General features: G+C 72.3%; 46 protein-coding genes, 1 tRNA gene, 1 pseudogene and 1 riboswitch. Of the genes and pseudogenes, 27 read left to right on the top strand and 21 right to left on the bottom strand.

Features of this window, described 5'->3' with window-relative positions:
• Positions 1-150: 150 nt before the first annotated feature.
• The 4 genes from ACFVVX_RS16085 (at position 151) to pntB (ending at position 5609) form a co-directional block, all read left to right on the top strand.
• Positions 151-1380, top strand: a complete 1230-nt coding sequence (locus tag ACFVVX_RS16085) for a sensor histidine kinase (RefSeq protein ID WP_387945780.1) — start codon at positions 151-153, stop codon at positions 1378-1380.
• Positions 1377-2258 carry a response regulator gene (locus ACFVVX_RS16080; RefSeq protein ID WP_387945778.1) on the top strand — a complete coding sequence of 294 codons (882 nt, stop codon included), beginning with the start codon at positions 1377-1379 and terminating at the stop codon, positions 2256-2258. Before ACFVVX_RS16085 ends, ACFVVX_RS16080 begins: the two co-directional genes overlap by 4 nt.
• Positions 2259-2564: 306 nt before the next feature.
• The gene (locus ACFVVX_RS16075; RefSeq protein ID WP_387945776.1) at positions 2565-4133 is read left to right on the top strand and encodes a Re/Si-specific NAD(P)(+) transhydrogenase subunit alpha; all 1569 of its coding nucleotides are present in this window, start codon (positions 2565-2567) and stop codon (positions 4131-4133) included.
• A gap of 6 nt (positions 4134-4139) precedes the next feature.
• Positions 4140-5609, top strand: coding sequence for a Re/Si-specific NAD(P)(+) transhydrogenase subunit beta (pntB, locus tag ACFVVX_RS16070; RefSeq protein WP_387945774.1), 1470 nt, complete (start codon positions 4140-4142; stop codon positions 5607-5609).
• 214 nt (positions 5610-5823) lie between these two features.
• Here the strand turns inward: pntB and ACFVVX_RS16065 are convergent, their stop codons facing one another.
• From ACFVVX_RS16065 to ACFVVX_RS16055, 3 genes are read right to left on the bottom strand one after another with little or no spacing between them, the layout of a single operon-like run.
• On the bottom strand, positions 5824-6711 hold the full coding sequence (locus tag ACFVVX_RS16065) for a glycosyltransferase (RefSeq protein WP_387945772.1): 888 nt from the start codon (positions 6709-6711) through the stop codon (positions 5824-5826).
• Positions 6708-7442: an HAD family hydrolase gene (locus ACFVVX_RS16060; protein WP_387945770.1), complete on the bottom strand. Its 735-nt coding sequence runs from the start codon at positions 7440-7442 to the stop codon at positions 6708-6710. Before ACFVVX_RS16060 ends, ACFVVX_RS16065 begins: the two co-directional genes overlap by 4 nt.
• Entirely contained in the window at positions 7439-8329 is an 891-nt protein-coding gene (locus ACFVVX_RS16055) for a PfkB family carbohydrate kinase (RefSeq protein ID WP_387945769.1), read from the bottom strand. Before ACFVVX_RS16055 ends, ACFVVX_RS16060 begins: the two co-directional genes overlap by 4 nt.
• Before the next feature lie 212 nt (positions 8330-8541).
• On the opposite strand from ACFVVX_RS16055, the gene ACFVVX_RS16050 reads away from it, so the two are divergent.
• The 3 genes from ACFVVX_RS16050 to ACFVVX_RS16040 are packed head-to-tail and all read left to right on the top strand — an operon-like array spanning position 8542 to position 12751.
• Positions 8542-10506 (top strand): aminotransferase class III-fold pyridoxal phosphate-dependent enzyme, encoded by a 1965-nt coding sequence (locus ACFVVX_RS16050; RefSeq protein ID WP_387945768.1) that lies wholly within the window; start codon positions 8542-8544, stop codon positions 10504-10506.
• Positions 10503-11411, top strand: coding sequence for an inositol monophosphatase family protein (locus tag ACFVVX_RS16045; protein WP_387945766.1), 909 nt, complete (start codon positions 10503-10505; stop codon positions 11409-11411). Before ACFVVX_RS16050 ends, ACFVVX_RS16045 begins: the two co-directional genes overlap by 4 nt.
• Before the next feature lie 32 nt (positions 11412-11443).
• Positions 11444-12751: a hypothetical protein gene (locus ACFVVX_RS16040; protein WP_387945764.1), complete on the top strand. Its 1308-nt coding sequence runs from the start codon at positions 11444-11446 to the stop codon at positions 12749-12751.
• A gap of 70 nt (positions 12752-12821) precedes the next feature.
• On the opposite strand, the gene ACFVVX_RS16035 is transcribed toward ACFVVX_RS16040, so the two are convergent.
• Positions 12822-13742, bottom strand: coding sequence for an SDR family oxidoreductase (locus ACFVVX_RS16035; protein WP_387945762.1), 921 nt, complete (start codon positions 13740-13742; stop codon positions 12822-12824).
• Between the two features lie 48 nt (positions 13743-13790).
• On the opposite strand from ACFVVX_RS16035, the gene ACFVVX_RS16030 reads away from it, so the two are divergent.
• The 6 genes from ACFVVX_RS16030 (at position 13791) to ACFVVX_RS16005 (ending at position 22103) form a co-directional block, all read left to right on the top strand.
• The gene (locus ACFVVX_RS16030; RefSeq protein ID WP_387945760.1) at positions 13791-14837 is read left to right on the top strand and encodes a zinc-binding dehydrogenase; all 1047 of its coding nucleotides are present in this window, start codon (positions 13791-13793) and stop codon (positions 14835-14837) included.
• Complete coding sequence (locus tag ACFVVX_RS16025) at positions 14834-17131, top strand: beta-galactosidase (RefSeq protein WP_387945758.1); 2298 nt, start codon at positions 14834-14836, stop codon at positions 17129-17131. The genes ACFVVX_RS16030 and ACFVVX_RS16025 overlap by 4 nt, the downstream gene beginning before the upstream one ends.
• The gene (locus tag ACFVVX_RS16020; protein WP_387945756.1) at positions 17128-18132 is read left to right on the top strand and encodes an ROK family protein; all 1005 of its coding nucleotides are present in this window, start codon (positions 17128-17130) and stop codon (positions 18130-18132) included. The genes ACFVVX_RS16025 and ACFVVX_RS16020 overlap by 4 nt, the downstream gene beginning before the upstream one ends.
• Positions 18133-18222: 90 nt before the next feature.
• On the top strand, positions 18223-19344 hold the full coding sequence (locus ACFVVX_RS16015) for a helix-turn-helix domain-containing protein (RefSeq protein WP_387945754.1): 1122 nt from the start codon (positions 18223-18225) through the stop codon (positions 19342-19344).
• Between the two features lie 302 nt (positions 19345-19646).
• Positions 19647-20897 carry an alpha/beta hydrolase fold domain-containing protein gene (locus tag ACFVVX_RS16010; RefSeq protein WP_387945752.1) on the top strand — a complete coding sequence of 417 codons (1251 nt, stop codon included), beginning with the start codon at positions 19647-19649 and terminating at the stop codon, positions 20895-20897.
• Between the two features lie 42 nt (positions 20898-20939).
• Positions 20940-22103, top strand: coding sequence for an alpha-hydroxy-acid oxidizing protein (locus ACFVVX_RS16005; RefSeq protein WP_387945750.1), 1164 nt, complete (start codon positions 20940-20942; stop codon positions 22101-22103).
• Positions 22104-22158: 55 nt separating this feature from the next.
• On the opposite strand, the gene ACFVVX_RS16000 is transcribed toward ACFVVX_RS16005, so the two are convergent.
• Positions 22159-22968: an alpha/beta fold hydrolase gene (locus tag ACFVVX_RS16000; RefSeq protein WP_387945748.1), complete on the bottom strand. Its 810-nt coding sequence runs from the start codon at positions 22966-22968 to the stop codon at positions 22159-22161.
• A gap of 408 nt (positions 22969-23376) precedes the next feature.
• Here ACFVVX_RS16000 and ACFVVX_RS15995 point away from each other — a divergent pair, with 408 nt between their 5' ends.
• The 4 genes from ACFVVX_RS15995 to ACFVVX_RS15980 all read left to right on the top strand — a co-directional run bounded on the left by ACFVVX_RS15995 (position 23377) and on the right by ACFVVX_RS15980 (position 27025).
• Positions 23377-24180, top strand: coding sequence for a glycerophosphodiester phosphodiesterase (locus ACFVVX_RS15995; protein ID WP_387945746.1), 804 nt, complete (start codon positions 23377-23379; stop codon positions 24178-24180).
• Entirely contained in the window at positions 24177-25556 is a 1380-nt protein-coding gene (locus ACFVVX_RS15990) for an MFS transporter (protein WP_387945744.1), read from the top strand. The genes ACFVVX_RS15995 and ACFVVX_RS15990 overlap by 4 nt, the downstream gene beginning before the upstream one ends.
• Before the next feature lie 93 nt (positions 25557-25649).
• Positions 25650-26009, top strand: a complete 360-nt coding sequence (locus ACFVVX_RS15985; RefSeq protein ID WP_387945742.1) for a PadR family transcriptional regulator — start codon at positions 25650-25652, stop codon at positions 26007-26009.
• On the top strand, positions 26006-27025 hold the full coding sequence (locus ACFVVX_RS15980; RefSeq protein WP_387945740.1) for a hypothetical protein: 1020 nt from the start codon (positions 26006-26008) through the stop codon (positions 27023-27025). The genes ACFVVX_RS15985 and ACFVVX_RS15980 overlap by 4 nt, the downstream gene beginning before the upstream one ends.
• A gap of 63 nt (positions 27026-27088) precedes the next feature.
• Here the strand turns inward: ACFVVX_RS15980 and ACFVVX_RS15975 are convergent, their stop codons facing one another.
• Complete coding sequence (locus ACFVVX_RS15975; protein WP_387945738.1) at positions 27089-29845, bottom strand: ATP-binding protein; 2757 nt, start codon at positions 29843-29845, stop codon at positions 27089-27091.
• 267 nt (positions 29846-30112) lie between these two features.
• A riboswitch (SAM riboswitch) is annotated at positions 30113-30254 on the top strand.
• Positions 30255-30804: 550 nt separating this feature from the next.
• Here ACFVVX_RS15975 and ACFVVX_RS15970 point away from each other — a divergent pair.
• The gene (locus tag ACFVVX_RS15970) at positions 30805-31518 is read left to right on the top strand and encodes an IclR family transcriptional regulator (protein WP_387945736.1); all 714 of its coding nucleotides are present in this window, start codon (positions 30805-30807) and stop codon (positions 31516-31518) included.
• 107 nt (positions 31519-31625) lie between these two features.
• On the top strand, positions 31626-32879 hold the full coding sequence (locus ACFVVX_RS15965; protein WP_387945734.1) for a threonine/serine exporter family protein: 1254 nt from the start codon (positions 31626-31628) through the stop codon (positions 32877-32879).
• A gap of 58 nt (positions 32880-32937) precedes the next feature.
• Here ACFVVX_RS15965 and ACFVVX_RS15960 read toward each other — a convergent pair whose 3' ends face one another.
• Together ACFVVX_RS15960 and ACFVVX_RS15955 are read right to left on the bottom strand one after the other, a co-directional pair.
• Positions 32938-33669 carry a heparin lyase I family protein gene (locus ACFVVX_RS15960; protein WP_387945732.1) on the bottom strand — a complete coding sequence of 244 codons (732 nt, stop codon included), beginning with the start codon at positions 33667-33669 and terminating at the stop codon, positions 32938-32940.
• A 238-nt stretch (positions 33670-33907) separates the two neighbouring features.
• Positions 33908-35191: pseudogene (locus tag ACFVVX_RS15955) on the bottom strand (uracil-xanthine permease family protein); the annotation flags it as partial.
• A 38-nt stretch (positions 35192-35229) separates the two neighbouring features.
• On the opposite strand from ACFVVX_RS15955, the gene ACFVVX_RS15950 reads away from it, so the two are divergent.
• The gene (locus ACFVVX_RS15950) at positions 35230-36897 is read left to right on the top strand and encodes a recombinase family protein (RefSeq protein WP_387945730.1); all 1668 of its coding nucleotides are present in this window, start codon (positions 35230-35232) and stop codon (positions 36895-36897) included.
• 1470 nt (positions 36898-38367) lie between these two features.
• Complete coding sequence (locus ACFVVX_RS15945; protein ID WP_387945728.1) at positions 38368-39714, top strand: hypothetical protein; 1347 nt, start codon at positions 38368-38370, stop codon at positions 39712-39714.
• Between the two features lie 142 nt (positions 39715-39856).
• On the opposite strand, the gene ACFVVX_RS15940 is transcribed toward ACFVVX_RS15945, so the two are convergent.
• Positions 39857-40318 carry a hypothetical protein gene (locus ACFVVX_RS15940; protein WP_387945726.1) on the bottom strand — a complete coding sequence of 154 codons (462 nt, stop codon included), beginning with the start codon at positions 40316-40318 and terminating at the stop codon, positions 39857-39859.
• A gap of 529 nt (positions 40319-40847) precedes the next feature.
• Between ACFVVX_RS15940 and ACFVVX_RS15935 the strand changes: the two genes are divergently transcribed.
• Complete coding sequence (locus ACFVVX_RS15935; RefSeq protein ID WP_387945724.1) at positions 40848-41084, top strand: DUF397 domain-containing protein; 237 nt, start codon at positions 40848-40850, stop codon at positions 41082-41084.
• Between the two features lie 88 nt (positions 41085-41172).
• Positions 41173-42135, top strand: a complete 963-nt coding sequence (locus ACFVVX_RS15930; protein ID WP_387945722.1) for a helix-turn-helix domain-containing protein — start codon at positions 41173-41175, stop codon at positions 42133-42135.
• Positions 42136-42160: 25 nt separating this feature from the next.
• On the opposite strand, the gene ACFVVX_RS15925 is transcribed toward ACFVVX_RS15930, so the two are convergent.
• The 3 genes from ACFVVX_RS15925 to ACFVVX_RS15915 all read right to left on the bottom strand — a co-directional run bounded on the left by ACFVVX_RS15925 (position 42161) and on the right by ACFVVX_RS15915 (position 43939).
• Positions 42161-42973 carry an SAM-dependent methyltransferase gene (locus ACFVVX_RS15925; RefSeq protein ID WP_387945834.1) on the bottom strand — a complete coding sequence of 271 codons (813 nt, stop codon included), beginning with the start codon at positions 42971-42973 and terminating at the stop codon, positions 42161-42163.
• A 175-nt stretch (positions 42974-43148) separates the two neighbouring features.
• Positions 43149-43622 carry a hypothetical protein gene (locus ACFVVX_RS15920; RefSeq protein WP_387945720.1) on the bottom strand — a complete coding sequence of 158 codons (474 nt, stop codon included), beginning with the start codon at positions 43620-43622 and terminating at the stop codon, positions 43149-43151.
• Between the two features lie 140 nt (positions 43623-43762).
• On the bottom strand, positions 43763-43939 hold the full coding sequence (locus tag ACFVVX_RS15915; RefSeq protein WP_387945718.1) for a hypothetical protein: 177 nt from the start codon (positions 43937-43939) through the stop codon (positions 43763-43765).
• A gap of 593 nt (positions 43940-44532) precedes the next feature.
• On the opposite strand from ACFVVX_RS15915, the gene ACFVVX_RS15910 reads away from it, so the two are divergent.
• Entirely contained in the window at positions 44533-44775 is a 243-nt protein-coding gene (locus ACFVVX_RS15910; protein ID WP_387945716.1) for a hypothetical protein, read from the top strand.
• Between the two features lie 1335 nt (positions 44776-46110).
• On the opposite strand, the gene ACFVVX_RS15905 is transcribed toward ACFVVX_RS15910, so the two are convergent.
• Positions 46111-46251, bottom strand: a complete 141-nt coding sequence (locus tag ACFVVX_RS15905) for a hypothetical protein (RefSeq protein WP_387945714.1) — start codon at positions 46249-46251, stop codon at positions 46111-46113.
• Positions 46252-46451: 200 nt separating this feature from the next.
• Here ACFVVX_RS15905 and ACFVVX_RS15900 point away from each other — a divergent pair, with 200 nt between their 5' ends.
• Both ACFVVX_RS15900 and ACFVVX_RS15895 read left to right on the top strand, forming a co-directional pair.
• Positions 46452-47123, top strand: a complete 672-nt coding sequence (locus ACFVVX_RS15900) for an HNH endonuclease family protein (protein ID WP_387945712.1) — start codon at positions 46452-46454, stop codon at positions 47121-47123.
• Between the two features lie 379 nt (positions 47124-47502).
• Positions 47503-48288, top strand: coding sequence for a hypothetical protein (locus tag ACFVVX_RS15895; protein WP_387945710.1), 786 nt, complete (start codon positions 47503-47505; stop codon positions 48286-48288).
• A gap of 456 nt (positions 48289-48744) precedes the next feature.
• On the opposite strand, the gene ACFVVX_RS15890 is transcribed toward ACFVVX_RS15895, so the two are convergent.
• The 3 genes from ACFVVX_RS15890 to ACFVVX_RS15880 form a co-directional block, all read right to left on the bottom strand.
• Positions 48745-49887 (bottom strand): hypothetical protein, encoded by a 1143-nt coding sequence (locus ACFVVX_RS15890; protein WP_387945708.1) that lies wholly within the window; start codon positions 49885-49887, stop codon positions 48745-48747.
• Between the two features lie 99 nt (positions 49888-49986).
• Positions 49987-50352, bottom strand: a complete 366-nt coding sequence (locus ACFVVX_RS15885) for a hypothetical protein (protein ID WP_387945706.1) — start codon at positions 50350-50352, stop codon at positions 49987-49989.
• Between the two features lie 105 nt (positions 50353-50457).
• Entirely contained in the window at positions 50458-51300 is an 843-nt protein-coding gene (locus tag ACFVVX_RS15880) for a hypothetical protein (protein ID WP_387945704.1), read from the bottom strand.
• Positions 51301-51401: 101 nt separating this feature from the next.
• Between ACFVVX_RS15880 and ACFVVX_RS15875 the strand changes: the two genes are divergently transcribed.
• Positions 51402-51475 (top strand) — tRNA-Met (locus ACFVVX_RS15875).
• Between the two features lie 54 nt (positions 51476-51529).
• Here the strand turns inward: ACFVVX_RS15875 and ACFVVX_RS15870 are convergent.
• The 5 genes from ACFVVX_RS15870 to mobC all read right to left on the bottom strand — a co-directional run bounded on the left by ACFVVX_RS15870 (position 51530) and on the right by mobC (position 57425).
• Positions 51530-52792 carry an ATP-grasp domain-containing protein gene (locus tag ACFVVX_RS15870; RefSeq protein ID WP_387945702.1) on the bottom strand — a complete coding sequence of 421 codons (1263 nt, stop codon included), beginning with the start codon at positions 52790-52792 and terminating at the stop codon, positions 51530-51532.
• A complete protein-coding gene (locus tag ACFVVX_RS15865; protein WP_387945700.1) occupies positions 52789-53712 on the bottom strand; it encodes a GNAT family N-acetyltransferase in 924 nt (307 codons plus the stop codon). Before ACFVVX_RS15865 ends, ACFVVX_RS15870 begins: the two co-directional genes overlap by 4 nt.
• Before the next feature lie 252 nt (positions 53713-53964).
• On the bottom strand, positions 53965-55245 hold the full coding sequence (locus ACFVVX_RS15860) for an MFS transporter (RefSeq protein ID WP_387945698.1): 1281 nt from the start codon (positions 55243-55245) through the stop codon (positions 53965-53967).
• Positions 55246-55273: 28 nt separating this feature from the next.
• Positions 55274-56998 (bottom strand): relaxase/mobilization nuclease domain-containing protein, encoded by a 1725-nt coding sequence (locus ACFVVX_RS15855; protein WP_387945696.1) that lies wholly within the window; start codon positions 56996-56998, stop codon positions 55274-55276.
• Between the two features lie 4 nt (positions 56999-57002).
• Positions 57003-57425, bottom strand: a complete 423-nt coding sequence (mobC, locus tag ACFVVX_RS15850) for a plasmid mobilization relaxosome protein MobC (RefSeq protein ID WP_387945694.1) — start codon at positions 57423-57425, stop codon at positions 57003-57005.
• Positions 57426-57671: the final 246 nt, after the last annotated feature.

Genomic DNA, 57671 nt, shown 5'->3' with positions numbered 1-57671 from the left:
ACAGCCGGATGCCGCCGCACGATCACGGCGGCCGACCGGCCGAGGGAGCCGAAGGGGGACGGGTTGATGGACGGTCGGCAGGGCTTCGTCAGGGGCGCGCTCCTCCAGGGCCGCGACCGTCCCGGCAGGACCGGGCCGAGAGGAGGACGGATGGCCTCGCCACCGACCGCCGTGCCGTGGGTACCGCCCGTGCTGTACACGGCGGTCCTGGCCGGCGGCGGCTACCACGCCGCCGTGTCGGACCGCCCGGTGCACTGGGCGCAGACGGCCGGATTCGCGGCGGGGCTGGTGCTGCTCCTCCTGCTCGAACCGGTCGAGCGCCGCCGCTTCACCCGGGGCACCCCGGCGGGCCCGGCCGCGGCCCTGCTCGCCGTCCGGGTGGTGCTGTTCTCGGTGGTCGCCGTGCTGGACGGCTCGGGCGTCTCGCGGGCCCTGTTCGTCCTGGTGCCGTTCACCGCCCACCTGGCCTTCGGCCGGCGGGCCGGGCTGCTCACCGGAGCGGGCTGCGTCGCGCTGCTGGTCACCGGCTACACGGTGTGGGTGCCCCGGTGGTGGGTGCAGGCCGCGTACGTGTCCGACCTGCTGATGTTCGCGCTGGCCCTGGCACTGGCGCTGTCGATGGCCGCCGTCGCCGTGCGGGAGCAGCAGGGCCGGGCCCGACTCGAGGGCATCCTCGCCGAGTTGGAGCAGTCCCACGAGCAACTGTCCGACTACGCCCTGCGGGTGGCCGAGCTGTCCACGGCGGGCGAGCGCAACCGGGTCGCCCGGGAGATCCACGACAGCCTCGGCCACCACCTCACCGCCATCGCCATCCAGTTGGAGAAGGCCGAGGCGTTCCGCGAGCGCGACCCGCTGGCCTCCGCCAAGGCGGTGTCCGACGCGCGCTGGTCCGCCGGGCGCGCGCTCACCGAGGTCCGCGAGTCGGTGAGCGCCCTGCGCGACGCCCGTCCGTTCTCGCTCACCCGCGCGCTCGCCGACCTGGCCCGCCACCTGGAGGACGACCGGCTGACCGTGACCCTCGACATCTCCGGGGACGAGACCGGCTACGACGCCGCGTCGCTCACCGCCCTGTACCGCGCCGCCCAGGAGGCGCTCACCAATGCCCACCGCCACGGGCGGGCCACCCGCATCGAGGTCGCGGCGGCCTACGGCCCGTCCGCGGCCCGACTGGTCGTCACCGACAACGGGCAGGGGTTCGGCGCCGCCCCGGCCGCCCGGCCGAGCGGCACCGGCTTCGGGATCCGCGGCATGCGGGAGCGGGTCGAACTCCTCGGCGGGCGCGTCGACATCGAGGACCGCCCGGCCTCCCGCCCGGCGACCGGAGCCGTCGTCACCGTGACGGTCCCGCGCAGCCCCCTGCTCGCGGGGAGCTCCGGATGAACGCCCCGACGGATCCCGCGCCGGACACGGCACCGACCACCACACAGAACTCCCCGCCGGACACCGCACCGGTGGCCTCCACCAGCGGCACCGGCGCGGCGGCGCCCGTGCGCGTCCTGGTCGTCGACGACCAGGAGCTGGTCCGGGAGGGGATCGCCTCACTGCTGGGCATCCAGCCGGGCGTCACCGTCGTGGGTACCGCCGCCGACGGGCACCAGGCGGTCGAGGCCGCCGTCACCCACCGGCCGGACGTGGCCCTGGTCGACGTCCGGATGCCCGGCATGGACGGCATCGAGACCACGGCGGCGCTCGCCACCCGGGTGCCGTCCTGCCGGGTCGTCATGCTGACCACCTTCGACGACCAGGACTACGTCGCCCGGGCGCTCCGGGCCGGTGCCGTCGGCTATCTGCTCAAGAACCTGCCCTCGGCCGAACTCGCCCGCTCGGTACGCCTCGTACACGCCGGGGTCGCCCAGCTCGACGCCTCGGTGATGACCCGCCTCGCCGCCGCGCTGGCGAGCCCCGACCACACAGGCCCGACCGACCCGACCGGCCCACCCGGCCCAACCGGCCCAACCGACCCGAGGAGCAGCCCCAGCACCGCCCCCGGCCCCACCTCCGCCGTCCTCACCTCCCCCGGCCCGACCGCGCCGGGCGAGCCCGACCACCGCCCGCCCGGGCCGGCCGACGCCCTGACCGGACGCGAGGTGGACGTGCTGCGCCTGATCGCGGGCGGCTCGACCAACCGGGAGATCGCCTCCCGGCTCCATCTCAGCGAGGGCACCGTCAAGAACCACATCTCCCGCATCCTCGGCCGCCTCCACCTGCGCGACCGCGTGCAGGCCGCGCTCTACGCCCGCGACCACGGACTGCTCTGAGCCGGGCTGCCGGCCCGGCGCCTCAGGGCTCCACCGTCGGCCCTCGACACCGTCGGCCCTCGACACCGCCGACCTCGAACAGCTGACCTGGGCAGACGCTCTGCGGCCGAGGCGACCCGACCACCCGGCGGACGCCCGGTCCCCGAGGTCCCCGACGGTGTCATGCACTCAGTGAGGCTAATCACGGGCTCGCGGTGTCGGCCCGGAGGCCGGGGGAGGTGTACGTTCCTGCGACCAGCGGGTGGAGCACTCCCCGCTGCCGCAGATGCCCGGTCAGCAGCGCCTCCGACGAGAGAGACACCAGCCATGTCTGCACAGGTCCCCACCCACCACCCGCCCCAGCGCATCGGCGTGGTCGCCGAGTCGACCCCCGGGGAGAGCCGTGTCGCGGCGACTCCCGCGACGGTGCGCCAGTTGCTCGCCCTCGGCTACCAGGTCGTCGTCGAGCCGGAGGCCGGAGCGGCCTCCGGATTCACCGACGGGGCCTACTCCGAGGCCGGCGCGATCATCGGCGACGCCTGGGCGGCCGAGGTGGTCCTCAAGGTCAACGCACCGTCGGTCGACGAGATCGCCCGGCTTCGGGCGGACGCCACCCTGGTGGGCCTGCTCGCGCCGGCGCAGCACCCCGAGCTGGTGCAGGAGCTGTCCGCGCGGGGCGTCACGGCGCTCGCGCTGGACGGCGTCCCGCGGATCTCGCGGGCGCAGTCGATGGACGTGCTCAGCTCGATGGCGAACATCGCGGGGTACCGGGCGGTGATCGAGGCAGCCCACGTGTTCGGGCGCTTCTTCACCGGCCAGGTCACCGCCGCGGGCAAGGTACCGCCGGCGAAGGTCCTCGTGGCGGGTGTCGGCGTGGCCGGGCTCGCCGCCATCGGCGCGGCGTCCAGTCTGGGCGCGATCGTCCGCGCCACCGATCCGCGGCCCGAGGTCGCGGACCAGGTCCGTTCGCTGGGCGGCGAGTACCTGGCCGTGGACGTCGTCCAGGAGGCGGGCACCGACGGCTACGCCAAGGCGACCTCCGCCGACTACGACCGCGCCGCCGCCGCGCTCTACCGCCGGCAGGCCGAGGACGTGGACATCATCGTCACCACGGCCCTGATCCCCGGTCGGCCGGCTCCGCGGCTGGTCACGGCCGAGGACGTGGCGGCGATGAAGCCGGGCAGCGTCATCGTCGACATGGCCGCCGCCCAGGGCGGCAACGTCGAGGGCACCGTGCCCGGCCGGGCGGTGGTCACCGACAACGGTGTCACCATCATCGGCTACACCGATCTGGCCGGCCGGCTGGCCACCCAGGCCTCCCAGCTGTTCGGCACCAACCTGGTGAACCTGGTGAAGCTGCTGACTCCCGCCGGGGACGGCCGGCTGGTCATCGATTTCGACGACGTGGTCCAGCGGGCCGTGACGGTGGTCCGGGCCGGCGAGGTCACCTGGCCGCCACCGCCGGTGGCCGTGTCGGCGGCCCCCGCCACGCCGCCCTCGGCCCCTGCCGCGCCGGTGGGAGCGAGGCGGCCCCGGCTCACCCCCGCGGCGCGGTTCGGCCTGATCGGCGTGGGGATGCTGGCCCTCTTCCTGCTGATCGCCTTCGCGCCGGCCCAACTCGCGGAGAACTTCACGGTGTTCGCACTCGCGGTGATCATCGGCTACTACGTCATCGGCAAGGTCCACCACGCGTTGCACACCCCGCTGATGTCGGTGACCAACGCGGTCTCCGGGATCGTGGTGATCGGCGCCCTGGTGCAGATCGGGCACGAGAGCCGGGTCGTGACCGCACTGTCGTTCGTGGCGGTCCTGCTGACGAGCGTGAACATCTTCGGAGGCTTCGCCGTCACCCGCCGCATGCTGAGCATGTTCTCGACCGCCCCCGAAAGGCGCTGAGCCCCGATGACTTCCACGACGGCATCCCACGCCGCGGACCTGGTCGCCGCCCTCCTGTTCATCCTCAGCCTGGCCGGGCTGTCCCAGCACCGGACGTCGCGCGCCGGCGTCGTCTACGGCATCGCCGGCATGGCCCTCGCCCTGGTCGCCACCGTCGTGCTGGCAGCGCAGAGCATCACCGCCGGCGCGGTCGCCCTGATCGCCCTCGCGATGGTGCTCGGCGGTGCGGCGGGCCTGTGGCAGGCGCGTCGGGTCGAGATGACGCAGATGCCCGAACTCATCGCCGTCCTGCACAGTTTCGTCGGTCTCGCCGCCGTGCTGGTCGGCTGGAACAGCTACCTGGAGGTCGAGGCCCACGGCCCGGCCCAGACGCTGGTCCCCGGCGAACTGCTGGGCATCCACCACGCCGAGGTCTTCATCGGCATCTTCATCGGCGGAGTCACCCTGACCGGCTCCGTCGTGGCCTACCTCAAGTTGTCCGGCCGGATCGCCTCGCGCCCGCTAACGCTGCCCGGCAAGAACGGCCTCAACCTGGGCGCGCTGGCGGCGTTCGCGGGGCTGACCGCCTGGTTCACCGTCAGCCCCCGGCTGGGGCTGATGATCGCGGTGACCGTCCTGGCACTGGCCCTCGGCTGGCACCTGGTCGCCTCGATCGGCGGAGGCGACATGCCCGTCGTCGTCTCCATGCTGAACAGCTACTCGGGCTGGGCGGCAGCCGCCGCCGGGTTCCTCCTCGACAACAACCTGCTCATCGTCACCGGGGCCCTGGTCGGCTCGTCCGGCGCCTACCTGTCGTACATCATGTGCCGGGCGATGAACCGCTCCTTCGTCTCGGTCATCGCCGGCGGCTTCGGCATCGAGGCCCCGTCGGGCGGCGACGAGGAGCAGGGGGAGCACCGCGAGATCCGCGCGGAGGAGACGGCGGGGCTGCTCGCGCAGGCCCGGTCCGTGGTCATCACCCCCGGCTACGGGATGGCGGTCGCCCAGGCCCAGCACCCGGTGGCGGAGCTCACCCGCCGGCTGCGCGAGAGCGGCGTCGAGGTCCGCTTCGGCGTGCACCCGGTGGCCGGACGCCTGCCCGGACACATGAACGTGCTGCTGGCCGAGGCGAACGTGCCGTACGACATCGTCCTGGAGATGGACGAGATCAACGACGACTTCGCCAAGACCTCCGTCGTCCTGGTCATCGGCGCCAACGACACCGTCAACCCGGCCGCCACCGACGACCCGTCGAGCCCCATCGCCGGGATGCCGGTCCTGCGGGTGTGGGAGGCGGAACAGGTGATCGTCTTCAAGCGCTCGATGGCGTCCGGCTACGCGGGAGTGCAGAACCCGCTGTTCTTCCGCGAGAACAGCAGCATGCTCTTCGGGGACGCCAAGCAGAGCGTGGACGCGATCCTCCGATCCCTCCCCGACCTCACCCAGGACGCCGCCCCGGCCCATGGCGTGCGCCAGCCGACGACGACGGCTGGTTAGCCCCGGTACGGCGGGCGGCGCGGCCACCCCGCGCCGTCCGCCGGCGGCTCCGGCAGGCGGCTGCCCGGCCGCCGACTCCCCTGGCCGACTTCCCTGGCCGACTCCCCTGGCCGACTCCCCTGGCCGACGTCCGTGGCCGACTCCCCTGGCCGACTCCCCTGGCCGACTTCCCTGGCCCGCTGCGCCGTCCGCCGGCGACCCGGCCCCGGACGGCCTACAGGTAGCACCGCCGGTTCCCGATGCTGCCCGCCATCCGACCGGCCCGCAGGGCGAGTTGGGCCAGCCAGGCGGCGCGGGCGTCCGCGGGGCCGAGCAGGTCGGGCACGTGCACCAGCGTGCTCCACCAGGCCCGGGCGACGTCCCCCGGTCGTGAGGCAGGCATGCCGTGGCCTGCGAAGTCCCGGTAGAGCTTGGGGTGCGAGCGCCCGTAGCGGTAGAGCTGGCGTGCGATGGCCGGGGCGTCGGCACGGAGCCGGTAGTGCACGACGGCGTCGGGCGAGAAGGCCAGCCGGTGCCCCGCCAGCTGGGCCCGCCAGAAGAACTCGACGTCGTCGCCGCCGTAGCGGTAGCTCTCGTCGAAGCCGCCCAGGAGGCTCCAGAGTTCCTTGTGGAAGCCGCAGTTGGCACCCGCCGGGTAGGGCAGGAAGCCGAAGGTGTCGAGCAGCTCGTCGGCCTCCTTCGGGGGGCGCGCGGCGAGGGCCACCCGGCTGTTGAGCAGGCGGCGTTCGAGTGCTCCCCCGACGGCCGGGCTGGTCCGCAGGGCGTCGACCAGGCCGGCCATCCAGCCGGAGGCCACCACGTCGTCCGCGTCGCAGCAGAGCACGAACTCCCCGAGCGCGCGGCGGCAGCCGATGTTGCGCGCGCGGTTGACGCCGCAGCCCCCGGCGACGCCGACCACCCTGAGCCGGGGCATCCGCTGCCGCCAGGACCGCAGGAGCGCGGGGGTGCCGTCGCTCGACCCGTTCTCGACGACGACCAGCTCCCACCGGCCCGGATAGGTCTGCCGGCAGAGGGCCTCCAGCTGTGCGGCCAGCGTCGGCGCGGCGTTCCGCGCGGGCATGACGACCGAGACGAGGCCCACCCTGCCGGTGCCCCCGCTCACCGGCCGCTCCGCACGGCGGGGCCCGGCGCGTGGACGGTGCCCGGCGCGCGGACGACGGCACGGACCACGGCGGCGGTGTCGCGCAGGTCGGGGAGGACCGCATCGGCCCCGGCCGCCCTCAGCACCGCGCCGCTGCTCGCACCCGAGGCGACGGCCACCACCCGCGATCCGCCGGCCAGCCCCGCGCGCACGTCCTGCGGGGTGTCACCGACCAGGACGGTGCTGCCGGCGTCGAAGTGCCGCCCGCGCACCGCCGCCGCGCGCCGCCGGGCCACCGGGAGGAGGGCGGCCCGCTCGCGTGCGTCGTCGCCGTACGCGCCTACGCCGAGGTCCACGAACTCCGCGAGCCCGAACAGCCCCAGCTTCAGCGCGGCGTTGGCCCGGAGGTTCCCGGTCAGCACGGACTGGGTCACCCCGGGCCGGGCCCGCAGGGCCTGCAGCGCCTCGACGGCACCGGGCAGGACGCGGCCGGCCGTCCGGAGCTCGGCGGCCCGACGGCGCAGTTGCGCGGTCAGCTCGGCGCCGACCCGGTGCGGTTCGAAGCCGTCGACGCCGTGCCGGGCGAACAGCTCGGCCATCACGTCCAGTTCGGTGCGGCCCGCGCTCGCGACCCGGTGGCGGGCGGGCCTGCCGGTGAGGCGCTCGAACGCGAACGGGTAGACGGCCTCGCCGACGGCGCCGTCGTCGATCAGCGTGCCGTCGACGTCCCAGAGGACGAGGATCGGCCTCACGCCCGGGCCGCCCGTCGGGACGGGGCCGGGCGGGCCGTGAACGGGCCCCGCCGCGCGACACAGGCCGCACCGTGCCGGGCGGCGAGGTCCACTGCCGCGCCCGTGGCCGAGCCGGCCGCGAGCGCGTACGTGAGGACGGCCGCGAAGTTGTCCCCCACCCCGTAGGTGTCCACCAGGGGCCCGGGCGCGCGGGCCGGCCGGTAGCGCCTCGGGGGCTGGCCGCCGCAGGTGAACACCCCGCCGTGCCGGCCCTCGGTGCTGACCACCAGGCCCGGCGGCCTGCGCAGCAGCGCCGGATCGCAGCGCTCGGCCGGGTCGCAGCCGCTGCCCACCATCGCGTCGACCCTCACACCGGACTCCAGGACGGTGGCGAACTCGCGCGCCGTCACCACCAGCACCCTGGCCTGCCGGGCCCGGCGCAGCAGCGCGGCGTCCCCGGCGGTGAAGAACACCGCGTCGAAGGAGGCCAGTTCCCCCCAGTCGACGGGATCCGCGGCGGTGGGTTGCAGCCGTTCGCCCAGGGTGATCGTGGTGCGCTCGCCGGATCGGTCGACCATGCTCACCGCCGCCCGGGTAGGACCGGCCCGGGCGGCGGCCAGCACCCGTACGCCGCGGTGTTCGAGCTCCGCGCGCGAGCGCCGCCCGGCGTGGTCGTCGCCGAGTGCGGTGAAGAACGTGCAGCCGCCGGCCAGTTCGGCCAGCCGGACGGCCGCGACGGCGCCGCCCCCGGCCGGGCCGCGCCAGAGCCGCTCCGCGTGGATCACCTCACCGGCGCCGGGCACCTGGTCGAGACCTGCGATCGTCGTCCACTCGACGTGTCCCACCACGGCCAGCCGCGGCCCGCCCGTGGGGGCCGCCGCACCGGTGGGGCGGATGTCCTCGTCCATGACTCCTCGGCTTTCGTGCCGGGCCTTCGCCGGCACCGCCCCAAGTCGATCACCGTTCGCCGGTCCGCGCCGCGCGGCATACTCCGGTCGAGGGTGCGTCAACGAACCATGAATGGCGCAGCCGTGCGAGTTCCGCAATGATGACGTCTGGGCGTTTCGGCTCCGTGCACCACCCGGTGGGCGCACGGTCCCGGCGCCCGACGGAGGTGTACGTGAACGAAGTGCATGCGGTCCTCTTCGATTTCGACGGGACACTGTGGGATCCGGAATCCGAGATATTCCGCGCCCACGCGGAGATCTTCCTGGAGTCCGGCCACCAACTCCCGATGGACGTGTGGTCGTCACTGGTCGGCACCGTCGGGTTCGACCTCTGGACCCACCTCGAACGGCTCACCGGGCGCACCGTGGACCGGCGGGAGGTGCAGGAACGGGTCAGCCACCGGCAGCGGGAACTGCTCGGCGGCCTGTCCAGCCGGCCCGGGGTGCAGGGAGTCCTGCGCGCGGTCGACGCGCTGGGAATCGCCCGCGGAATCGTCAGCAACTCGACCAGGGAATGGATATCCCGGTACTCCCGGCAGTGCGACGTCGCCGACGGCTGGCGCACGTTGCACTGCGCCGACGGGGATTTCGACCGGGCGAAGCCCGAGCCACACCTCTATGTCGCGGCACTAGCCTCGCTGGGAATTCCCGCCGGGCGGGCGGTCGCATTCGAGGATTCACCGAGCGGCGTGCTCGCGGCGAAACGGGCCGGAATCCGGTGCGTCGCCGTGCCGAACTCGATGACCGCCTCGCTCGATCTCCACGAGGCGGATCTGCGTTTCGAATCGTTCGAGCAGATCGATCTGCCAGGAATTCTCGGAGGAAAGCCGATGGAAAAGCTCAGCACCGCGGCGGCGAGGCCGCCGTCCGCGCCGGACGCCGACGGCGTCCTCCAGCACTACTACTACCTGCCGGACGAACTCCGGGTGGTCGGCGGCGAGGGCGTCTACCTCTACGCCGAGGACGGCCGGCGCTATCTCGACTGCTCCTCGGGGACGTTCAACCTGAGCCTGGGCTACGCCCACCCCGAGATCGTGGCGGCCGTCCGCGAACAGGCCGGCGAACTCATCCACGTCACCTCCAAGTTCCAGACCGGACCGCTGAACGCACTGGTGTCGAAGCTCGCCGAGGTCTCGCCGCCGAACCTCACCCGGGTGCACCTGAAGTCGGCGAGCGGCTCCGACGCGAACGAGAGCGCCGTCAAGATCGCCCAGGTCCACACCGGGAACTCCGACGTGGTCACGCTCTTCCGCGGGCACCTGGGCCAGACCCTCGGCATGATCGGCGCCTCCGGTGCCGCGTTCCGCCGCACCCCGTTCCCCTCACACCTGCCCGGTATCGTGCACGTCCCCGATCCGCACTGCCTGCGCTGCTTCTACGGCCAGGAGCGGGCCACCTGCGGCCTGCTCTGCGTGGAACGGATCAACGACTTCATCGACTACGCGAGCACCGGCCGGGTGGCCTGCGTGGTGCTGGAGCCGATCAGCGGCAACGGCGGCAACGTCGTCCCGCCCGACGGCTACCTCCAGGCGCTCAGGGACCTCTGCGACGAGCGCGGCATCGTCCTGGTCTTCGACGAGATCCAGACCGGGTTCGGGCGCACCGGCCGGATGTTCGCCGCCGACCACTTCGGCGTCGCCCCGCACATGATGACCTTCGGCAAGGGCCTCGGCGGCTCCGGCATGCCCATCGCGGGCATCCTGACCGAGGAGCGGCTCACCGGCGTGGAGGGCCACCACATCAACTCGACCTTCGGCGGCAACGTCCTGGCCGCCGCGGCCGCCCTGAAGACGCTGGAGGTCATCGGCCGCCCCGGGTTCCTGGAGAACGTGCGGGACGTCGGGGCGCACGTGCGCGACCGGCTGCGCGACCTGGCCACGAAGGTGCCGTTCGTCCGGGAGGTCCGCGGCGTCGGGCTGATGATCGGCATCGACGTCGTCGACCGGGAGGGCCGGCCCGACCCCCGGCTCACCAACCACCTGGCCGAACTCGGCATGGAGCACGGGCTCCTGCTGCGGACCTCGCTGTACGGGCACGGCAACGTGCTGAAGGTCCGCCCGGCGCTGGTCATGACCCGTCAGGAGGCGGACGAGATGTGCGACCTGTTGGAACGACTCTTCCTCTCGGTCTCATCATGAGGAGCCTGGTCCAGGAGCTGTCCCGGCGGATCCGGGCAGCCGTCCGCACCGGTCTGCACGACGTCGGCAGCCGCTACGTGGCGGGCACCGCGAAGGGCGGCGACGCCGAGTTCCCGGTCGACGTGCTCGCCGAACGCGCCGCCTGGGACTTCCTGAAGGAACGGGACGAGCCGGTCGCCGTCTACACCGAGAGCGAGGGGCTGCGCACGATCGGCCGCAACCCCGCGTACGTCCTGATCATCGATCCGATCGACGGCACCCGCGGGGCCGCCGCCGACCTGGAGATGGCCTGCGTCTCCATCGCCGCGGCGCCCTACGGCGAGGCGCCCGTCATCGGGGACATCCGGTACGCGATGCTCCAGGAGATCAAGTCCGGGAACTGGCTCTACGCCGACACCCGGGGGGCCGGGATCGAGTCCGGCGGCTTCCCCGTCCCGGTGCCGCACCTGTCCTCCACCACCGAGCTGGACCGGATGTTCTGGTCGCTGGAGTTCAACGGCCACCCGGCCGGGCTGATGACCGGCGCCTACGGCCACCTGATCGACGCCTCGGCCAACACCGGCGGCGTGTACGTGTTCAACAGCGCCTCCTTCTCCATCTCCCGGATCATCACCGGGCAGATGGACGCCTACGTCGACATCGGCAACCGGCTGCTCCGCGACCGCCCCACCACCGAGGCGGACTTCCGCCGGGTCGGCCACGGAAGCATCCTGCACCTGTTCCCCTACGACATCGCCGCCTCGGTCTTCCTCGCGGAGCGGGCCGGGGTCACCATCACCGACGCCTACGGCAAGTCGCTGCACGACACCCTGCTGCTGGACATCGGCCCGCTCAACCAGCGGTCGTGCATCGCCGCCTGCACGACACAGCTGCACGCCTCCCTGATCGACTCGATCCGCTGGTAGGCGGGGTGGCGGAGCTCAGCGAGGAGACGCCCGTGGTCACCGATCGCCGGCACGGCCGGACCGTGCCCCACCGCCAGGCCGTACCGTCCCGCCCGCCCGCCGACGGGTGGACCGGGTGGACCGACCGGACGGCCCTGGCCGCCGTCACCGACGCCCTCGGCCTCCGGGTCGCTTACGAGATCCTGGACGGCGGCTCCCCGGCCCGGGTCTACCGGGCCACCTCCCCGGACGGGGATGACCTCGCGCTCAAGGTCCTGGTGCCCGCGCCGGGCGCGGTGGACGGCCACGACCTGGTGTCCTTCCGCCGCAAGGCGGACCAGGTCGAACTGCTGCGCACCGCCGCACCGCGGCTGGCGGCGCGTTACCTGCCGGTCCTGCACACCGTCGACGGCGACGGCTGGTCGGCCTGCACGACGCCGTTCTTCGACTCGGTGGACCTCGCGGCGCCGCTGCGGGAGTCACCGCCGGGCACACGGGAGTTCTTCGAGCGGTACACCGCCTTCACCCGGGCCCTCGTCCTGGACGGGTACGCCGCACAGTCCCACCCCGCCCCGGCCGGGTACCTGGCGGAGACCGTCGTGGGCCGGTTCCTGCGACGGCTGCCCGTGCTCCGGGGGGCGCTGCCCGCCGACCTGGTCGCCGCCGGGCGCATCACGGTCAACGGCGTGCCCTGCGAGCCCCCGCACCTCGTGCTGGAACGCCTGGCCGGCCCGCTGGCGGATCGACTGGCCCTGCTGGCGCCGACCAGGCTGATGGCCCCCGCCCACGGGGACGCCAACACGCGCAACGTGCTGTTCTCCGCCCGCCCCGGTGCGGCCGCGGACGACTTCCGGCTCATCGACCCGCGCGGCTCCACCGGGCCGTGGGATCCGGTCTACGACCTGGCGAAGACGCTCTTCAGCCTCACCGTCTGGGACCCCGCGCTGCGGTTGGGCTTCTCGGTGCGCAGGTCACCGCCGCGCGGCGGCCGGGTGACGTACGAGGTGGGGTTCCGGGAGCCGGCCCTTCCGGGCTACCGCGCGGCGGTCCACCGGTTCCTGCCGCACCTGGCGTCCTCGGAGGGCCTGCGGGGCCTGTTCCGCAGGGATCCCGGCTGGCTGCAACGGCTGCTGCTCACCCACGCCCTGCACGTCCTGGCGGAGGCACCCTGCCGACTGTCGGACCGCAAGCCCAAGCCCGACCGGTCGGGGAGGGACTCCTCGCCCGCGGAACTCGCGCTCGGCCACTACCTGCTCGGCACCCTGCTGGTCAACGACCTGGCCGGGCAGCTCGGCCGGACCGGGCGCGTGGACGCCGGGAGCCACCTGGCCCTGGTGACCGACCGGCTCCCCGGAGGGTGAGGTGGCGACCGCACGTGGCACGGCGGGAACGGGTGACGTGACGACCGCCCCGCCGGCCCGTGGCCGGCCGTCAGGCGGGTGGCAGGCCCGCCAGGTGGGCGAGCGCGGGGGCCAGTCCGGGGCCCAGCAGGCCGTGCCGGGTGCTGCGCAGCACCAGCCGCGGCGGGCGGCGGCACCCGGACCCGGCCTCCTGCCCTCGGACCGCCACCACCCGGGTGGGCAGCTCCAGGGCCTGTTGGACTCCGGACATCAGCTCGAACCGGGTCACCACGTCGCTGCCGCCGTAGTGCACGACCCCCGTGCGGTCCCAGAGCCGGGCCAGCGCCGGGCCGAGGCTGGGCAGGTAGACGGGGGCGCAGACCAGGTCGGTCCGGGCGGTGGTCGTCGGCCCCGCCAGACGCGCCAGGAAGCTGTTCGACCAGGGGCCGCGCCCGAAGACGAGGGGGATCCGCAGGACCAGGTGTCCGCCGTCGGCGAGCAGCACGTCCTCGGCCGCCACCTTGGTCCGCCCGTACACGTTGACCGGGGACCGGGGATCCTCCTCGGTGTACCGGTCGCGGGTGCCGTCGAAGACGTTGTCGCTGGAGAGCAGGACCAGCTTCGTCGCGGTGCCGCGCACGGCGTCCAGCAGCACCTCGACGGGGCGGACGTTGAGGCGGTGGGCCAGGGCCGGGTCGGCCTCCGCCGCCTCCAGGGGGACCAGGCCGGCCGCGTGGACGACCAGGTCGAAGCCGTCGGCCGCCAGCGCCGCGAGTCGGCGCTCGTCGCACAGGTCCGCCCGGACCAGCCCCGCGGCCGGCCGGGTGGCGAAGGTCCCGACGACGTCGTGGTGCTGCGTCAGGTGGCTCCAGAGGCCGCCCCCGACGAACCCCGAGGCGCCGAGCAGCAGGATCCGCAGGCGCGCACTCGGGGGGAACTCGCCCCCGTACGAAGGGAAGCGACTCCCGCGCGGCGGGGCGTGGCTCCCGCCGGACTGCCGAGACAGGCTCATACCGGGCATGTTAGGACAGTGTTGACGAGACACCCGTGGGAGGCCGCGATGAAGGCCGTCGTGTTCGAGGACGTGGGTCTGGCGGGCTTCCACGATCGCGCCGTCCCCGCCTGCGACGTCGGCGAGGTCCTGGTCGAGGTGGCCGCCACCGGCATCTGCGGCACGGACCGGGCGATCCTGCTGGGCGAGTTCCCGGCAACGCGCGGCGTGGTGCTGGGGCACGAGGCGGTCGGCACGGTCGCCGCCACCGGCCCCGGCGCCGGCTCGGTGGCACCGGGTGACCGGGTGGTGGTCAATCCGACGTACCACTGCGGCCGCTGCCGCCCCTGCCGCCGCGGACTGCCCGCCCACTGCGCGGCGAAGGCGGGCCGGGAGGTCGGTGTCGACCGCGACGGGACGATGGCCGGCTTCGTCGCCGTGCCCGAGCACTTCGTCCACCGGCTGCCCGGCTCGGTGTCCTACCGGAGGGGGGCCCTGGTGGAGCCGCTCGCCTGCGTGCTGAACAACCTGCGGGCGGCCCGGCCGCGGTGGGACGACCAGGTCCTCGTGGTCGGGGCCGGCCCCATCGGTGCGCTGTGCGCGATGGTCCTGGCCCGGCGCGGCTCCAGGGTGACCCTGGCCGAACACGATCCGGGGAGGGCGGAGATCGCCCGCCTGCTGCTGCCCCGCACGGTGCGGGTGCTGGGCCCGGAGGAGGCCGCCGAGCCTGGGCGGCCGGCGCCCGACGTCGTCATCGACACCACGGGCTCGCTGCCGGGCGGCGTCCTGGGCACGGTGGCGGCCGGCGGCACGGTCGTGGTGATGGGCGAACGCGAGGCCGGCGTCGCCACCGTCCGCCTGCGGCCCCTGGTGACCGGCGGGATCCGCCTGGTGGGGGCGGGACCGTACCGGCCGGCCGACTTCGAGCTGGCGGTGGACCTCGCCCAGGACCTGCCGCTCGAAGAACTGGTGACGCACGTGCTGCCGCTCGAACGGTACGCCGAGGCGCTGGCGATGCTGGCGGTCGTACCGGCCGGGACGGACGGCGCCGCACCCGGCTGCGGGTACCGCGCGATGAAGGTCCTGCTCACCCCGGGCGGGAGCCTCGCCCCGTGAGCGGCGAACGCAGCGGACCGGGCGGTGCGCGACCCGCGTTCGAGGACGGCACGCTGCGGCTGGACGGCCGCCCCCGGTTCCTCATCACCGGCGAGTACCCGTACTACCGCGACCACCACGGCCGGTGGGCGGCCAAGCTGGGCGCCATGAGCGAGGCCGGCATCGAGGTGGTGACCTGCTACGTGCCCTGGCGGCACCACGAGGTCACCCGGAACGGCGGCCGGAGCTGGTGCTTCGACCGGGACGGCAACCGCGACCTCGCCGCCTTCCTGGGGCTGGTCGCGGCGGCGGGCCTGCTCGCACTGCCGAAGCCGGGCCCCTTCGTCCACGCCGAACTCCCCTTCGGCGGGCTGCCCGACCGGGTCAGCCCCACCCTCGATCCGGCCCGGCACGCCGCGCGGGCGGCCGACGGCCGGCCGCTGCCCTACCAGCAGTTCACCCTCCCCTCGGCGCTGGACCCGCGGTTCCTGGAGGACGCCACGGAGTGGCTCCGCGCCGTCGGGCGGTTCCTGCGGCCGTTCGTGCATCCGCGGGGGCCGGTCATCGCCGTCCAGATCGGCAACGAGGGGCACTACGGGGAGACCGCCCTCCCGATCGACGCGCTCGACTATTCGCCGCCGGCCGTCGACGCCTTCGCCCGCTTCGCACCCGGTGTGAAGCCACCCGGGGTCCGCCCGCCCGGCGCGGACCCGCCCGGCGGGGGCCTGCCCGGCGCCGGCGCAGTCGATCCGGCCGGGGATCCGCCGTCCCCGGCCGGGCTGCGCGCCCTGATCCGCTGGGGGGAGTGGTCGGCCGAGGTGCTCGCCGCCGGGATGGCGGGACTGGCCGAGGCGCTCGGACCGGGCGTCCCCGTCCTCACCACGTACGCACCGCCCGCCCGGGCCGACCGCGTCCCCGGCCGTGCGGCCGGGCGGTACGACGCCTGGCTGGCCCGGAACAGGGTCGGCGCACCCCCCGCACTCCCCCGTGCCTACACGAGCTGGACGGGCGACGTCCTGGCGGACGACGAGGCGCTGGTCAACTACGTCCTGGCGGCCAAGGGCGGCCGCGGCCCCAACATCGAGGAGAACTGGGGGCTCCGCTGGGCGGATCCGGGGTGCGCCTTCCCGGTGGTGCCGATCCACCACACCCTGCTCGGCGTGGCGTGCGGCGCGACCGGCATCAGCGTCTACCCCGCCTGCGCCACCGCGGGCTGGGGGGAGCAGCTCGCGGTGGACCGCACCTGGCCGGCGGGGACGGCCGGTGATCCCGCGCCGTTCGAGCCGCCGTACGGCGACGCCGCCCCGATCCTGGTCGACGCCGGCCCCGGCCCGGCCTTCGCCGCCGTACGGGTGCTGACGCACTTCCTCACCGGCCAACAGGAGGTGCTGGCCGTCTCCCGCCCCGAGCCCGGCGTGCGGTGGGGCGTCCACCCGGCGTACGCGGCCGTCGGTGCCTGGTCCCGGGAGGCGGGCCGGCACCGGGACGGAGAGGGCGACGGCGACGGGGAGCGGGAGCGGGAGCAGGAGCAGGAGCAGGAGCAGGAGCAGCCGGTGCCCTCGGCCGATCGGACCCTGCTGCCCTTCGTCACCCACTGCCTGCGCCGCAACCTGCCCTTCCACCTGGAGGAACTGAGCGGCCGGACGGTGCTCGACCCCGCCGCGGGGCCCCTGGTCGCGGTGTCGGGCCGCTTCATGGAGCGGGCCGTTCAGCAGCGGCTCGCGTCGTTCGCCGAGCGGGGCGGCCCGCTGCTCGTCCTGGGGGGACTCCCCCGCCTCGACGAGGACCTGCGCCCGTGCACCGAGCTGGCCGACGCGGTACGGCGGTGCGCCACGGCACCGGGCGGACCGGCCCGGGTCCGCGCGGTCTCCCTCGACGCGAGGCCCGTCGGAACGGCCGTCGACGAGTGGCTCGGTGCGAGCGGCACCGCACCCTCGCGCAGCCGTCCGGGGGCGTGGCTCGAACTGCGCAGGACCGTCGCGGACCCGGAGGACGTGCTCGTCTTCCTCTTCAACCGCTCGGGCGGACCCCTGCACGCACGCACCACCTGCGGGGAGCACGTCGTCGCCGTCGACCTCGTCGGGAGCGGCTGCGCCGTCCTGCGGGTGTCCCACGGCCGGCTGCGGGCGTGCTACGTCAAGGGGCTGAACGAGCGAACCGGAGCGGGGGTGCCCGTCCGGGTACGGGTGGGCGGCGATCTGCTGCACACCGACCGGCCGTGCGACCTCTCCGCCGTCCGCCGGCCGGGCGGCTACGACCTGCGCACCGCCGGATCGCGGGGCGCGGCCCACGTCTTCCTCCCGGAGGGGCCGTGACACCGCCCGCCCCGCGGCCGCTCCCGGCCACCGCCCCGACGGAGGCCGTCGGCGTCGACGTCGGCGCCACGAAGATCGCGGCGGTACGGGTGTCGGCCGACGGCACGGTCGCGGCGCGGGCCCGCCGTGCCACGCCGCGCGGCACCGCGGACGCGCTGGTCGGTGCCGTCGCCGAGCTCGTGACGCAGCTGCGCGGCGAGCGGGTCGCCGCCGTCGGCGTCGGCCTGCCGGGCATGGTCGACGCCCGGACCGGGGCGCTGGCCTTCGGGCCCGGCCTGGACTTCGCCCGCGCGCCGCTCCGGGCGCTGATCGCCGACGCGGTGGGGCTCCCGGTGGTGACCGACAACGACGCGAACGTGGCCGCCTGGGCCGAGTACCGCCTCGGCGCGGGGCGCGGCCACGACCACCTGGTGCTGGTCACCCTGGGCACGGGCCTGGGCTGCGGCGTGGTCGTCGACGGCCGCCTGCTGCGCGGCTCGCACGGCTTCGCGGCCGAGGCCAGCCACCTGACGGTCGATCCGGGCGGCCCGCTGTGCGAGTGCGGCAACCACGGGTGCTGGGGCGTGTCGGCGTCCGGCGCCGCCATCGCCCGGCTCGGGCGACGCGCTGCCGCGGCCCGGCCGGCGTCGCCGCTGGCCCGCCTGCTCGGCCGGGGCTCCCCGGACGCGGGAGAGGCGGTCACCGAGGCCGCCCGCGGCGGCGACGGGCAGGCCCTGCGGATCCTGGACCGGGTGGGGACGCTCACCGGCATCGGCGTGGCCGCACTGGCCAACCTGTTCGACCCCTCCGTGGTGATCGTCGGAGGCGGGCCGGTCACCGCGGGGGACCTCCTGCTCGCACCCGCGCGCGTCTCGTTCGCCGACCGGCTCCACGCGCCCGCGGACCGCCCGCCCGTCCCCCTGCTCACGGCCCGCTTCGGCAACGACGCCGGCGCGATCGGCGCCGCCCTGATGGCGCTCGACCGGCCCCCGGACGACGGTCCCTCCGACCGGCGGCGGTGACCGCCGCCGGAGGGGTGGTGCACCGCGCAGGCCTCGCAGGTCCCACCGCCACCCGAGCCGCGCGGACCACCCTGGATGAGAATTGTCGGTGTGGACAAGAACGACGAGCGCCGGCGGCTGCTGGAGCGCTTTCCGACCGAGCGGGTCGCCACCGAGGCCGCCGCCGCCCTGGTGCGGGACGCACCGGCCTACGCGGGGCGCGACGAGGCGGGCGTCGCCGCGGAACTGCTGGCCGTCCTCGGGCCCGCCCTGACCTCGCTGCGGACGGGCGGCGGACTGTCGCCCCAGGAGGTCGGGCGTTTCGAGCGGTTCGGCGCACTGCGGGCCGAGCAGGGGATCGGGCTGGAGCCGCTGCTGGAGGCGTTCCGCCTGACCGCCCGCTGCGCCTTCGACGCCCTGTACGGGATGCTGCGCACCCACCCCGATCCGGCGCTGGCACTGGAGCTGACCAGCGACTTCTGGGTCAGCTCCGACCTGGTCTCGATGGCCGTGGTACGCGGCCACCGCGGCCACGAGGCCGACCGGCTGCGCGCCGACCAGGAGCAGCGCACGCTGCTGCTGCGGCAGCTGCTGCTGGGCGAGCTGCCGGCGGACTGGCTGCCGACCGCTGCCGGGGTGCTCGGCCTCGATGCGCGCGCGGAGTACCGGGTCTGCTACGCCGAACCCGGGACCGGCCAGGACGTCCGGGACGTCGAGCGGGCTCTGCGCGGCCACCTGGTCGTGCACCTGGCCGAGCCGGGCGTCCAACGGGTGGTCGGTCTGACCACGAACCGTACGCTCGCGACGGTGGCCGTGTCGGCGGGCATCGGCCCGGCCCGCCCGCTGGCGCGCCTGAACGAGTCCCTGGTCGAAGCCCGTCGGGCGAGCGGGCTGGCACTGGCCTTCGGACTGCGCCGCGCGGTAGCCGGTGACGAACTCCCCTTGCACGGGGCGGTGCTGGCGCAGCCGGAGGTCGGCGAGCGGCTCGCCGAGCGCTGTTTCGGGCACGTCGAGGGCGAGCGCCGCGCCACCCTCACGGCGACCCTGGACGCCTACCTCGGGGCCGACGCCAACGCCGACGCGGCGGCCGCCGTGCTCTTCGTGCACCCCAACACCCTGCGGTACCGCCTGCGCGGCTTCGCGGCCGCGACCGGCCTGGACCTGGCCCACCAGGAGGACGCGATGGCGGTCTGGTGGGCGCTGCGGCATCTGGAGGCCACCGGCCGGCGGTGAGGCCGCCGCCTCGGGGCCGCGCCCGCCGCGCCCGGGACGCCGCTGAGGGCGGGTAGCCGAGACACCCGCGGTACGAGCGGGGCGTTGTCGCCGCCGACAACTTCCGGGTGCCGAGAGCTGTCCCGCGCTCCATGGTCGGCGGGCGGCCCGGCCAGCAGAGTGGAAGGTGCCCGGGCGGCCGAACCCCCGCGATACCGTCCGGGCATCCCCGGGGGCCGGTGCACGCTTCGGCTCCCGTCCTGGCACCGGCCCCCGGCGGGTGTGCCAGTACCACCGGGCGGGGTGAACGGAGTTCCTCGGCGATGAACCGCCTCCTCACACAGCTCAAGCCGCGCCCGGCCGGCCCGGCCCCCGACCCGGCCACGGCCACGTCGCCGCGCCTCACCCGCCCGGCCCGCAGGCCGTGGCTGATCACCACCGTCGCAGGCCTGCTCGGCCTCCTCGCGGTGCTGTTCACCGTGCTGATGACGATCCCGGTGCCCACCACCGCGACCGCGCTCGCCACCCTCGCCGTCGACGGCGCCCAGGAGCTCACCCTGGTCGCCCTGGTGCTCGGCACCGGTCTGGCCGTGCTCGCCTGGCGCCGCCGGGCCCGTGCCGCCACCTGGATCGCCGCGGCGAGCGCCGTGCTGATGCTGGTCATGACGGCTGTCCCGGCCGTCGCCCTGTGGCGCACCGCGACCGCCGAGGGGACGCGGCTCTCGCTCGGCTCCTACCTCGGCCACGGGCTCTCCCTCGGCTCCGACCGCCCGAAGGACGTGCGGACCCACACCTACGCCACGGTCGACGGAACCGAGCTGAAGCTCGACCACCTCCCCGCCCACGGCCGCGCAGGCACGCACCCGGCCGTGGTCTACGTCCACGGCGGCGGCTGGAAGATCGGCGGCCGCGAGGACGGCTACCCGTGGGGCAAGTGGTTCACCGACCGGGGCTACGACTTCTTCACCGTCGACTACCGGCTGCTTCCGCACGCCGACTGGCGCAGCGGCGTGGGCGACGTGAAGGCCTCCGTCGGCTGGGTGCGGGACAACGCGGCCGCGCTCGGCGTCGACCCGGCCAGGATCAGCCTGTTCGGCGAGTCGGCCGGCGGCCACCTCGCGCTGATGGCCGCCTACACCGAGGGCGACCCGATGTTCCCTCCGACCGACCCGCACGGCGACACCTCGGTCCGTACGGTGCTCAGCTTCTACGGCACCACCGACTTCGACGACGCCGTCGCCCGCTCCACCGCCCCGGGCCTGATCCGCGACGCGACCCGCGAGTACATCGGCGGCACCGGGGAACAGCAACCCGAGCGCTGGTACGCGTCCTCCCCCGTTCACCACGTCCGGGCCGGACTGCCGCCCACGCTGAGCATCCACGGACAGGACGACCGGCTCATCCCCGCCTCCCAGCTGCACCTGCTCGACCGGGCCCTCGCGGGGGCAGGGGTCCCGCACCGCAGCGTCGAGCTCCCCTGGGCGAGCCACCTCTACGACCTCACCCGGGGAAACCTCGCCACCCAGATATCCGCCGGCGTGGTCGAGCAGTTCCAGCAGCAGTACGCCGGCTGAAGCAGTACACCGGCTGACCGGCACCAGAAAGGTTGGAGAACCATGACCCAGCAATTCGGCGACTACCAGAACGAGATCTACTTCGACGGGCTGGCCGGCGTGCTGCCGACGATGCCGATGACCTTCGCGGAGCTGGAGGCCCGGGCCCAGTCCGCACTGCCGCCGTCGGTGCTCTCCTACGTCGCGGGCGGGGCGGGCGACGAGGCCACCCAGCGGGCGAACGTCGCCGCCTTCGGCCGGTGGGGCCTGGTGCCGCGGATGATGGTCGGCGCGGCCCGCCGGGACCTGTCCGTGGACCTGTTCGGCATGCGCCTGCCCTCACCGCTGTTCATGGCGCCGGTCGGTGTGATCGGCCTGTGCGCCCAGGACGGCCACGGGGACCTCGCCACCGCCCGGGCCGCCGCCCGTACCGGGGTGCCGATGGTCGCCTCCACCCTGACCGTCGACCCGTTGGAGCAGGTGGCCGCCGAGTTCGGCGACACCCCCGGCTTCTTCCAGCTCTACACCCCCACCGACCGGGCCCTGGCCGAGAGCCTCGTCCACCGCGCGGAGGCCGCCGGCTACCGGGGCATCGTCGTCACCCTCGACACCTGGATCACCGGCTGGCGCCCCCGCGACCTCGCCGCCGGCAACTTTCCGCAGCTGCGCAACCACTGCCTGGCCAACTACACCTCCGACCCGGTCTTCCGGGCCCGGCTCGCCAAGGCGCCCGAGGAGGATCCGCAGGCCGCCGTCCTGGAGTGGGTGCGGGTCTTCGGCAACCCGCTGACCTGGGACGACCTGCCCTGGCTGCGCTCGCTCACCGACCTGCCGATCATCCTCAAGGGCATCTGCCACCCCGAGGACGTCCGCCGCGCCAGGGACGGCGGCATCGACGGCATCTACTGCTCCAACCACGGCGGCCGCCAGGCCAACGGCGGCCTGCCCGCCCTCGACGCCCTGCCCGGGGTCGTCGAGGCCGCCGACGGCCTGCCGGTGCTGTTCGACTCGGGGGTGCGCTCCGGTGCCGACGTCGTCAAGGCCCTGGCGCTCGGCGCCACCGCCGTCGGCGTGGGGCGCCCGTACGCCTACGGCCTGGCCCTGGAGGGTACGAACGGCATCGTGCACGTCCTGCGCGCCCTGCTCGCCGAGGCCGACCTGATCATGGCCGTCGACGGCTACCCCACCCTCGCCGACCTCAGGCGCGAGGCGCTGGTCCGGGTCTGAGGCCGCCCGTCCGGGCCTGGCCGGGAGCTCTCCCGACCAGGCCCGGACACCTCTGTCAGCGCAGCGGGCCGGCGAACTCCACCAGCAGCCTGTTGACCGCCTCCGGTTCGTCCACGTGGGCCGGGTGTCCCGCTCCCGGCACCACGGCGGCCCGGGCGAGCGGGCTGAGCGCGGCAGTGGCACCGGCGTGTCCGGACGGCCAGAACTGGCTCTGCTCCCCCGCGACGATCAGCGCCGGGACGGTGATCCTGGCGACCACGTCCCGCCAGTCCTGGCAGGCGTGGTCGAACATCAGCGGGAAGGTGTCCGGGGTGATGTCCCGGACCGCGCCCCTGCCGCCCGCCGCCCGGATCTTCGCGTCGACCTCCTCCTCGCTCTGCCAGGCGCGGCCGTGCCCGGTGCCGAGCACGTTCGCCGGGTCGAGGAGGAACGTCCCCACGTTCTCCATCGTCAGGCCGTAGAAGCCGTTGCCCCAGCCCGGATCGTTGATCATCTTCGGGCTCTGGTCGATCGTGACGATCCCGGCCAGCCGCTCGCAGCCGAAGAGGCTCGCGTACGCCCAGATGTGGGAGGCCCCCATCGACTGACCGACCAGCAGCACGCCGTCCAGGCCGAGGTGCGCCAGCAGTTCCCCCACGTCCTGGCCGCCACGCGACATCCGCAACCCGTACGGCGGGCGGTCCGAACCGCCCGCCCAGCGGCGGTCCAGCGAGACGACGCGGTACCCGGCCCCGCGCAGCGCGCCCCACTGCAGCGCCCAGTCGTCGGCGGGCTGTCCGTAGCCCGAGATCAGGACGACGGGGCGGCCTTCGCCCTCGTCGTAGTAGTGCAGCGAGACATCGTCGGTGGTGACGAAACGCGGCATGGGCCGACCTCCAGATCATGAGCAGGAAGAGGGACAGGAGGCATCCGGTGCCCACCCGTAGGCGCTGTGCACTTGTCGACGGCGGCGGTTCCCGGCACCCGGCCCCCGGTCCGTCAGCCATGGTCCGCAGCGCCGCCGGGAGGGGCTCCGGGAGTGCTCCGGGAGGGGCTCCGGGGCGCGACGGCCCGGCCCGGCCACGACCCGCCGCCGAATCGAGTGTGGGTCACAACCGAGGAGCGCGCCATGCGTCGCGACCGGGCGCCGGGCCCCGGCACCCGGGCCGCCTCCGCGCCGGGCGTTACCGCTTGACAGGGTGCGTAATACTGTAACGCGCATCACCCGGGCGCCGCCGGAGCGGGCAGCCCCGCGGGCCCGGCGGGTCCCTCTCCCAGCAGCTCGGAGCACCACATGCACCCCTTCCTCGACCAGCCGGGGCCGCTCGCCTTCGCGCACCGGGGCGGCGACCTCGGCCACCCCGAGAACTCGCTGGCGGCGTTCGAGGCCGCCGTGGCCCTCGGGTACCGCTACCTGGAGACGGATGTGCACGCCACCCTCGACGGCGTGCTGGTGGCGTTCCACGACTCCCGCCTCGACCGGGTCACCGACCGCACCGGAGCGGTGGCCGAACTGCCCTGGGGCACCGTCAGCCGGGCCCGGATCGGCGGGACCGAGCCGGTCCCGCTGCTGGAGGACCTGCTCGGCACCTTCCCCGCGGCCCGCTTCAACATCGACGTCAAGGCGGCCCCGGCAATCGGGCCGCTGATCGAGGCGGTCCGCCGGACCAACGCCTGGGACCGGGTCTGCGTCGGCGGCTTCTCCGACAGCCGCCTCGCCGCCGTCCGCGCCGCCGCCGGCCCCCGGCTGGCCACCTCGCTCGGCCCGCGCGAGGTGGCCCGGCTGCGGCTGCGCTCACTGGCCGGGCCGCTGCTGCGGGGGCGCGGGGCACCGTTCGCCGGGGTGTGCGCGCAGGTGCCGGAGCGGCACCGGGGCGTGCGGGTCGTCGACCGGGCCTTCGTCCGCGCCGCCCACCGCCTCGGCCTGCAGGTGCACGTCTGGACCGTGGACGATCCCACCCGGATCAGGGCTCTCCTGGACCTCGGTGTGGATGGCATCATGGCCGATCGCATCGACGTCCTGCGGGACGTCCTCGGCGAGCGCGGCTGCTGGACCGACGGCAGCACCGGCTCCGACACCGTGACAGGATCCTCATGACCACCACGGCCCCCCTGCCGGACCACCCGGCGACCGCGACCGACGACCGCGCCCTGCGCCGGATGCAGTTCGGCTGGTACATCAACGACTGGGCCAACGCCGCCTTCTCGGCCACCGTCCTGACGGTGTTCCTCGGGCCGTACCTGACCTCGGTGGCCAAGAACGCCGCCGACGCGGCCGGCGACGTGCACCCGCTCGGCCTCTCGATCCGCGCGGGGTCGTTCTTCCCGTACACGGTCTCCTTCTCCGTGCTGCTCTCCGTCGCGGTGATGCTGCTGACCGGGACGGTCGCCGACCGCACCGGGCGGCACAAGGAGCTGATGTGCGGCTCCGCCTACGTCGGCGCGGTCGCCACGATGGGGATGTTCCTCCTCGACGGCGACCGCTACCTGCTCGGCGGCGCGCTGCTGGTGGTCGCCAACATCGCGTACGCGGTGTCGGTCGCCCTCTCCTACGCCTACCTCCCGGGCCTGGCCGCCCCCGACGAGCGCGACGCGGTCTCCTCCAAGGGCTGGGCGTACGGGTACGCGGGCGGCGGGCTGCTGCTGATCGCCAACCTGGCGCTGTTCGAGGGCCACGACGCGCTCGGCCTGTCCTCCGGGACGGCCGTGCGGATCTGCCTGGCCTCGGCCGGCCTGTGGTGGGCGCTGTTCACCGTCGTCCCGATGCTGCGGCTGCCGTCCCGGGCCGGGGCGGCCCCCGAGCGGGCCGCGGCCGCGGCGGACCGGTCCACCACCGGCAGTCTGCGCGAACTCGGCCGCACCCTGCGCGGCATGCGCCAGTACCCGCTCACGCTGCTCTACCTGGGCGCCTTCCTCTGCTACAACGACGGCATCCAGACCGTCGTCTCCCAGGCCTCGCTCTACGGCAGCGAGGAGCTCGGCATGGACCAGACCTCGCTGGTCATCGCCGTCCTCCTGGTCCAGATCGTCGCGATCGGCGGCGCACTGCTCCTCGGCCGGATAGCCAGCCGCTACGGCGCCAAGCGGACCGTCCTCGGCTCCCTGGTCGGCTGGGTCGTCACCCTGGCCCTCGGGTACCTGATGCCCGCCCACCAGCCCGCCTGGTTCTTCGCGCTGGCCTGCATGATCGGCCTGGTGCTCGGGGGCAGCCAGGCGCTCTCCCGCTCGCTCTTCTCCCACCTCATCCCGGCCGGCCGGGAGGCCGAGTACTTCAGCGTCTACAAGGTCAGCGACCGCGGCACCAGCTGGATGGGCCCGCTGGTCTTCGGCCTCGCCTACCAGATCACCGGCAGCTACCGCTCGGCGATCATCTCCCTGCTGGTGTTCTTCGTGATCGGCTTCGCCGTGCTGGCGAAGGTCCCCGTCCGCCGCGCCATCGAGGCCGTCGGCAACCCCGTCCCGGAACGCCTCTGACGACCCGGTGACGGCGCCGGCCGGGCACCGGCGGGCGGCCGCTCCCATGACTAAGCCATCGACATATCTAAACTGCTGATCTATGGTCGCGGCATGGCAGACCGTCACCTACACGAGCCGACACGGCTCGTACTCACCGCGCTCGCCGACACGCCCCGGCACGGCTACGCGATCCTCCAGGAAGTCCTGACGATCACCGAAGGCCGGACCAGGATGCTCACCGGCACCCTGTACACGGCACTGGACCGCCTGCTCCAGCAGGGCCTCATCCGGATCGACCGGGAAGAGGTCGTGGCCGGGCGCCTGCGCCGCACCTTCGCGCTGACCGAGCACGGCCGGCACACACTGACCGAGGAGACGGAACGGCTGCGCGCCGGCGCGGCCGAGGCCGAGCGCCGGCTCGCCCTCGGCGCCCCTCGGCCCAAGCTCCGCACGAACCGGGGGACAGCATGACCGACTCGCCCGCCTCCGCTCCCGCCCTGCTGCGCCGGCTCCCCCTCACCGGCCTCTACCCGGCCGGGTACCGCGCCGCACACGGCGAGGAGATCACCGCCGTCTTCGCCGAGGCCCTCCAGCGCGCCGACCCCCGCACCGCCCTGCGCGAGTGGGCCGCCCTCGCCGCGCACGCCGTGCGGCTGCGCACCCGGCTCAGCTCCAGCGATCCCGCGGGCCGGATCCTCGCCGGTGCCGCACCGTTCCTGCTGGCCGGCGCGGCCGCCCTGGGCGCGGTCCAGCTGCTGATCGGGCTCCTGCTCGGCGGCTCCGCCACGGACACCGACTGGGCGGTGGGCACCGCGCAGACCGCTCCCTGGGTCCTCGCCCTGGTGTGCGCCGCCCTCGGCCGCTGGGCCCCGGCCCGGGCGCTGGTCCTGGCGGCGGTCGCGACCGGGACCGCCGTCGCCGTGGCGGCGCTGTTCCACCCGACGGCGGCCTTCACCCAGTACTCCGAACTGCTCGGGCTCTGGGCCGTCACGGGTGTCCTGGTGCTGATCGCGCCGCCGGACGCCGTCGACCTCTCCCGACGGGGCCGCTCCTGGGCGGTCGGCTCCGCCGTCGCCATCGCGCTGCCGATGAGCGGCATCGCCCTCTTCTGGATCGGCACCTGGCCCGAGGAGTACCCGAACGTCCTCTTCCCGCCCAGCACCCAGGCCCTGCTCGACGCCTCCACCGCCTGGCCGGTCCTGGTGTTGAGCCTCGTCTACCTCGTGCGCCTCGGGAGGCCGAACACCGACCCCCTGCAGGCCGGCGGCGTCGCACTGGCCGTCCTGCCCTGGACGCTGATGGTCGCCCCGCCGCTCTACCGGAGCACCCCGGTCGACGCCCCCGACCTGCTCCGCAACGCCGGCGTGGTCCTCGCCCTCCTGGCCACGGCCACCGCCGCCGGCATCCTGCGCCGCACCAGCCGGCGCGCCCGCCTCACCGGACCGGTCGGACCGGTCGGACCGCGGGCATCCGACCCGGCGGCCTAGGCCGTCCGGCCGACCGACGGTCAGGGGCGCGGCGGCCCGGCGTGGCGGGGCGCCGGGCCCGCCTCAGGCCGGGCCGTCCGTGTGCAGGAGGTCCCTGGCGCGGGCGGCCAGGCCGTCGGCGCCGCAGTGGGTGGCCAGCTCCAGCCCGCGGGTCAGGGCGGTGCGGGCGGTGGGCGCGGTGCCCAGCGCCTCGCCCAGGTCGACCAGGGCGATCGCGTGCTCGTAGCGGGCGGGTGACCGTTCCAGGTGCCGGACGGCGTCCGTGAGCAACTCGACCGCGCGCGGCCGGTCGTGCACCGCCGCGCTGAGCCGCAGGGTGCTGCCGACGGCCGAGTCCGTCCCGGACTCCCGGGCCCGGCGAACGGCCTCCCCCGCGAGCTCGCGGGCCCGGTCCGGCTGGTCGGGGGCGACCGCGCGCGCCAGGTGCCCGAGCCACGGCGCCCACACCGTGTTGCGCCACCCGCGCGCGTCCAGGGCCGCCCCGGCGGCGGTCAGCGTCGCGGCCGCGCCGGGCGCGTCCCCCCGGGCCAGCAGGAGGCGGCCGTACAGCGTGGGGGCGTCGGGCAGCACCATCACGGTCGGGTACGGCGGGCCGAAGGCGTACCGGTCCGCGAGCTCCAGGGCCTCGGCGACCCGGCCGCGGGCGGCGAGGGTCTCGGCCAGTGCCCCGACCGCGTCCCAGTGCAGCGGGGCCCCCGGGCCGATCCGTGCGGCGAGGCGCAGGGCCCGGCGCAGGTAGTCCTCCGCCTCCGCCAGGGCACCGCAGCGGAAGCGGAGCATGCCGGTCAGCAGGTAGGCGAAGCCGAGGTGGCCGCCGCTCCACCCGGCGACCTCGTACGCGCGGACCGCCTCGGTGAACAGCTCCTCCGCCCGGTCGACCCGGTCGGCGTAGAGGTAGCTGATGCCGAGGATCCCGGGCAGCTCGAACCCCCAGGTGGTGTTGGTCCAGCCGAGGCTGCGGGGCAGCCGGCCGCCCGGCAGCGCGGACTCGGCCAGGGCGATCGCCTCCTCGCGGTCCGCGCCGCGCAGCGTGAGGTCCCAGCAGCGCAGCACGGCCACCGCGTGGTTCAGGCCGTCGCGTTCGAACAGCACCTCGTCCGGAGTCCGCTCGCCGAGGGGTTCGGGGTCGGTGAAGGCCAGGCCGATCGTGCCGAGCGTCCGGTCGAACTCCGCGAGCCGCCGGGAGCGGCCCGGGCCGTCCTCGTCCTCGAACTGGAACGCGGCGAACATGAAGTGGGCGACCTCCAGGCGCAGGCGGCCCGGTCCGGGCCGGGTGCGGGCGGCCTCCTCGGCGCACACCGCGGCGGCCTCGCCGAGCCGGTTGCTGTGGGCGAGGGCCTGGGCGAGCCGGAAGGTCGCGTCCACCCTGAGCTCGGGGCCCAGCCCGTACGGGTCCGCGAGCGCCAGGCGCAGCTGGTTGACCGTGGTCGCCGGGTCGGTGAGCAGTGCCGAGCAGCCGAGTTCGTAGAGCACCGCGGCCCGGTCCTCGTCGGCGGGCGGTTCGCTGATGGCGCGGCGCAGGCAGCGCTGGGCCGCCTCGGGCGCGCCGATCGCCAGGTGCTCGCGGGCGGCCCGGCGCAGCTTGCCGACGATCGCGCCGTCCCCCTCGGGCAGGGTCTCCAGCAGGTGCCGGGATGCCGTCAGCAGACCGAGGCCGGCGTTCTCGGTCTCGACGGCGGCGACCCCGTGCATCCCGGTCCGGATGGCCGGCGGCAGCGACTGGTAGACCGAGGTGGCGATCAGCGGGTGGAGGAACTCCAGCCGGCCCGCCGACGTGCTGGTCAGCACCCCGTGCCCGCGCAGCTCCCGGATCGACTGGGCGGCGGTGTCCGGGCCCTGGGCGCAGATGACGGCGGCGAGCTCCGGGCGGATGTCGGTGCCCAGCATGGACGCGGCCCAGGCGAACCGCAGCGTGGTCGGGCCGAGCTTGCCCAGCCAGTGCCGGAGCGTCATCCCGCGTGCGCCTGCGGCGAGTTCGCGCAGTTGTGCGGTGCTCTCCTCGACCGGGTCGAGCCGCTGGTCGAGCACCTCGCGCAGCAGGGCGGTGGTCTCGTACGGGTTTCCGGCGGTGACCGCCCAGACGTGTCGGCAGAAGGCGTCCTCCGCCTGCGCGCCCAGGGCCGCGCGAACCAGCCGGGCGACCGAGGCCGGCTGGAGTGGCCGCAGTTCGTGCCGCCGGTCGGCCCGGCCGACGAGGCCGCGCTGCAGCGTCAGGGCGTCGTCGGGGAACTCGTCGCGGCAGGCGAGCACGAGCAGGGCGGGCAGCTCCCGTGCGCGCACCGCGAAGCCCGCCAGCCAGCCGAGCGACTCCGGATCGGCCCAGTGCAGGTCGTCGACGATCACGGCCACCGGCGAGTGCCGCTGCACGAGGTGGGTGAGCACGAAGTCCAGGCCGTCCCGCACCCCCTGGGGGTCGAGCTGCCCTGCGGGCGGCAGCAGCCCCACCGCCGGACCGACGATGTCCTCCCACGGCCCGAAGGCCTGCGCCCGCTCCTCCGCGGACAGGGCCGCCAGCACCGGCTGCACCAGCTGGCGCACCACGCGGAACGGCTCGTGGCGCTGCCGCTCCCCGCCCCGGGCGAACAGCACCGTGCACCCCGCGCGCCTCGCCTGCCGCCGCACCTCGGTCAGCACCGCGGTCTTGCCCAGCCCGGCCGTGCCGGTGTAGAGCAGCAGCTCCCCCGTCCCCGCACCGGCGGGCCGGACGAGCGCCTCGACCGCCTGCCCGGCCGACCGGATCTCGGCCTCGCGCTCGTGCAGCGGACAGCCGTCCCTGCCCGCTCCGCCGCCACCCCCCGCCGTGGGCTTGCCTTCGGCCACCGTCGCCTCCAATTCACCGTTCCGCGGCCGTCGTTACCGATCCCGAGGCTACTGCCGATCGGACCGTCCCGGTGCCGGCTTGCCGTTCCCGCCGCCCGTGCGGCAGAGTGCCCGCCCCGGCCGGGCGGCACCGGGGCGGCGGGCCCGGAGCAGCGGTGGAGGAGGGCCTGCGCCGCGCGCCCCGGGCACCCGCCGGCACCCGCCGGGGCGGGGCCGGACGGGAGGGCCGTTCGCCGAGCGGCACGACGGTCTTGTATGGTTCCTGGCGAATCATCCAGAGGGGTGGAGGGACCGGCCCTACGAAGCCCCGGCAACTCCCCGGCCGCATCGGCGCCCGACCACGGGCCCGACCACCGGGATCAGTGCCAACTCCGGTCCGTCGCCAACGTGGCGCCGGACAAGATGAGGAGAATGCGGTGCTCTCTCTGCCGTCCGTCCCCGGGGCCCCACGCGCCCTGTCCCGGCCCGCCCGGGCCGCCGCGCCCGACGCCACCGGCGCGTGGGCGTCCGCGCACACGTCGCGCGGCGGGCCGTTCCCGATGCCCCGCAGCACCTGGCGCCCGGCACCCCGGTCGACGACGACCGCCCCGGCCCGGGGCGCCGCGCCCGCACCCGCCACGCCCACACCCGCCACGCCCGCACCCGCCACGGGCGCCCGAACGCGCTGACCGGACCGGACCCCCGGCACGACCGGCGCCCCACCCGCAGGCCCGCACCCCGGGGACCAGCGGCGGCCGGCCCGCGCCGCGGTCCGCGGCCGCCCGGCTCCCCCGCCGCGACGGCTCCCGGCCCTCCGCGCCCTCCCCCACTCCCCTCCCGCGCCGACGGGCGGCCCGCGACGACGCGGGACGCACCGTGCCCGGCACACCGCCGACGGCGCCGCGCGCCGGTGCCCCCGGCTGCCCACACGCAGTCGGCCGGCCACCGCGCGCTTCACGGAAAGAGACTCGGTACTACCCATGGACAACACCAGCGGCGTCGGCGTCCTCGACAAGGCCACTCTGGTGCTGAGCGCACTGGAGTCGGGCCCCGCCACGTTGGCGGGTCTCGTCGCCGCCACCGGTCTGGCGCGGCCCACGGCCCACCGGCTCGCCGTCGCACTCGAACACCACCGACTGGTCACCAGGGACATGCAGGGCCGGTTCATCCTCGGCCCCCGTCTCTCCGAACTCTCCGCCGCGGCGGGCGAGGACCGGCTGCTCGCCACCGCGGGCCCGGTCCTGACCCACCTGCGCGACGTCACCGGCGAGAGCGCACAGCTCTACCGCCGGCAGGGCGAGGTACGGATCTGCGTCGCCGCCGCCGAGCGGCTCTCCGGTCTGCGGGACACCGTCCCGGTCGGCACCACCCTGCCGATGAAGGCCGGCTCCGCCGCCCAGGTCCTGCTCGCGTGGGAGGAGCCCGAGCGCCTCCACCGCGGCCTGCAGGGCGCCCGCTTCACCGCCACCGCCCTCAGCGGTGTCCGGCGCCGCGGCTGGGCGCAGTCGATCGGCGAGCGCGAACTGGGCGTGGCCTCCGTCTGCGCACCCGTCCGCGGCCCCTCCAACCGCGTGGTCGCCGCCGTCTCCGTCTCCGGCCCGATCGAGCGCCTGACCCGGCACCCCGGGCCGCTGCACGCCCAGGCGGTCATCGAAGCGGCCCACCACCTGAGCGAGGCGCTCCGCCGGGCGTGACCACCGGGCGCCGTACGGCGTTCGTACGGCGTCCGCCCCCCGGCCCGGGCGCGGGGTGACCGACGGCGCCCCCGGGTGGAAACGGGCGGTATGCGAGCATATCCGCCATGTTCAGCACATCCCCGCCCGACCAGGGCACCGGCTCCCCCGCCGATCCGCGCCGCCGCCTCCTGCTGGAACTCGGCGCGGGCCTGTTGAGCGGAGGCCTGCCCGTCCACGACGTGGAGGAGGAACTGCGCGGGCTCGGCCGGGCCCTGGGAGCACCCGACGTCCGGGTCGCCGCCCTGACCACCGGGCTGTTCGTCGCGCTGAGCGCGGACGAGGCCGCCGCCTTCGAACCGGTCGGCGCCGCCCTGCGGTTCGAGCAGACCGCCGACCTCCTCGACGTGGTGCACCGGCTGCGCACGGGCGGTCTCGACGGGCACCGGGCGCTGCGCGACCTGGACGCGATCCGCCGGGCGCCCGCCCGCTGGCCCACCTGGGTCGCGGACCTCGGGATGCTGCCGGTCGGCGTGGGGCTCTGCCTCTACCTGCAACCGGTGACGGCGAACGTCCTCGCCTCCGCGGTCGGCTCACTGCTCGTGGTGGGCCTCACCATGACGGCCCGCCGGCTGCCGCAGCTGCGGCCGCTGCTGCCGGTCACCGCCGGCTTCCTCGTCTCCGTCCTCGTCCTCGGGGCCGCCCGGGCCGGGCTGCTGGAGGGACCGCTGCGCACGATCGTCGCCACCCTGGCGATCCTGCTGCCGGGCGGCCTCCTGGTGACCGGGCTGTCGGAGATCGCCGCGGGCGCGGCCAGCGCGGGTACGGCCCGGCTGATGTCCGGCGCGGTCCAGCTCGCGCTCTTCCTCACCGGCGTGGTGGCCGCCGCCACCGCCACCGGCGTGCCCGCCTCCGCCCTGGCCAACACCCAGGTGGCCACGCCCGGCCGGTGGCTGGTGTGCCTGGGGCTGGCCCTCGCGGTGGCCGGCGTCGTGGTCAACGTCAACACCCCGCCGCCCGCCATCCCCTGGATCGTCGCGGTGATCGCGGTGACCGCCGCCGTCCAGGTCACGGTGACCTCCACCAACGGCGCGGCGATCGGCGGCCTGGCCGGGGCCGTCACCGCCGCGGCGGCAGCCACCGTCGCGCACTGGCTGCGGCGCGGCTCGTCCTGGCAGGTGCTCTACCTGCCCGCCTTCTGGATCGTGGTGCCCGGCTCCTTCGGCCTGCTCAACACCGCGCAGATCGAGGTGGGCAACGGGGCGCAGGCCGTACTCACCGCGGTGTCGGCCCTGTTCGGCGTCTCGGTCGGCACCCTGATCGGCTCGGTGATCAGCCGGGTGCCGCGCCCGACGGCCGCCCTGCCGCGGCGACGGCCCTGAGTCCGGCGGGCGCCGCCGGCACCGCGGGTGCCGCGAGCACGGCGGGCCCGCCGCTCCCTCACGAGCCGGCGGTGGCCGCCTCCAGGGTGGTCGCCATGACCGGGCTGGTGAAGGTGTTCGTCGCGTCCCCCGTGGAGGGGTGGTAGGAGCCCCACTTGAGGTAGTTGCGGTCGCCGTCCCAGGTGGTGCCCTTGAAGGTGCCCGAGCCGGTGGTGAAGGTCTGCTTCACGCCGTCGAACCAGAAGTCGATGGTGCCGTCGGTGCGGCCCAGGCGGATCTTCAGCGCGTAGGAGTGCCACGTGTTGTTGGCGGTCGGCGCGGTCCAGAGCGTGTGCGCGACGTGCTCGGTGTCCCACTCCTGGAGGCGGATGCGCCCGGTCGTCGCGTCGATCTCGATCGGGTGGTTCGCCGTGTCGGTGCTCGGCGAGCACTTGAGCTGGAAGACGTAGCGGCTGTTCGCGTCCTTGATGTCCACCTTCGACGACCAGCCGAGGTAGAAGGTGTCGCCCTGCTTCAGGTCGGGGCCGACCGTCTCGCAGCGCTCCTCGCCCGCGGCCTGGAACGCCCGCCAGACACTGCCCTTGGCGGAGTCCTTGACGACGCCGAAGCCGCCCGCCGCGCACTGCACGGCGTTGAAGGAGGACGGGCCCTTGCCGGTGCTCGGGGTCCACAGGACCTTGCCCGGCACGGCGGCGGAGCTGCTGGCGGTGACTGCGCCGCAGGAGATCGCGAGCGTGGTGAGGGCCACGACGCCGACGGTGGTCCTGCGGCGGTGGGACAGAGGGGACATGCCTCTCCCTGGGTCGATGGTCGATGAGTGGCCGGAACGGACACCGTCCGGGCCGATCGGCCCGGACGTACGGATCGATTCGACCACCTGACGAACCGTCGGGCCAAGCAGACCGACCGGCAGAGGCCCTTTCGGGCAACTCCACCGGTCGGCTGCGGGCACCGCTGCGGGGGCTCCCGGGCGGACTGTCCGGGGCAGGGGGTTCCGGGCGGGGGTGCCGCCGCAGGGCCTGCCGCCGCTACCGGGTGTGCCGCTGCGCCCCGCCCGTGTCCCCCGGGTCCTCGGCGCCCGCGTCGTAGGAGGAGGTGCCCTCGTCCAGCAGCGGCTCCTGCGTCTTGAGGTGCGCGGGGGCCAGCGCTCGCAGCACGTGGTAGCCGGTGATGACGACCAGGGTGCCCAGCGCGATGCCGCTGAGGCTGAAGGTGTCGGTGAACTTCATGGTGACGTTGCCGATGCCGATGATGATGCCCGCGGCGGCCGGCACCAGGTTCAGCGGGTTGCGCAGGTCCACGTCGGACTTCATCCAGATCTGCGCGCCGAGCAGGCCGATCATGCCGTACAGGATGACGGTGATACCGCCGAGCACCCCGCCGGGGATCGCGGCCACGACGGCGCCGAACTTCGGGCAGATGCCGAACAGCAGCGCGAAGCCGGCCGCGGCCCAGTAGGCGGCGGTGGAGTACACGCGGGTGGCGGCCATGACGCCGATGTTCTCGGAGTACGTGGTGTTCGGCGGGCCGCCGAGCGCGGTGGAGAGGACGGAGCCGACGCCGTCCGCGGAGATCGCGATGCCGAGCTTGTCGTCCAGGTTCTGACCGGTCATCTCGCCCACGGCCTTGACGTGTCCGGCGTTCTCCGCGACCAGCGCGATCACCACGGGCAGGGCGACCAGGATCGCGGACCACTGGAACGACGGGCCGTGGAAGTCGGGCAGGCCGACCCAGTCCGCCGTGCCGACGCCCGACAGGTCCAGGCGCCAGTGGTCGGTGAGGTGCCCGCTCGCGTCCACCGAGTGGATCCTCCCGAAGATCCGGTCGAACAGCCAGGAGATCCCGTAGCCGAAGACCAGCCCGAGGAAGATCGCCACGCGCGACCAGAAGCCGCGCAGGCACACCACGGCCAGCCCGGTGAACATCATCACCAGCAGCGCCGTCCACTGGTCCTGCGGCCAGTAGGTCGAGGCGGTGACGGGCGCGAGGTTGAAGCCGATCAGCATGACGACCGCGCCGGTGACGATCGGGGGCATCGCGGCGTGGATGATCCGCGCCCCGAACCACTGGACCGCCAGGCCCACCAGGAACAGCGCCACACCCACCACCAGCACGGCGCCGGTGACCGTCGCGCTGGTGCCGCCCTGGGCCCGGATCACGGCGGCCACCCCGACGAAGGACAGCGAGCAGCCGAGGTAGCTGGGCACCCGGCCGCGGGTCGCCAGCAGGAAGATGACGGTCGCCACGCCGGACATCATGATCGCCAGGTTGGGGTCGAGCCCCATCAGCACGGGCGCCACGAATGTTGACCCGGCGAATGCATGACGAGTGCCGACTATTGCCAACAGGCTTGATCGAGAGGCTCGTTGTGAACGTCCGCCTGCGAATGCGTCGTGCGGTGATCTACATCCGGGTGAGTGTGGCTCGGGAGGAGATGATCAGTCCGGAGTTGCAGGAGCATCAGTGTCGGGGGCTGGTGGACCGGGAGAGGCTGATGCTGGTGCGGGCTCCGCTGATGGATCTGGGGAAGTCGGGGCGGAGGTTCAGTGACCGGCAGATCGCGGAGATCATCGCCATGGCGGAGCGTGGTGAGTTCGAGGTCCTGGTGTTGTGGGTGTGGTCACGGTTCGGTCGCAACACGCTGGAGTCGTTGCAGAACTTGGACCGGTTGACGGAGCTGGGTATCGAGGTGCGTGCGGCGAAGGAGGACTTCGACGGGCGGACGGTGATCGGCAGGTTCGCGATCCGGCAGATGCTGAACATCGCCGAGTTGTTCTCGGACCAGTTGTCGGAGACGTGGAAGGAGACGATCGCCCGTCGGCAGCGCAAGGGCCTGCCGCACGGGAATCAGGGGCGTTTCGGGTACTACCGGTGCGAGACGTGCCCGCCGAAGGAGCGGGGTGTGCCGTTGGAGACGTGTCCGAGGTGCAAGGAAGGGGTGCTGAAGGTCGACCAGGCCCTGCTGGGGCCGCGGTTGTGGGACGCGTACGAGCGGGTTGCCGGCGGGGGGAACACCGTGGCGATCACGCACGAGTGGTACCGGGACGGAATCACCGATCCGGTGACCGGGAAGCCAGTGACGCCGGCACACCTGTACGACATCCTCGACTCCGGCTTCGGGCTGGGGTTCGTGCGCTACCGGCTGCCCGATCAGCTGCATGTGGTGGCGCCGGACAAGAACGGGGTGCCGCGCAAGCGGCGCAACCGCTCCAGGCGGCCGGAGCAGTTCGGCCTGTACCTGCCCGGCCAGCACGAGCCGGTGACAGGCGACCGGGCGGTGGCGGAGCGGCTGTGGGATCGGTATACCGCGCGGCGGGGCACGACGCCGAAGCGGGCGACGGTCGATGACCGGCATGTGCCACGGTACTCGGTGAGCGGGCGGATGCGGTGCCCATACTGCCGCGGCGGGATGCAGCCGCTACTGCGGGCGAGGAAGGTACGTCGGCCCGAGGTGAACGGGCGGCCGCATCCGTTCGACGTGACATGGCGGTGCCGCAACCAGGCCGAGCTCGGCAGCTGCCCGGAGGGCGGCTACGGCAACCTGGAGCACATCGAGACCCGCCTGGTTGCGTGGCTCCGCGAGCAGGCCGACGCGCCCGGATCCGTGCACGACGATGCCGTCGCCGAGACCAAGACGGGTCTCGTAGCCCGGGAGGAGGAGGTGCGGGCGGAACTCGCGGACCTGATCGTTCAGGAGGACGCGACCGCCGACGCCGTGGCAGCGCGGGTGATCGATCACCAGGCCGCGCAGCGCAAGAAGGAACGCATCGACAAGCGCCGCACCGAGCTCACCACCGAACTGGCGGAGCTGGAAGCGTGGCTGGCGAAGGTACTGCGGCACCCGGGTGCCGCGGCGATCAAGTCGACCCTTGAGGCCTGGGACGACGCCACGCCGGCGCGGCGCAACGCCATGGTCAAAGACATGGTCCGGCACATCGCCGTCCGCAAGGGCCGCGGTCTGCCCCTGGATGCCAAGTACGAGATCACCGCCACCTGGGAACCACTCCGGCAGCCCTGACAGCCCTGGGTGCGGCCGTTACAGAGAGCGGCTGGAACGGCCGGCTGGGTGCCGGTGGCTATGTCTGGGACGAGAGCTCGTTCCGGGCACAGCCACTGTGGTTGCCCTAACCGTCTGGCTTCGCATCTGCTCGACCCGACAGGTCCTCACGTCTGGACGGAGAGCATCGGGGGCTCCGATAGGAGAACGTGCCGAGTACTCCCAGCTTGTCGTACCAGTGCGCCACACTGTGCAGATGAGCTTGGAGGACGAATCACCGGGTGCCGTGATTGCCAACCATCGTCCGCCGACGTCGAGCATCGAGAAGGCCCTCTTCGGCACCGCGCTCACGTGCGGCATGCCCTCGCGCGACGAGCCGCTCGACCGGCGTCACCCGGGCACCGGCAAGCCCATCCTTTCCAGCCGAGTCGCCCATATCCATGCGCGAAGCGAGGGCGGGCCGCGGTGGAACGGCACCATGAGCGAGGCAGACAACCGCAGTTACGAAAACCTGATCTTGATGTGTGAGCGCCACGCTTCGGACATCGACATTCTGCCCCACCTCTACCCGCCCGGGGAACGACCTTCACCCGCCTGCTGGGGCGGTGCTCGCTGCCCGTCCGGCACGACGTCCTGCAGATCTCCTGCTACATGCCCCACTTCCCGCGCAAACCCACGGCCGACACCCCTGCGGCTCCCCTCCTGGCGGTTGCCCAACTCGGTTACCTGCCCGAACACATCCCCCAGCGCATCCCCGGCGACTGGGTCCGGGTCCTGTTCGAACATAACGCCCAGCCGTCCCTGCGGTCCTGCCAGAACAAGCGGTTCCGACGCTCGGTCTCCCTTCAACTCGTCCAGGCCGCCACCGCTGGACCTGGGAAGAGGCGGCCAAGTTCTGCGGAATCCCCTCCGGCTGGCTCCGCCGGAACGCACTCCTGCTCTCCGCCACCGCCTACCAGCAGCACGGCCAGGGAATCCGTCGGCGCCACACCCGTCCGTGGAACGCGCAAGCACCCTATCTCCAGGGTGGCCCCATTCGGCAGGACCAGCGAGTCAGGGTTGAGTCGCCAGGTAGTGCGTACAGAGGGAGCTGTGGGGCTGACGACAACGGCGGCTCTGGTACCCCCGGCCGGAGCCAGGGACGCCCGGAACCGGCCAGTGCGGTTCCGGGCGCTGGCCCGTTGAGGGTGCGAGCTACTTCTTGGACCGACGCTTGAAACTCCGCATCGCGGCTGTCACTCCGGCGACGATGGCGGTCGCCACGAGCTCGGCGGGGAGCTGGGTCAGGAGCCCGTTGTACACGAGAGCAAGGGCATCGTGCATGGGTGGAATGCCTCCGTGAGCGGTGTTGACGGCGGAAGCACCACTCTGGATCCGGGATCTGACCCCCAGAACGTTCGGCGACGATCACCGACATCTTCGGATGCGGCTCCACAACTTTGGACAACCTGGCAAGCTAGCCGGACAAAGCTGGACGGTTCTGGACGGTAGGTGGAGCTGATGGGGAGATCGGGGAAGAACAAGCGGCCAGCGCTGCCGGATGGGCCGCTGAAGACGCTGAACGACGCGCTGCGCGATCTTCACCTCAAGGCGGGCCAGCCCTCGCTTGCTGAGATGGCTCGTGCCATCGCGGGCGGCCCATCGCGTAGCAGCCTGCACGATGCCCTCACGAGCTCCAACCTGCCGAAGCGGGACACCATCGACGCCTTGGTCGGGGTGCTGGTCCCACGCGTACGTGGCCTTGACGCCGACGAGGCGTTCGATCGCTTCAACCAGCTCTGGTTGGCGGCCGCGCTGGCCGTCGATGCACCAAGCAGCGACGGCGACCACCCGCGGGAGGATCAGTCCGGCGGGCGTGAAGGCGAGTCGGCTCGTCGCTCGCACGTTGAACTGACGCCGCTGCCGGAAGTCCAAGCACTGGCCACGCACCTGAGCTCTGCCATTCACCAGCTGGAGCTCACTGCTGCGGAGTTTGCCAGGCGCGTCAAGTTGAGCCCCACCGTGGTGACGGGCTACCTCAGTGGCGAGCGGATTCCGCCGCAGGGCTTTACCGATGTCGTCTTGTCGAGCGTCACGGAAGTAGAAGGCGAGAGCGCGGCTGCGCGGCTTCGCCCGGAGCTCGACCGCCTACGCATCGAGGCGATTCGGGCGCGTTATGCCAGCGAGGATATCGGCCGGATGCGGGCCCGCCTGGAGCAAGCTGATTCGGACACGCGCCAGGAGCTTGAGATCGTTATCAAGATCCTGGAGGGATCGCCCGAATCTTGGCCGGATCGGGTGGTGGCCGTCCTCGATCTCCAGCGCTTCTCGGCCCTCACGGATCGCGAGCAGCAGATCTGGCGGGAAGCGCTGTACGAAGCCGTGAGGCAGACCCTGGCGCAAGCCAACATTGATCCAGGCCAGGCCATGCTGAAAGACCGCGGCGACGGCCTCGTCATCCTCTTCGGTCCATCCGTACCAGCCAACGACCTCGTCACCTATTGGCTGAGCCACTTCTGGTTTGGACTGAGCGCGGTCAACGCCAATCTGGCCCGGCCGGTGCTGGTGCGCATGGCCTTGATGCAAGGCGCCGCGGGAACCGACTCCCACGGCGGGTACGGACCCGCCGTGGTGCAGGCCCATCGCCTCATTGAGTCTCGGGATCTGCGCGATCTCCTCCGGCAACGTCACGGCGAGCTGGCAGTGGCGATCCCGGATGACCTCTACCAGCTCATCGGCCAGGCCAGCCCGTACAGCGCCGCGCAGGCGCGTCTGTACGCAAAGGTCGACCTGCAGCTCAAGGACGGATCGACGACCGCCTGGGTTCGCGCCTTCGAGCCCCTTGGACCGCGTAGCTGAAGCCACACCGGCGTCATGGCTGCCGGCCCGGCGGCGTGAGGTCGCAGCTCGCTCGTCCGGTGGCCAGGTCCCGGCCGACGTCCGGCCGGGGCCGAAGGTGAGGCAGGATCGCCTACCCGGCTTGCAGGACGGCGATCAGCTCTCACCAGGGGCAGACCTTCACCTGGTTGCCGTTGGTGCCCACGTCGATGTTGGCATCTCCGACGCCGATCTCGACGCACATCTTGTTGCTGTTCCACGGGCCGTAGTACCAGCTTGGGCCGTCGAGCACGGTGGCGGCGGTGGTCGACGCGAGGCCGGTCTCCGAAGGCCAGTAATTGATGTACTGAGTGTTCCCGCTGTTGTCGTACCCGATGTGGTTTGCCCACATCCAGCAGTAGTTGTTGGCGTTCCCCGCCTGCTGCCAGATGTGCGGCGTCACGATGTTACTGGTGTAGGTCAGGTAGGCGTAGCAGCCGGAGCCGGCGGGGCCGATCTGGGTGGGCCAGATGTTGAGGCCGGTTGCCGCCACTGCCGACGGCGCGTTGACCAGCACCAGACTGCTCGCAATCATCGCACCGACCACAGCAGCGCGGGTCACGCGCTGTCCCCAGTTCCACTTCATCGGGGCGTCCCTTCGTTTGGACATGGCAGGAGAGCCCGAAGCCCCCGTTGGCTACTGGCGGAGACTAGAAGCGAGCAGAGCCTGAGGGAGACCAATATCGGCCAACTGAAGGGGAGTTGAGGCCACAGGATGGCGGCAGTCCTGACCCTAAAGGCGCGTGGATTTGCTTCGCTTGGGCCTCTCGGCGCGGGTCAACCCATCGCCTTGCGTGGATCGCACTGGACCGTGACCTCGTGGCGGCTCGACCGCCAGTCGCAGCCGAATCATGGTTCGGTTGCCGGGGCCTGGAGGAGCGGGTTGGGGTGGCGCGCGCCCGGCGACCAGAAACGTTGCCGCTGGTAGTTCAATCCGCCTTATGCAATCACCCGTGTGGGCGCACGCGCTGTTCGATTTTCGGTAGCTACCATCCAAGTCCTGGCTTCCTGCAATTGCAGCTGTAATTGCAGGAACCTTCTGACCTGCAGCTTTATGCGGGCTGGCAGGTGGGTCCGAAAAACTCCTGGTCGTACGAACGGAAGGCGGAATTGACATGACCGCATACAAGAACGGCGCGCCGGCAGGTGGCATTGCCACCACCTGGATCAAGGCGCAGGCGAGCAACCTCAACGGCCAGTGCGTGGAGCTTGGTGCGCTGGCGACTGGGGGTGTGGCGATGCGTAACAGCACCGACCCGACCGGTCCGGCGCTGGTCTTCACCGACGCCGAGATGCGGGCTTTTCTGGCCGGAGCTCGCGCTGGTGAATTCGATCATCTGATCTCACAGTAACCCGCTCGTTCGATAATTTGACAAGGGCATCGCGCGGCCCTCCAGTGTGGAAGACTTGCCTTCTCTTGACTTCCTAGGGAGGGCCCGCGTGATCCCCGAATTCGGTGATCAGTTTGACGCCGATAATCTCATCGCTTTTCGTCGGCCGAGTGCCGATCCGGAGCAGAACCCCACGGCCGCCGGCCTGCTCCTCGGCTTGCAGCTGAAGGCGCTCCGCAGCGGGAGGACGCTGAAGAAGGTTGTCGAGGGGATCGACAACCGGCTGTCCCAGGCCAAGCTCAGCCGGTTGGAGAACGGTGAGAGCCCGCCGAAGCCCGACGACATCCGGGCCCTGCTGCGCTTCTACAAGGCTGAGCCCCAGATCGCTGAGGTGGTTGAGGAGTTGGCTCGCCATGCCGCCCAGCCGAACTGGCTGCACTCTTACCGTGATGTGCTCAGCAGTTGGGTCGAGCGGCTGATGGCCTTGGAGTCGGCGGCCATCAAGCTGATCACCTACGAGGCCAAGATCGTCCCCGGCCTGATCCAGACCCAGGACTACTCGCGGGCGATCTTCCGCTTAGAGCTACCGAGCGGCCAGGCTCACCGGCTGGACCGGTACCTCTCCCTGCGCGGGGAGCGGCAGGAGCGGTTCCTGGTGTCGCCGCCACGCTCTGTCTTCCTTCTGGAGCACAGCACGCTCTACCGCAAGGTGGGCTCACCGCGGGTCATGGTCGACCAGCTCCAGCGGCTGATCGACCTCACCAGCACGCGCGGCTTCGGCGTGCGGATCATCACCCTCGACCACTTCCTCGCCTCCTCCGTTTCGTCGCTGACGCACCTCGACTTCGGCCGGTCGGGCCTGCCCGAGCTGATCTACAACGAGCGGCTGCGGGGCGCCGACTACTGCACCCCCACCGCGGATGAGCGGCCAGGGCCGGACGAGGACCACAAGGTGTCCGAGATGGAGGAGTACAAGCAGCTCCTGTGGCAGCTCGTGGCCGTGGGGACCGAGCGCCAGGAGAGCCGTGAGCTGCTGCTCGAAGCCAAGGAGCACTTCGAAGCGCAGCTCTGATCCGCGGCGCCGGCCCGTGGTCCGGTTACGGGACCAGGGCCAGGCCGCCGAACTCGATCCATTCCCTGGTGCGTTGGCGGGGCAAAACCTCGGAGTCAGGCCGCCAGTCGGTGACGTCCAGGAGCCCGGGGGGCTGGATATCGAGTCCGTCGAAGTAGGTGCGGACCTCCTCCTCGGTCCGCACCCGGCCCCAGTTGTTGTTCGTCTGCTCGGCCATGAGGCGAGTGACGCCGTCGCGCACGGCCTTGTCCTCGCTCACGAGCTGGCAGATGACGACCACGCTGCCGGACGCCAGGAGCTTGATCGTCTCGCGCAGCAGGCGGGCCGGCTCAGGATCCGGCACGCAGTGAAGGACCGAGACGAACAGGGCGGCCACCGGCTGCTCGAAGTCGATGAAGCCGTCTACCTTGGGGTGGGACCGGATCGCCTCCGGGTTGGTCATATCGGCAGCGACGATGGCGACGTCATCGTTCTCGTCCAGTAAGAACCGGCCCTGGCTCAGCACCACCGGGTCGTTGTCGACGTAGATCACCTTGGTACCGCGGTGAATCCGCTGGGCGACCTGGTGCACGTTGTCCTGGGTCGGCAGACCCGACCCGTGGTCGATGAACTGGCGGATCCCATAATCAGCAGCGATGTGCCGGACGACCCGGCGCAGGAAGGCGCGGTTGTTGATCGCCAGCTCGCGCGAACTCGGGGCGGTGCGCAGCAGGTCCTGGACGGCGAGCCGGTCGGAGAGGAAATTGTTAGTGCCGCCTAGGAGGAAGTCGTACATCCTGGCGGCACTTGGTACTGAAAGATCGATCTTGTCCTGTACTGGATCTTCATCCACGGGCACCCCTCCGCGTTCGGACAACCCCGGGCTCCTCCAGGGCAGATGATCCACCTCATGGTAGGGGCGCACTGCAAAGCCCACCACTACACAGACGGGTGAAGTGGCGCGGGCTGGCGCACGGGTGGCGAACGTGGGGGCGAGGTCCGGTGGGCGCGCCGACCGACCAGCACCGAGCCGGCTACGGGCAGGTGCCATTGACCTCCGGGGTGTCAACTCGCAGGAGCCGCTGGGCCATCAGCAGATCCGCCCGGGCTTGGGGCGGCTCGATTCCCATGAGGGCGGCGGCCTTCTCGACCGGCAGGCCCAGGTGGTCGAGCAGCGCCGCGTCGGCGTTGTCGGCCGGCAGAGCGCGGTGCAGGTGGTCGGACAGCTGGTCGGACGCATCGAAGCACGCGGCGGTCACTGTGGCCCGCAGGATGCGCCAGGCGTACGCCGCAGGATTCCGCTGCTGCAGCACCACGCCCCACTGCCGCTCGGTGAACCGCAGGGCCACCTCGACGGCCTCGCGGCTCAAGCCGGGGTCGAATAGCCGGGCCTGCGCGTAGCGGTGGTACCCATCCGTCTGCATCAGCACGAACGCGGCGAAGCCACTGCGATACGTCTTGCCGCGGATGGCGGCTGATGCTGCCGCTGCGCCTTGGTTGGTTACCACAGGACGTCCTCGTCAACTCGCGGGTGCCCACGTACAGGTGTCTCGTTGCCGGCTCGGCTGACGACGGGCTCGCCCCGCCGGGGTGCGGCAGGGCGAGCTGCGGTGGTCAGGCGTGCTGCGGACGTGGCCGGCCTGGAGGACTAGCGCCGGTACGAACGAACGACGACGGCTACGAGGCCTTGGACGTAGGACATCAACGCCACGACGAGGTAGACCCGCCCCGGGTCCACGGCGGCACGGCCGCGCAGGAGAGCAGCGGCCAGGAGCACCGGCAGCGCCGCCAGGGCGGCCAAGCCGATCGCTCGCGAAACCGGCATATGCAATCGCACCGGCCGGGACGTGGCGCTGCTACGTTGGGGGTCCCTCGGGGCACGCTGCGCGCGCCCTCGGGAGGGCTGATCTGGCATTGGTGGCAACCTCTCTGGATTGGCCCTGCGCCCTGGGCAGTGTTGGCTCACTGTCCAGGGCAACCCCGTTCTGGGGGCGTGCGCACCACGGTAGCTCCCGCGACAGGACAAATTGGCCCCCAACTGCCCTGGTGCAAAACCATTTTGAGCGATCCGCCGAGCCGAACTGGTGTGCTCAAAAACCGTTCATAGGATCGGTCGGGAACGGTCGGAAAGAGCCCTTGTTCGGGTGGGAGTGGTGAGGGATTGAAGTCAGCACCTGTAGGGCTCTGGCGCAAGCCGCTGACAGAGAGGCCGACGGCCGGCGGCTGCCGATCTGCCTGTGGCCGTTTGCCTCTGCCGCCTTGGCACCGTTCCGGCCCAAGCTGCTCCGCCGCCCCCACCCCCAGCTTGATCCACGTCGTTACCTATGAGGGCCACCGCCGGGCGATGACGACACCTGGGCGACGGGCGGTGCAGCGAACCGGGACACGTACGGCTACTGGCGCACCCGGCTGTGTGGCATGGCCTGCCTGCGGATGGCCCTGTTCGCCCGCGATGGCCAGGCGCCCACCCTGTTCGAGCTGCTGGACGGCTGCCGCGCCTACGGGGGCTACGTCCAGTGGCCAGAGGGTGATGTCGACGGCTTGTACTACCAGCCGTTAACGGCGCACGCCGCCGCCCATCACGGCCTTGCATCAGAGATCATCACGGTCCTGACCCCGGACTGGCTCATCGCGCCGAGCTCGACCAGGGCCACCCGGTGATCGCCTCCGTCCACAAGGAGATCCGCCGTCCCGACCGGCCAACCTCCGGCTGCGGTGGGCACTTAGTCCTCGCCACCAGCCACCAGGACGGCGCTGTGGCGTTCCGCAACCTGTCCGGCCACGCCGCTGACTCCCAGGGGGCGGTCATGCTGCTCGACCACTTCGACACCTTTGCCGCCAGGCGAGGGATCTCACGTCCAGAGTCGGGTCGATGGCGCGATGGCAGGTGCTCTGTTTCCAGTTCCCCGACCCTAGTTAGATAAATACCTTCGCGGACAAAGCTGGCGTGTGCAGGAAATCGTCGACTGGCCTACCGCTTTGGCATGTTTGAATTTAGTCCGATTGTTGGCGGCGATCGCCTCGCCGCAGTAAGTCTTCGACAATCGAGCCAAGTTGCAATCCCGCGCCCAATCTTGCACAGTTTGCCGAGCAATAGAATTGGCCAGCTTCTTCGACCCCGTGTCCAGTAACCTTTACCGTGCAGTGCTCGCACTGGGGTGCCAGCTTGAAGATGGCGCACTCAAAACTATCGAAAGTGTAGACATCTCCACTTGCAGTGTGAATTTCAAATGCATAATATTGAGCATTCTCGCAAACATCGCATTTCTTGGCGTGGGTTTGCGTTGGAGGTGCGGCCAGATCCTCAGGCTCTCCGGACTCGCGGTGTCGCTGACTCCACGCTGCAAGACTTCCTGCAGCGATGCAGCTACCGCCAACGATGAGGCCGGCCATTTCGAGGAGCGGGCTCATGGCCCTTCGCCCATGGCCGCAAGTCCGACGGCAGATAGTGCGCCAGTGATACTCAAAACCAAAAGTAGCATGCATTCCCATATGTCATTATCCGTTGCCGGATATGGGTGTACATCATGAAACGGGAGCACCCTGGCGTAAAGTAGGGCGCCGAAGATACCGACAGTGAATGACCCTGCCTGGATTAGCCCTCTGGCTACATGTCTCTTGGTCCTTGAAGTGATCAGATCTACATTTCCTGCAACCAGTAGAACTAGGCCTGCCAGAACGGCTTCGCCGCTAGCGATGAGGCTCCGGACGTCGTGATTCTTCTCGGGCTCCGTGATGCCAGGTGCTGAGATGGCCAACAGGGTAACGACCGCACTGGCGATAAACCAGACAGTCATTCGAAGGGCTGGCTTGATTTGATCCTCGCCCACCCCCAATGTATTTGCCGCGCGCCGTCCGAGGCGACTTGCGAAATCTTTGGCTTTTGCTCGAACTCCCATAGTGGTCCAATCGTGCGGGCGGCTATCCGTCCTTGACTGCTGGACGTCTAGCAGCGCGGATGTCGCGGGCGTCCCGGGTGGCCCAACGGTCGTGCTGTCAGGTGCCCGGCAGCTTCGCCACCAGACCGTCCATCGTTTCCTGGGTGCTCACCTCCTGCGCCCCGAGCAGGTCCGGACTGCTGGCCGGCAGGGGCCGACAGACGTGCTTCAGGTTCCACGTTCCGATGATCGCGCTCACGGTGCTCCTGGCAGGAGTCGTTGGCCAGCGTGCTCGCCGACTCTTCCCAGCCGTTATCCCCTGGCCAGGTGCCGAGGTCCGGTGACTCGCCGGGCACCGACCTTCTCGTTCACTCGCACGTAGGCGTCACCTGTTGCCCCTGCGCTCGTTACGCCGGACGATCACGCCCCTCTTCGTCCTTGGAGAAGCCGCCCGTGCGCATGCGCTCTCTTCTGGCCGCAGCCGTCGCCGCTGTCGCCTCTGCTGCCCTTGTAGCCGTTCCGGCCCAGGCCGCCCCGGTGCCGCACCGAGCGGCCGACCAGACCATCACCATCACGCTGTCCGAGGCCATCGACAACCTGGCGGTGGCAGATGAAGATCGGACCGGGTACGAGCGAACGAAGTTCCGGCACTGGATCGACGCCGACAAGAACGGCTGTAACACCCGCAAAGAGGTGATCATCGAGGAGGCTGTCGAGGCTCCCGAGATCGGTCCCGGCTGCTCCTTGATCGGCGGCAGCTGGTACTCGGCCTACGACGGCGTGACGGTCACCGACCCGGCTCGGCTCGATGTTGATCACGTGGTGCCCTTGGCAGAAGCCTGGGACTCTGGGGCCTCGGCTTGGTCGCCGCTGGAGCGCGAGCGCTACGCCAACGACTTGGACGAGCCGCGGGCCCTGATTGCCGTAACCGGCCGATCGAACCGCCAGAAGTCCGACAAGGACGTCAGTGACTGGTTGCCGATGCCCAGCGACCAGTGCACCTACATCACCGACTGGACCGTGGTGAAGACGCGCTGGGGGCTCAGCATCGACCAGCGGGAGCAGGACACCCTGCAGCAGCTGGCTGCGGGTTGCCCGAACGAGCCGATCACGGTGGAGCTGGCGCGGTAGGACCGCAGGACAAGAGGCCGGCGCAGGTGGTGGCTGCGTCGGCCCTTGGTGCTGTTCGTATCGGTTGAACCTCGTGTGAGTTTGCTGGGCTCGCAGCTCTGGACGACAGTAGAGGGGGGCACGGGAACGGGGTCCAGCACCGGCAGGGGTGAACTAAATGCAGTATGTGAGCCTAGCGAATTTCATCAAGGACCCCGCTGGATTTGTCCGTGACACGGGGAAGAATGGCGTACGGCTTATTATTGGCCGCCAAGGTGATGTTGTTGCCTACATTGGCCCTGGCGCCCGCCGCGTCCCCCGTCCCGAACCTAGGGACATTCGGGAATTGAAGCAGCGACCCCACGACCCGGGCCGGATCGTCGAGTGATCGAGACGAGTCATGTCTGATGTTTTCCGTCGCCGAGAGCGAAACCTGCTTGACGGTAACTCGGCCCAGTTTGCCGGCCGCGAGGATTTCCTGGAAGCAATTCTGGCGAGCGGCGAGTACTGTCACATGGACGATCCGGTCGGCCAAGGCGACCTGCACGATGACATATTTCGCGCCTGGCTTGAAGAAGGACAGACCGCGTGTGGATTTGCTCAGCGCATGTCGGGATTGGCGGAGTCAAATTCTGCAACGTTCCTTCAGCCAAACCGCGAGGTTCTGCGTGAAGTCGTAAGCGGGGTGCTACGTGCTTTTGATGAGAACGAGCCTGAGATAGCTCAGCTGATCTTCCCCTACGTGACTGCTCCGACAGGGCTGACTGGTCTCATAAACGATCTGTGCAGTGATGGAACGTGGGTGCTAAATATATCGGGTAGAGATGATAGCGGAGTCTTCGTCTCGCTTGAGTACCACACACCGGGTCGGATGGTGGCTGCTGTCGCTCTTGGGTTCGGCCCGTTCGACTTCTTACCGTTCACGCGGCAAGGGCCGTTTACGGCGCTGCTTCTGTGCCTGAGATCGGACACTCCCGAAGGACGGCAACAGCGTACCGACGGCCGGATTCCTGTGTATGTGCAGGACGCTAGGATGGCTGGCAATGCGCAGGTTGATGTGATTAGTGCCGCCGAGACGGTTCAGATTAAGTCGAATATCCTGAACGGTGAGTTCGTGGAAGCGGCGTCGAAGGACGTGACGTTCCGTCTCCCCGAGGCTAATTTTGATCAAATCATCCAGAAATGAAACCCCTAGGCGCTTGAGCCTAGGGGTGGAAGTTGCGTCACTCTGCCGAATTTTGTTGCGGCAGAAGATCGCGGATATTGCGGGGCTCAAGGGAGCGGCGAAGGATCTCCAGGGCCGTGCCATCTGGGCCAACGACGGCAATCGTAGAGCCGTCGTTGTCTATCATGTCGAACCTCGGGGGGTGAGGGCGCGGTAGAGTTTCCAACTCCCGCAGTGTGAATCGTGGACGCTCTCGATCTGACATTCTTTCTCCGGGGGCTAAAGCGGCAGACGATCGTTGCCGTCGGCATTTTGATCATGAAGAAAAGCTGACTACTCGTCAACACTTTCCCGGGTTGCGGGTCACCATAGCCTGGCCTTGAGGAGCCGCGGAAGGCGTTCCGGTAGCGGAATGGCTAACCAGTCTCGCCCGCCCGGCTGCCCATCCGCATGGGACCTACGCCTCAAAGATCCGTCCTACCTGCACTCCGGCGACCCCAGCTGCTGACTCCACTCCTGGAGGAACAGCGCCCGCTGGGCGGCCTCGGCTGAGGGGTCGATCCCCGGATACTGCCGCTGCAGCGCGGGAGACAGCCGCTCCCAGGGTTCCTCCAAGATGACGTGCAGCTCGACGTAGGTACCAGCTCGGTAGATCTGGCCGCCCACAGTGAAGCCGTCGCTCCGGTTGATCCGCTCCCAGAACCCGAACCCCGCCGACTTCCACGTCAGGTACGGGTCGTCCGACGGCGGAGCCATCGTCCAGACCGGCTGGTCCCTGGCTGGCGTTGTCGTGCCCGGCACCGTCCGGTAGTACGCCGTACTGCCGTCCAGGACCGACGTCACCCGGCAGAACGGCGACGTGGACGTGGTGGCGTTCCGAGCCGCCGCAGCCAGCATCCGGGCCGCCGGTTGGACTGGTGCGGCCGCCGTGGCCTGGTGTGCGAGCCCGGTTTCGCGCGAGTCGCCGGGCAAGGGGACACCGCCCACCATGATCAGCACCGCCAGGATGGCACTCGCCAGCACCACGACGGCCACGAATCTGGACCACGCGGAGGGCGTCCACGGTGACAGGTCGGGCTCTAGGGTCGGCTCGGCTGCCGGCTCCGGTGCCGCTGGTCGGGGTGGCGGCGGGGCCGTCACCGTGACGTGTAGCTCGACCCGCACCCGCTCGCCGTCGAGGTGTACCCAGTCCGTGTGGTGGCCAGCCTCCAGGTTGGCCGAGAGCTCCCGGCCGCTGAACCAGGCGACGAACTCGGTGACGCCCTGCTGCTCCTCGTACTGCTCGTTGTTCCAGAATCGACCCCAATGGTTGAGCGCCGACACCCGGCCCATGACCGAGCCGTCGCACGTCCGCACCGTGACCCGCTGGTCCGGCGCGATCTGCCCGGTAGCCACCGGCCCGAAGTCAACCGCCGACGGATCAAGCACCATGAGCCGGGGCGGCGGTGGAGGCGACGGCGACGGCTTCGGCGGCGGACTGGAGCTGGCGCGGGCCTGCCGTCGGCTCAGGTCGTAGTCGGCCCGGCGAAGCCGGTCCGTCAGGATGTCGCGGGCCTCGTTGAGCCGGACCACCTGCTCGTGGGCGTAGGCCTGCTTGTGCTCGGGCCGCCCGTCCGCCACGCCAGGAACGCCGTCCGGGGAACGGCCTCAGCCGATCCCCCGATAAAGTCCCAGCTCACGACTGTGCGCAGCGCATGCCGGATGTTGCACCACCGCCCGTTAAGCGAAGTAGGCGCCTCGGAGGAGTCCGTCGAATCCGAGTGCGGCGTACATCTCCTCGAATGACTCCCACTCCTGCTCGTCGCCGCCCGCGTCACGCGAGGCCTCGACGTCCGAGGCCTCCAGGTCCCGCTCGCGCCACTCGTGCGCGCAGCGGCATCGGACGAACACGAGGTCGGGGTGGACGTGGATGAGGAGCCAGTCGCGTTCGGCGGCGCACATGGCGCAGGTGATGAGGATGCCGCGGGGGTTGAGCGGGCCGGGGTGGGGGACGGCGAGGGTAGCGGGGGCGGGATCGGAGGGCTGCGGCTCGTGGCCGAAGCGGAAGTGGGTGTAGCGGTCGTCGCCGGCGTCGGACGTGGTCAAGGAGCCCCCAACTCTCGTGATGTACAGGGTTAAATGCCCAGAGAGCAAATCTTCTTCCCTTTTTGTCTGGTTTTATCAGGTGATCCGCGTCACCCCGGGTGATGGTCACGGTCGTCGGACGAGGAGGGTGTCGGTTCCGGCGAGGCGTTCGGTCACGTCGTTGGCCTGGGGGTGGGTGGCGGAGGCGAGGGAGAGGCCGGCGGAGGTGAGTGCGGCGACGACACGGGCGGCGAGGTCGTGGCGTGATTGAGAGTTCTCGGTCTGTCGGCCGAGTGTCACGCAGACGCGCTGAAGCCTGTCCTTGATCAGTTGGACCTGGCCATCGGGCGGTTGGTGGGTTATCCGCTGTGTGGTGAGTGCTGCGGCGGCGTCGGCGTGCACGGCGGATGCACGGGCAGCGTCGATGGCTCGCGCAGCGGTGTAGATCGCGCCGTGCAGTTGCTCGGCGGCGGTTTCCGCGGCGGTGACCTGGATGATGAAGGGGCCCATCGCGACGGTGTCGGTGGCGGGGTCGAACTGGAAGCTCCAGAAGTCGCGGGCGACCTCACGTTCACTCTGTCCCGCTCGCCGGGCGGCGGCCTGTGCCCCGCGGCCGGTTCCGCGTGCCCAGTCCTCGAAGTGGGTCAGGCCGTCGCGCATCTCCTTCAGCCCGGGAAGGGCTGCTTCGAAGCGGCTGCGGGCAGCGGTGAGCTCGTCGGCCGCGGTGTGGTCGGTGCCGAGTTCGGTGAGCGCGGCCTTCTGGAGGTCGGCGGCCGTCAGCAGGTTGCGCAGGGCCGTCACGAGCGTGCGGGCGTCGATTTGCTGGGAGTCGAAACTGCGGACCTGGGTGGGCTGTTCGCACATGCGGCGCACTGTCAGGGCGACGGCGGCGTTCCACCAGGTCGCCTCGGAGACGGCGATGGCGTGCGGGTTGTCGGCCGGGGACCAGTCGTCCGGGAGTTCGCTCATGGGGGCATGGTGGCGTGCCGGGCGCTGTGGTGCACGGGTTTTCCCGGCGGAGTATCGCGTTTCTCCCATGGCCCACGGTGGCGTACAGTCGGGTTCACCGACGCGGGGTGGAGCAGCTCGGTAGCTCGCTGGGCTCATAACCCAGAGGTCGCAGGTTCAAATCCTGTCCCCGCTACGACGAAGGCCCGGGGCCGCGCACAGTGTGCGCGGCCCCGGGCCTTCAGTGTTGTCAGTCGGTGGTGATGTCGAGTTGGCGGGCGGCGTCGGCGAGGTGCTGGAGGCAGATCTCGGCGGTGGCTGCGGTGGCGACGAGGTGGGCGACGCGGGCGGTGCCGAGGTTGCCCGCGGGCGGGAGGAGGACCCGGTCTCCGATCTGGTGCTCCCACACCAGGCGTTCCAGCCAGTGCTGGTGGCGCAGTGCCGGGTCGACGATGACCCGGGTGAGTCGGCCGCTCGCGGGGGCGTAGGCCATGTGGATTGCGGCGGCTCGGCGGCGGGTGGGGGTGACGTCGGGGCGCAGGCCGAGCGCGATGTCCGCGGCGGCGAGCGGCAGGTCGATGCCGGTGGCCTCGCGGACGAGGTGCGGGATCAGGTCTCCGCCGAGCCTGCCGTTCACTTCGATCAGGCGCGGGCCGCTGTCGGTCAGGCGCATTTCGACGTGGGAGACGCCGTTGGCGTAGCCGACCGCGTGGAGTGCCTGGATGGCGACGGGGCCGACGAGGGCGAGGAGCGGGTCGCCGGCTTCGACACTGTGGCCGGTCTCCTCGAAGTACGGCGGCAGGCCGAGGCGCTTGCGGGTGACGGCGACCGGGGTGGTGACGCCGCGGACGGTGACGCACTCCACGCTGATCTCCGGGCCGTCGAGGTACTCCTCGACCAGGACTCCGCACCGACCGGTGGTGTGCTCGTGGTCGCCCGCCGCCTGGTCGGCGAGGTCGAACGCGGCCTGGAGGTCCTTGGGGGTGTCGGCGAGGCTGACGCCGATGCTGCCGGCCGCGGCGGCGGGCTTGAGGACGACGGGGTACCCGATCGTGGCTGCGGCGGTGCGGGCCTGGTCGAGGGTGTCTGCGCGGACGCTGGCGGCGGAGGGGACGTTGAAGGCGGCGAACGCGGCGCGGCTGGCCGCCTTGTCGCGGCAGGCGTGGGCGGTGGCAGTGGAGTTCCCGAAGGTGGCGAACCGGCAGGCGAGGTGGGCTGCGGTGTGCTGGGCGAACTCGTCCCAGGTCAGGACGCCCTTGATGTAGTGGTCGGCGGCGAGGCGCTCGGCGGCGGCGAGGCTGGCGTCCGGGTCGCTGGTGTCGGCGACTTCGTGGCCGTGGATGTAGGGCGTTTCCCAAGTCGGCTCGCTCGGGCTGAGGAGGACGACACGGTGGTGCTCGCCGATCTGCTCCAGCGCGTAGCGCCGGTACTGCTCATCGCCTGCGGATACGAGCAGGATCGTGGGGATGGTGCTGGTCAGGGTGGTCCTTCCGTGGATGGGGCCGGTTGTCACCAGGGCAGGTGGGGGTGGTGGTGCAGGGCCTGTTCGCCGAGGCGGCGGGAGAGCGCGGCGAGCACGGCGGCGGTGGCGGGGTCGTGGGCGGGGAGGTGGACGACGGTGCGCAGGACGGTCGGCCGGTAGCCGAGGCGCTTCTTCGCCAGGTAGTTGGCGCGGCCCGCGTCGATACGGCGGGCGCCGTGGTCCATGGCCCAGCGGGGTGCCTCGGTCATCAGCCAGGTGTAGGCATGGCGGCCGAGGGGGTGCTGGTAGTCGATGCCGGACGCCCAGAGGTACAGGCGATCGTCGTGGAGCCAGGAGTACAGCCCGCCGACGAGGTGGCTGTCGGCGTGGGCGGCGAGCAGGACGGCGCCGGGGACCTGGGCGAGGCGCTCGAACAGGTCCTGGCCGTACAGGGCGGTGCCGTGGCGCTCGGCGGTGCCGACGGCGAGGCGGGTGAACGCGGCCAGGTGGGGCAGCATCCGGTCGCCGGTCAGCGGGGCGAGGGTGAGCCCGGCTTCGGTGGCTCGGCGCCATTGGCGGCGGATGTCGCGGCGGTGGTCGGCGGGGGTGCCCGCCCACCAACCGTCGAGGCCCCGGGTGGGGTCGAGGTCGCGGACGTGGGCGGCGTCGGTGGCGAGGTCGAGGACGTGCGGGGCGCCCAGGTGGCGTCCGGCGGCGGCCAGCCGGTCGGCCTGGTCGGTGCTGAGACCGGAGTAGACGACGGCGTGCGCGCCGAGCTGGTCGGCGAGGTCGAGGCCGGCGCGGGCGGTCAGAGCGGCCATCGGGTCGGTGCGGGCTCCGGCGCCACCGTACTGGCCGTGCGGACTGCCGGAGTACAGGACCGGTCCGGGCCACACGGGCGGGACACCGGCGTCGACTTCCTGGCTGGCCCAGTAGGGGGATCCGTCGCGGGGGACGAGGAAGTAGGGCACGGTCTCGGTGATGCCGGCGTCGAGGTCGGTGATGCCGGTGTGGCGGTGGGCCAGGATCTGCTCGGTCGTGACCTTCTCCCAGGCGGCGGTCCACTCGCGGGTCCGGGAGGGGTGGGCGGCGGGGTGGTCGTCGCGGGGGGCGTCGGTGATCGTGGCGTACCAGGCACCGACGGCGCGCGGGTGGTGGTCCAGGTCGGTGGGGCTGTGGGTGATGTGTCGCTCCGGTGGGTCGGCGGTGGCGGGTTCTTCAGGTCAGGCGGCCTTCAGGGGCCGGTCGGCTTCGTCGGTGAGCTCCCAGGCGCTGCGATGGGCGCGCAGACCGCGGAAGCAGGCCCAGGTGCCAGCCGAGACGAGCAGTGCCGCTGCCGCGGTCAGCATGCTCAGGTGGTCGGCGGGCCACAGGGCGACCAGGAGGCCGGCCACCGGCAAGGGCGCGAGGACGAACAGGACGGTGGTGGCGAGCGTGGCGGCGAAGGCGCGCTCGGGGATGAGACGGGTGCGGGCGGTGCGCAGGACGACGGTGACCGCGCCCTCGCCGGCCATCAGCAGCCCGACGGCGGCGGCGTAGAGGACCAGGGTGGGGGCCACGGCGCTGGCGAGGGTGGCGGCGCACATGGCGGCGGCCGAGGCGGCGCCGACGTTGAGCAGGCCCCATCTGTCGATGGCGCGGTGGGCGAGGGCGATGGCGGCCAGCGAGAGGGCGGCGGCCACGCTCCACACCAGGCCGACGGCGGCGCTGGAGTGCTGCAGAGTGCGGGTGACGGTGATCGGGGCGGACACCTGGAGCAGGCCCGAGGCGAGGTTGACGCAGGCCAGGGCGCCGACCAGCCATGCCAGGGCGGGGGTGCGGCGCAGGGTGCCCAGGCCAGTGACGAGACTGGCGAGGGGGTGCCGGGCACCGTGGTCGGTGGTGACGAGGTGCAGGCGCGGGTGATGGATGCGCACGCTGGCGGCCACGGTGGCCGTGACGGTGGACAGGATGGCGACGGCGGCCAGCAGCAGGGCGGGGCCGGCCAGCAGGAGAAGTCCGCCGATCAACGGGCCGATCAGGAGCGCGGTCTGGTCGGTGCCGGTGAGGACCGCCTGCACCCGGTGGGCGCGGTCGCCGGCACGTCGGCTGGCCTCGGCGCCGACCGCCTCGTTCGCCAGGAAGCTCGCTTCGGCCAGCATGCCGGCGACGACGCCGAAGGCCAGCACCAGCCAGGGACCGGCGCCGGCGGCCAGACCGGCGGTGGTGGCGAGCGCGGCGCCCGCGCGCAGCAGACTCGTGGTCAGGACGGCGACGCGCGGGCTTCGGCGGTCGATGATCGGGCCGGCTCCCGCGATGGCGAGCAGGCGGGGCAGCCATTCCAGGAGGAAGGCGAGCCCGGCCCAGCCCGGGGAGTGGGTGAGGGTGAGGACCAGCAGCGGTACGGCGTACATCACCGCCGCGGCGGCGAGGGAGTCGGTGGCGCGCAGGACGTAGCAGCGCAGCAGCCAGTCGCGCTCGGCTGCGTGGTGCCGTCGGTGTGCGACGGCGGTCGGGCGGGGCATGGCGGACTCTCCTGGTCGGGCGGCCGGGTCAGCGGCGCCGGCGCGGGGCGGCGGAGGCGGCGGCTGGGGCAGTTGTGGTGGCGGCCTGGGTGTGCCGTGGCCCGTTGGCGGCGGGGTGGGGCAGCTTGGCGATGTGGCGCACGCGCCAGGTCAGGACCGCGGTCTCCGAGTCCGCGCTGTCCAGCTCCCGCCAGGAGCGGGCCCGCTCCAGCAGGGCCTTGGGGTCGTGGCCTGCGGATTCGGCCTCGGCGAGTGCCGCGGCGAGGGCGTCGAACTCGGGCTCGGCCAGCAGGCGGTGGGCCCCGTCTCCCGGCACGGCCCGGCGAAGGGCCTGTTCCTGGCGCTGGCGCACCTGCGGCGGCAGGGCCCGCCCGCGCTCGCGCAGGACGGCCATGGGCCTGGCGGCGGCGTGCCGGTAGGCGGCTCGCAGGTGGGCGGCGGCCTCGCGGGCGGTGGCGGCCTGCTGGCGGTGGCCCTGCTCGGCGTGCCAACGGCCGGCGGCGATGACGAGCAGCACCAGGACCGACAGCAGGGTGGCCGCGGCCGAGCCGTCCGGACCGCGGTTGCCCGCGTACCCGCCGGACAGCACGGCGCGGGCGGCGCTGCGCATCGAACGGGCGGAGGAGTTGGCTGCGCGCACGTGCGACCGGGAGGCCCGTTCGTAGGCGCGGGCTGCGGCAAGCAGCTGCTGCTTCTGCCCGGTCAGGGCGGTGGCGGCGAGCGCGTCGAGGACCTCTCCGGTCGCCTCGGTCACCGCGGCGGCATCGGCCGGTGTCTCGCCGTCGAGCACGTCGAGGGCATCCGCGGCTACGTCGGCCGCCCGCAGTCGCGCGGTCGCGGCCGGGGAGCGGCGCCCGCCGGGCGTTCGCCCGCCGCCCTCGTGGGCGGCGCTCTGGTCGTCGACCGCGCGGTCGTCGAGCGGCACCGCGAGGCGCCGGCGGATCCTCGGCAGCGTCAGGTCCGGGGCGAGCCGGTACCCGCCGAAGAACACCGGCTCTCCCGCGCTGTCGCGCTCGCACACCAGGGCGACGCTGTATCCGAGGGTGTCGCCGGACGGCCCGGTCTTCCGGTTGACCAGCACGCCTGCGGCCTCCAGCCGGGCGAAGAACTCCTCCTCGCCGCGTGCGCCGGCCAGCGCCTGGCGGACAGCGTCGCGCAGCCGCTGGCGGCTCGTGTCCTCCTCGCCCAGGCGTTGGGCCTTGTGCTTCTCGCGGTTCGTCGGCTCCTTGGCCGCTGTACCGTCGCCGGGGTTGAGCTGCCGCAGCCCCCACTCCTTCTCGATCTTGCGGCATTCGGCCTGGGCCCGGGGGTAGTCCCTGCGCAGGCGGGCCTGGGTGAGGTCTCCTCGAACCGTGGTGGCGACGATGTGGATGTGGTCGGCGGCATGGCGCACCGCCACCCACCGGCATCCGTCCGGATCGCCGTCCTCGGCTATGCCGGTGGCGGCGACGACCCGGCGGGCGACCTCGGCCCACTCCTCCTCGGTCAGGAGCCGGTCGTTCGGGTCGGTTCGCACGGAGCAGTGCCAGACGTGCTTGGCGGGCTTGCGGGCGCGGCCTAGCTGGTCGACCCGCATGTCCAGCACGGACTGCAGTTGCTTGAGCGAGGCGTCTACGTCGCGGCCGGGGTCGGGGGCGAAGCCGTCGAAGGAGGTGACCAGGTGCGGATCGGTGTGCTCGTCGCGGCGACCCGGCCCGTAGAGGTAGGCGAGCAGTCCGTAGGTCTTCGAGCCCATGACGATGTTCGGCACCATGCGGTCAGCGGCCCTTCAGGAGCTTGGCCGAGGCTGCGTCAATGGCGGTGACCGTCGTGCGTACGGCGGCGAGGGCGGCGACCAGGTCGGCCGGGTTCGGCAGGCCCCCGGAGTTCAGCTCGCGGGCGATCTGGTTCAAGTTGTTGCCGACGCGGGCGGTCTGCCGGCGCGCGACGGCGAGCTCGTCGAGCGACCGGTCGAGACGGTCGTCGGGGTCGAGGGCGGTGCTGCGGCGGGCGGCGCTGAGCGCTGCAGCGGCGACGAAGCGGGCGGCGGTCTGCGCGCGCTCGGCGGCGGCGCTCTTGATCTCGGACTCTTCGGACAGGCTCAGACGGACGGTCAGCTTGCGCTGGCGCTGCTGCGGCTCGTGGAAGCGGCGGCGCGGGCGGCGAACAGTGCTCGGCTCGTCGTCGGCAGCGGCGATCATCGATGGTCTTCCTGTCAGTTAGTCCTGTTGCCGATGCCCCTGGCTTCGGTGAGTCGAAGTCGAGTCGAGCGCCCCCGCCCGACCCGGCTTCGGCTTCCCCGCCCCCTTGGGCGGGGCGTGCGCCGTGGGGCCGGCGCTATGGACGGGCACCGCACAAAAGGGCGGCGGGGGGGGGGGGGGGGCCGGCGGGGGGGGGGGGGGGGGTTTGTGGGGGCCCGGGGGGGGGGGGGGGTGGGGTACGGGGAC

Source organism: Kitasatospora sp. NPDC058170 (genome assembly GCF_042883905.1).
Taxonomy (GTDB): domain Bacteria; phylum Actinomycetota; class Actinomycetes; order Streptomycetales; family Streptomycetaceae; genus Kitasatospora.
The sequence above is the reverse complement of the archived record's forward strand: the minus strand, read 5'-3'. Positions and strand labels throughout refer to the sequence as shown.

What these genes read in the sequence shown, in the direction of transcription:
- ACFVVX_RS16085 (WP_387945780.1), top strand. Translation starts at nt 151, where the DNA reads ATGGCCTCGCCACCGACCGCCGTGCCGTGGGTACCGCCCGTGCTGTAC.
- ACFVVX_RS16080 (WP_387945778.1), top strand. Translation starts at nt 1,377, where the DNA reads ATGAACGCCCCGACGGATCCCGCGCCGGACACGGCACCGACCACCACA.
- ACFVVX_RS16075 (WP_387945776.1), top strand. Translation starts at nt 2,565, where the DNA reads ATGTCTGCACAGGTCCCCACCCACCACCCGCCCCAGCGCATCGGCGTG.
- pntB (WP_387945774.1), top strand. Translation starts at nt 4,140, where the DNA reads ATGACTTCCACGACGGCATCCCACGCCGCGGACCTGGTCGCCGCCCTC.
- ACFVVX_RS16055 (WP_387945769.1), bottom strand. Translation starts at nt 8,329, where the DNA reads ATGGACGAGGACATCCGCCCCACCGGTGCGGCGGCCCCCACGGGCGGG.
- ACFVVX_RS16045 (WP_387945766.1), top strand. Translation starts at nt 10,503, where the DNA reads ATGAGGAGCCTGGTCCAGGAGCTGTCCCGGCGGATCCGGGCAGCCGTC.
- ACFVVX_RS16035 (WP_387945762.1), bottom strand. Translation starts at nt 13,742, where the DNA reads ATGAGCCTGTCTCGGCAGTCCGGCGGGAGCCACGCCCCGCCGCGCGGG.
- ACFVVX_RS16030 (WP_387945760.1), top strand. Translation starts at nt 13,791, where the DNA reads ATGAAGGCCGTCGTGTTCGAGGACGTGGGTCTGGCGGGCTTCCACGAT.
- ACFVVX_RS16010 (WP_387945752.1), top strand. Translation starts at nt 19,647, where the DNA reads ATGAACCGCCTCCTCACACAGCTCAAGCCGCGCCCGGCCGGCCCGGCC.
- ACFVVX_RS16005 (WP_387945750.1), top strand. Translation starts at nt 20,940, where the DNA reads ATGACCCAGCAATTCGGCGACTACCAGAACGAGATCTACTTCGACGGG.
- ACFVVX_RS16000 (WP_387945748.1), bottom strand. Translation starts at nt 22,968, where the DNA reads ATGCCGCGTTTCGTCACCACCGACGATGTCTCGCTGCACTACTACGAC.
- ACFVVX_RS15995 (WP_387945746.1), top strand. Translation starts at nt 23,377, where the DNA reads ATGCACCCCTTCCTCGACCAGCCGGGGCCGCTCGCCTTCGCGCACCGG.
- ACFVVX_RS15990 (WP_387945744.1), top strand. Translation starts at nt 24,177, where the DNA reads ATGACCACCACGGCCCCCCTGCCGGACCACCCGGCGACCGCGACCGAC.
- ACFVVX_RS15985 (WP_387945742.1), top strand. Translation starts at nt 25,650, where the DNA reads ATGGCAGACCGTCACCTACACGAGCCGACACGGCTCGTACTCACCGCG.
- ACFVVX_RS15980 (WP_387945740.1), top strand. Translation starts at nt 26,006, where the DNA reads ATGACCGACTCGCCCGCCTCCGCTCCCGCCCTGCTGCGCCGGCTCCCC.
- ACFVVX_RS15970 (WP_387945736.1), top strand. Translation starts at nt 30,805, where the DNA reads ATGGACAACACCAGCGGCGTCGGCGTCCTCGACAAGGCCACTCTGGTG.
- ACFVVX_RS15965 (WP_387945734.1), top strand. Translation starts at nt 31,626, where the DNA reads ATGTTCAGCACATCCCCGCCCGACCAGGGCACCGGCTCCCCCGCCGAT.
- ACFVVX_RS15960 (WP_387945732.1), bottom strand. Translation starts at nt 33,669, where the DNA reads ATGTCCCCTCTGTCCCACCGCCGCAGGACCACCGTCGGCGTCGTGGCC.
- ACFVVX_RS15940 (WP_387945726.1), bottom strand. Translation starts at nt 40,318, where the DNA reads ATGAAGTGGAACTGGGGACAGCGCGTGACCCGCGCTGCTGTGGTCGGT.
- ACFVVX_RS15935 (WP_387945724.1), top strand. Translation starts at nt 40,848, where the DNA reads ATGACCGCATACAAGAACGGCGCGCCGGCAGGTGGCATTGCCACCACC.
- ACFVVX_RS15915 (WP_387945718.1), bottom strand. Translation starts at nt 43,939, where the DNA reads ATGCCGGTTTCGCGAGCGATCGGCTTGGCCGCCCTGGCGGCGCTGCCG.
- ACFVVX_RS15910 (WP_387945716.1), top strand. Translation starts at nt 44,533, where the DNA reads ATGGCCTGCCTGCGGATGGCCCTGTTCGCCCGCGATGGCCAGGCGCCC.
- ACFVVX_RS15900 (WP_387945712.1), top strand. Translation starts at nt 46,452, where the DNA reads ATGCGCTCTCTTCTGGCCGCAGCCGTCGCCGCTGTCGCCTCTGCTGCC.
- ACFVVX_RS15895 (WP_387945710.1), top strand. Translation starts at nt 47,503, where the DNA reads ATGTCTGATGTTTTCCGTCGCCGAGAGCGAAACCTGCTTGACGGTAAC.
- ACFVVX_RS15880 (WP_387945704.1), bottom strand. Translation starts at nt 51,300, where the DNA reads ATGAGCGAACTCCCGGACGACTGGTCCCCGGCCGACAACCCGCACGCC.
- ACFVVX_RS15860 (WP_387945698.1), bottom strand. Translation starts at nt 55,245, where the DNA reads ATGCCCCGCCCGACCGCCGTCGCACACCGACGGCACCACGCAGCCGAG.
- ACFVVX_RS15855 (WP_387945696.1), bottom strand. Translation starts at nt 56,998, where the DNA reads ATGGTGCCGAACATCGTCATGGGCTCGAAGACCTACGGACTGCTCGCC.
- mobC (WP_387945694.1), bottom strand. Translation starts at nt 57,425, where the DNA reads ATGATCGCCGCTGCCGACGACGAGCCGAGCACTGTTCGCCGCCCGCGC.